The sequence below is a fragment of the Kitasatospora sp. GP82 genome (assembly GCF_029892105.1).
GTDB lineage: Bacteria > Actinomycetota > Actinomycetes > Streptomycetales > Streptomycetaceae > Kitasatospora.
Window position 1 is genome coordinate 55625 of sequence record NZ_JARZAJ010000019.1, and the last position, 57671, is coordinate 113295.

Below are 57671 nucleotides of genomic sequence, written 5' to 3' on the forward strand. Positions count from 1 at the left end.
GCGGCGGCGGCACGCGTGAGGCTGCCGCCCTCGGCGATGGCGCAGATGATCCGCAGGTGGCGTATCTCGAGCTCCATAACCGGATGCTATGGGGAGGTGAGAGCTCCCGGAAGGGCTTGCGACCCCCCAACCTTGTCTCACATGTGAAATGTCACACCGCAAAGGGAGTGTTGCATGAGGGGGCGAAGAGCTCGACTGGCCCTGGGGGCAGCCCTTGGGTTGCTGACGGCGGCTTGCACGGGATCGAACGGCGCCGGCGCCGGCGCCGATGCGAATGCCGCGCCGGTGAAGGGTGGCACGCTCCACGTGCTGTCCAGCATCGACCTGGAACACCTCGACCCGGCCCGCGCCTACGTCACCTCCACCCAGGACGTGGGCCGCCTAGTCTACCGCACGCTGACCACCTTCGCCCCCGCCCCCGGCCAGGCCGGCGGGAAGATCGTGCCGGACCTGGCGACGGACACCGGTCGGCCCAGCGACGGGGCGAAGACGTGGACCTTCACCCTCAAGGAGGGCGTGAAGTACGAGGACGGACGGCCCGTCACCAGCAAGGACGTCAAGTACGGCGTCGAGCGGACCTTCGCCGCCGAATTGCCCGAGGGACCGCCGTACGCCCGGATGTGGCTGGCCGGCGGCGAGGCGTACAAGGGCCCGTACAAGGACCCTGCCGGGCTCGCGTCGATCGAGACTCCGGACGACCGAACGATCGTATTCAAGCTCAACCGCCCGGTGTCCGACTTCGGCTCGGCTGTGTCACTGCCGATGTCCGCCCCGGTGCCGCAGGACAAGGACACCGGCGTCGGCTACGACAACCGCCCGTTCTCCTGTGGCCCGTACAAGATCGAGAAGTTCGAGCCCAAGAAGCAGCTCACCCTGGTCCGCAACACTTCCTGGGACCCGGCCACCGACACCGTCCGCAAGGGTCTGCCCGACAAGGTCGTCATCGACCTGAATCTCGATGCGGCGGTGGTCGACCAGCGGCTGATCGCTGGTCAGGGTCAGGACGCGGACGCGGTCGCGCTGGAACCGATCGGCCCGGCCTCGGTCGGAAGGGTGATGAGCGACCCGCAGGTGCGCAAGCGGCTGGTTACCGGCGAGTCGATCAACACCCGGTTCCTCAGCATCAACACCAGGCACGCGCCGCTGGACGACGTCCGGGTGCGGCAGGCCATCGCGTACGCGCTGGACAAGGACGCCCTGCGCACCACCCGAGGCGGCCCGATCGCGGGCGAGCTGGCCACCACCCTGCTGCCGCCCACCCTGCCGGGGGCCGCCCCCGAGGACCCGTACCCGAGTCAGGACGGCAAGGGCGACCCTACGATGGCCAAGGCCCTGCTCGCCCAGGCGGGCCACGCCTCCGACCTGGTCCTCACCCTCGACACCCCGGCCACCGCGGGCGGCAAGGCCCAGGGCGAGGCGGTGCAGGCATCGCTGGCCCGGGCCGGCATCACCGTGAAGATCAACGAGATCAGCTCCTCGGCCTTCTACAGCACGGTCGGGAACACGGCCCGGCAGCACGACCTGGTGATCGACGGCTGGACCCCCGACTGGCCGGGCGCCTCCACCTATCTGCCCATCCTGTTCGACGGCCGTCTGATCACCACTGAGGGCAACAACAACCGCGCCCAGTACGACTCGCCCGCGGTCGACACGCGCCTGGATGCGATCGCCGCGATGAGCGACCCGGCAGCCGCCCAGGCCGCCTACGGCGAGCTCGCCAGGCGGATCATGCAGGACGCACCCGTCGTGCCCTTCCTGTGGGACAAGGCCGCGGTGCTGGTCGGACCGAACGTCACCGGGGCGTACGGCCACACCGCCTTCGTCGGCCGCCTCGATCTCGTGTCCCTGGGCCTGCGCAAGTGACCGTACTGCGACGGCTGTTGGCCCAGCGCTCGGCGGCGCTCGCGCTGGCCGTGGTGGCCCTGCTGGTGCTGACCGCGCTCGCCGCCCCGCTGATCACCTGGCTCGCCGGCACCTCCCCGACAGCGTTCCACGGCGAGGCGGTGGACCCGGCGCTCGGCGGCCTGCCACGCGGCGTCGCGGGCGGGATCAGCTCCGGGCACTGGCTCGGCGTGGAGCCGGTCAACGGCCGGGACGTGCTTGCCCGAGTGGTGTACGGCGCACGGGTCTCGCTGCTGATCGCCGTGCTCGCCACCGGGCTGTCGGTGGCGCTGGGGACGGCGCTCGGCCTGCTCGCCGGCTTCCTCGGCGGCTGGGCCGACACCGTGATCGGCCGGCTGATGGACCTGCTGATGTCCTTCCCAAGCCTGATCTTCATGATCGCGCTGATCTCGGCCGCGCCCGGCGCGGACCGCCGACTGCTGCTGGTGGTGGTGCTCGGGTTCTTCGGCTGGCCGTACGTCGGGCGGATCGTGCGCGGGCAGGCGATGGTGCTGACCCGGGGCGAGTTCGTGGCGGCGGCCAGGGTGCTCGGCGCGTCCCGGCGGGCGCTGCTGGTGCGTGAGGTGCTGCCGAACCTGACAGGCCCGGTACTGGTGGTGGCAACCATGTCGATCCCTGCGTGCATCGCCACCGAGGCCGGACTCTCCTTCCTCGGGGTGGGGGTGCAGCCGCCGACACCCTCCTGGGGGCAGATGATCGCCACCGCCGTGCCCTGGTACGCCGCCGACCCCGCCTACTTCCTCATCCCCGGCGCCTTCCTGTTCGCCACCGTGCTCGCCTTCAACGTGCTGGGCGATGCCGTCCGCGACGCGCTCGACCCCCGGAGCCAGCGACGATGATCCTCTACCTGCTGCGAAGACTGGCCGTCACCGCGGCCATCCTGGTGGTGATCTGCGCCGCCAGCTTCGCGATCTTCTACCTGATGCCGGCCGATCCCGCCCAGGGCGCCTGCGGCAAGGCGTGCAGCCCGGAACGGATCGCCGAAATCCGCGCCACCCTCGGGCTGAACCGCCCGCTGCCGGTGCAGTTCTGGGACTACCTGGTCGGCATCGTCTCCGGTCGGACGTACGGCACCGGCGCGCAGGCCGTGAACTGCCCCTTCCCCTGCCTGGGATTCAGCTTCCAGACCGACCAGCCGGTGTGGCCGATGCTGACCAGCCGACTGCCCGTCAGTATCTCGATCGCCCTCGGCGCGGCCGTGCTGTGGCTGGCCGTCGGCGTGGCGGCGGGCGTGGTGTCCGCGCTGCGGCGCGGCAGCCTGTGGGACCGCGCCGCGATGACCGCCGCACTCGGCGGTGTCTCGCTGCCGATCTACTTCACGGCGCTGGTGCTCCAGTACCTGCTGGTGGTCAAGCTCAATGTGCTGCCCTACCCCCGGGTGGTCCCCGTCACCCAGGATCCGGCCGGCTGGGCGCAGTCGATGGTCATGCCCTGGATCACCCTGGCCATGCTCTACGCCGGGGTGTACGCCCGGATCACCCGCGGCGAGATGCTCGACAGCCTCGGCCAGAACTACGTGCGCACCGCGCGCGCCAAGGGCCTGCCCGAGGTCACCGTGGTACGCCGGCACGCGCTGCGACCCGCGCTGATGCCGATCGTGACCATCTTCGGCATGGACCTCGGCGCACTGCTCGGCGGTGCGCTGATCACCGAGTCGGTGTTCGGCCTGCCCGGCGTCGGCAAGCTCGCGGCCGACGCGATCGCGGGTGCGGACCAGCCGGTGATCCTCGGCGTGACGCTGTTCGCGGCCGCCTTCGTGGTGCTCGCCAACCTGGCCGTCGACCTTGTCTACGCCGTGCTCGACCCGAGAGTGAGGGCCGTCGGATGACCCTGCTGACCGTACGTGACCTGACGGTCGACTTCGGCTCCGGCATACGCGCCGTGGACGGGCTCGACCTGGACCTGGACACCGGGCAGGTGCTCGGCGTGGTCGGCGAGTCCGGCAGCGGCAAGTCCGTCACCAGCCTCGCCGTGCTCGGGCTGCTCCAGGGAGCCACCGTCAGCGGTGAAATCCGCTTCGACGGCCGCGAGCTGACCACTCTCGACCAGCGCTCACTGCGTCGGCTGCGCGGCGACCGGATCGCCATGGTCTTCCAGGACCCGCTGTCCTGCCTCAACCCGTACTACACGGTGGCCTTCCAGATCGCCGAGGCCTACCGAGCCCACCACCGAGCCGGCCGGCGGGAGGCCCACAAGGTCGCCGTCCGGATGCTGGAGAGGGTCGGCATCCCCGAGCCCGAACGGCGGGCCCGCTGCTACCCGCACGAGTTCTCGGGCGGGATGCGGCAGCGGGTGATGATCGCCATGGCACTCTGCCTGGAACCCGACCTGCTGATCGCCGACGAGCCGACCACCGCGCTCGACGTCACCGTCCAGGCCCAGATCCTGGACCTGCTGCGCGAACTGCGGCGGGAGGTCGGCACCGCGATCATGCTGATCACCCATGACATGGGCGTGGTTGCCGGGCTCGCCGACCACGTCGTGGTGATGCACCAGGGGCACGCAGTCGAGCGGGGCGCCGTACGCGACGTCTTCCGCCGGCCGCAGCAGCCCTACACCCGCGGCCTGCTCGCCTGCGTGCCGCGCATCGACGGACCGCTGCCCCACCGGCTGCCCACCCTGGAGATGACGGGATGACCGCTCTGCTCGAAACCCGGGAGCTGGTCAAGCGCTTCCCGGTACGCCACGGCCTCACCCGGCGCCTTGCCGGGCACGTCACCGCAGTCGACGGCGTCTCACTGCGGGTCGAACCCGGTGAGACCCTCGGCCTGGTCGGCGAGTCCGGCTGCGGCAAGTCCACCGTGGCCCGCCTGCTCACCCGGCTGGAACGACCCACCGAGGGCGCCATCCGCTTCGCCGGGCAGGACCTCGCCGACCTCGACGAGACAGCGCTGCGCCCGGTCCGCCGCGAGCTCCAGATGGTCTTCCAGGACCCGTTCTCCTCGCTCAACCCCCGCCAGACCGTCCGCCGGATCCTCGCCTCGCCCTACCAGTACCAGGGGCTGGCCCCCGACGAGCCGGTGGAGCGGCTGTTGGAGCGGGTCGGCTTGCGCCCTGAGCACGCCGACCGCCACCCGCACGAGTTCTCCGGCGGGCAGGCCCAACGCATCGGCATCGCCCGGGCGTTGGCGCTGCGACCGAAGCTGGTGGTGTGCGACGAGCCGGTCTCGGCCCTCGACGTCTCGGTGCAGGCCCAAATCCTCAACCTGCTCAAGGACCTCCAGGACGAGTACGGCCTCGCCTACCTGTTCATCGCGCACGACCTCGGCGCCGTCCGCCAGATCAGCACCCGGATCGCCGTGATGTACCTGGGCTCCGTCGTCGAGACCGCCGACCGCGACACGCTCTTCGACGCCCCCGCCCACCCGTACACCCGCGCCTTGCTCTCGGCCGTACCGCTGCCCGATCCGGACGCCGAACGCGCCCGCGAGCGCATCGTGCTCCGCGGCGACCTGCCCAGCCCCCTGAACCCGCCAAGCGGCTGCCGCTTCCGCACCCGCTGTCCGAAGGCGGCCGACCGCTGCGCCGCCGAGCGGCCCGCCCTGCGGGCGATCGCCCCCGGGCACGAGGTCGCCTGCCACTTCCCCGAGTGGAACGAGGGGAACGATCAGCACAGCCCCGAGTGGAACGAGGGGAACGATCAGCACAGCCCCGAGTGGAACGAGGGGAACGGCCAGCACAGCCCCGAGCGGAACGACGGGAACGGCCAGCACAGCCCCGAGCGGAACGACGGGAACAGCCAGCACAGCCCCGAGCGGAACGAGGGGAACGATCAGCACAGCCCGGAGGCCACCCCGTGATCCTCAACAGCCACCGCCTGCCCGGACTCGCGATGACCGACCACCTCTTCACCGTGCCACTCGACCACGCCCAACCCGGCGGCCCGACGGTCGACGTCTTCGCCCGCGAGCTCGCCGACCCGGTCCGCGCGGCCGACGAACTGCCCTGGCTGCTCTACCTCCAGGGCGGCCCCGGCGGGAAGTCGCCACGCCCGCTGAACGCCACCGGCGGCTGGCTCGGCCACGCCCTGAAAACCCACCGGGTGCTGCTGCTCGACCAGCGCGGCACCGGCCGCTCCACCCCCATCACCGCCCGCACGGCAGCCGGCTTCCGCTCCCCACACCAACTCGCCGACCACCTCGCCCTCCACCGGGCCGACGCGATCGTCGCCGACGCCGAGCTGATCAGGCGCCAACTGTGCGGCTACAAGCCCTGGGAGACGCTCGGCCAGAGCTACGGCGGCTTCCTCACCCTCAGCTACCTGTCCTTCGCCCCCGAGGGACTGCGCGCCTGCTACATCACCGGCGGCCTGCCCGGCCTCAACGCCACCGCCGACGACGTGTACGCCGCCACCTACCCCCGGGTGCGCGACAAGGTCACCGCGCACTACACCCGCCACCCCGGCGACCGCGAACTGCTCCGCCGGATCGCCGACCTCCTCGACCGCCGCCCGATCCACCTCCCTGACGGTGACCGGCTCACCGTCCACCGGCTGCGCACCCTCGGCCTGATGCTCGGCATGGGCGAGGGCTCCGCCCGCCTGCACTGGCTGCTGGACGAGGCAGTCGACTCCTACGGCGAACTGTCGGCGACCTTCCTGCACCAGGTGACGCAGCTGACCGCGTTCACCGACAGCCCGCTCTTCGCGGTCCTCCAGGAGACCATCTACGGCCGGCCCGGCACCGCCACCGGCTGGGCCGCGGCCCGCGCCCTGGCCGCGCACCCCGAGTTCGCCGAGGACGCCGACCCGTTGCTGCTCACCGGCGAGATGATCTACCCCTGGATGTTCCAGGAGATCACCGGCCTGCGCCCGTTCGCCGAGGCCGTCGAGCTGCTCGCGGAACACACCGACTGGCCAGAGCTGTACGAACCGGCCCGGCTCGCCACCAACCGGGTGCCAGTGGCCGCTGCGATCTACCACGACGACATGTACGTGGACGCCGAACTGTCGCTGCGCACCGCCCGCTCGGTCGGCTCGCTGCGGGCCTGGGTCACCAACGAGTGGGAGCACGACGGCGTGACCACCTCCGGTGGCAACGTCCTGGCCCGCCTCATGGACCTCGCCGCCGACCGCGTCTGATGCACCAACACCGGACTGCAAGGAGAGAGATGAGAACACGTCAGCTCACCGCCGCCCTGGCCGTACTGCTCCCGCTGGTCGCCGCCACCCCGGCCCTCGCCGACGCCGCCCGACCGGCCCCCGCTCCCGCCTCCGCGTGCGCTCTGCCCGGCAGGACCGGCTGGACCGACGAGGGCCACGACACCGACCGTACCCAGTTCCAGCAGCCGCTGGGCACCAAGCACGTGCTGATGCTCTTCGTCGACTTCCCCGATGCCCCGGCCACCGGCGAGCTCTCCGACTACTACCAGCAACTCGCCCCGGCCGCCGACTGGATGAAACAGGACTCCTACGGCAGGACCCGCCTCGACATCACCCCGCTCGACCACTGGCTCCACATGCCGCAGGACTCCACCTCCTACGGCTTCCAGCGCGGCATCACCTTCGAGCAGCACGAGGCATACGTGAAGCAGGCGGTCGAGGCCGCCGAGCCGTACACCGACCTGTCCCGCTACGACATGCTCTACATCGTCCCGACCAAGAGCGCCTCCGCCATCAGCTTCTCGCCCACCTACCTCTACGACCCGACCACCGCGGGCATCACCGCCAACGGCAAGCGGATCAAGTGGGCGGTCACCTTCGGTCAGGACATGTACCACTGGGGCCCCAAGGTCGCCGACCACGAGACCTCCCACACCTTCGGCCTGCCCGACCTCTACGCCTTCACCAACACCGACTACCACCGCTTCGTCGGCGGCTGGGACCTGATGGGCCTCATCTCCGGCCCGGCCCCGCAGCATCTCGGCTGGGAGCGCTGGAAGTTCGGCTGGATCGACGACCGGCAGGTCGCCTGCCTGCCGACCGCGGGCAGTCGCACCGTCCGTCTGCAGGCCGTCGAACGCCCCGGCGGCACGAAGATCGCGGTGATCCGCACCGGCGAGACCACCGCCTACGTCGCCGAGTCCCGCCGAGCCGTCGGCGCGGACGCCGGCGCCTGCTCCACCGGTGTGCTCGTCTACAAGGTCGACACCTCCGTCCAGACCGGCTACGGCCCGATCCAGGTGATCAACGGCAACCCGACCGCCACCCCGCCCAGCGGCTGCACCTCACTCGACATGGCCGCCTACCGCGCGGGCCAGAGTTTCACCGACTGGACCGCCCGCGTGCAGATCTCCGTCCGCACCAGCGGCCAGTACGGCGACTCCATCCAGATCAGCAGCTGGTGACGGTGCCGACCGCGTAGCGGGCCGTGTGGTACTGGATGGCCACCTTGCCCTTCCCGGTCCGGCAGGGCGAGCCCGTCGGGGCGGCGCAGGTGGACATCGGGCAGGCGTGCGATTCCACGCGCTTGAAGTCGTCGCTCACCACCCAGAGCGTTTCATGAGGGCGTTTCAGATCCAGTCGTTTGCAACAACTCATGAAACATGATCGCCGCAGGTGGACCACCGCGCGGCGCCGTGCTTCACAGGCGACCACCTTGAAACAGCGCCCCGGGCAGCGTTGATGTCGGATGCCACTACGCAGGGTCAGGAGGTCCGGGTGTGGTGGTCCAGCAAGCGGGTGAGCAACTGCACGAGCTGGTCGCGTTCGGCCGGACTCAGCGGCGCGAGCAGTTCGTCGTGGAGGTCGTCCAGGACCTTGTCGAGGCAGGGTAGGCGACGGCGGCCTCGGGCGGAGATCGTGATGATGTTGCGGCGCCGGTCGTCGGGATCCGGCACCCGCTCGACGAGGCCACGCTCGGCCAGTTCGTTGAGCACGCCGACCATGTCGCTGCGGTAGATGCCGGTGCGCCGGCTCAGCGTCGCTTGGCTGCCCGGCCCATACTCCTGCAGTGAGGCGAGCACGGCGTAGTGCCACTTGCGGGCGTCGACCTGGGCCAGCCCCTCGTTGATCAGCCGGTCCGACCGCGCGGTCAGCTGCGACAACTGTCGGCTCGCCTGTCGACGCAGCCTGTCGGGCGTCTTGCGCGCGCCGTCGTCGGGCATGTCCGCGGCTTCGGCTCTGATCATGGCGCCCATCCTACCCATTGCGTTAGTCCAACTAACGATGTACGGTCACTCACGCCGAAAACGTTAGTGAAATAAACGTTAATTCGGTGAACTCCAAGGAAGGAAGATCCGCTATTCCCACCAAGATGTTGCAGATTCCCACCGCGGACGGCCTCGCCGACGCTTTCGCCGCCTTCCCCGACCGCGGCGAGCGGCACCCAGGGGTGCTGATGTACGCGGACGCCTTCGGCATCCGGCCCGTGCTGCGGGACATGGCCCGCGAACTGGCCGGGCACGGGTACTACGTGCTCGTCCCCAACTTCTTCTACCGGCACGGCCCGGCACCGCTGATCGAACTTCCCGAGCACATCGGAGAAGCGGTCCGGCCCACGGTCATCGCCCAGCTGATGCCCTTGATCGAGGCGCACACCGCCGAACGTGTCCTGAGCGACGCCGACGCCTACCTCAGGTTCCTCACCACCCAGCCCGAGGTCGGTGCCGGACCGGTCGCGGTGACCGGCTACTGCATAGGCGGCCTCCTGGCGATGCGCACCGCCGCGGCCCACCCCGGCCAGGTGGCCGCCGTCGCCGGATTCCACGGCCCCGTGGGCGCCGACGGGCCCGACCTCCTCTCCAGGCTCACCGCCCAGGTCCACCTCGGCCACGCCGAAACCGACATGACGCCCGACGCCCTCGGCGAGCTCAGCCAGGCCCTGGACGCCGCGGGTGTCGGCTACACCTCCGAGATCTACCCCGGCACCATCCACGGCTTCACCATGTCCGACACCGACGCCTTCAACCCCGCCGCACTGCAGCTTCACTGGGACCGCCTGCTCCCCCTCCTCGGCCGCACCCTGACCAACGGCTGAGGCTCCGGCCCGGAAGTCAAACCCGAAGTGCACGGCTCCGCAGCCCGTAGCTCGCACGCCAGCCGCAACGCGGACGCGGCGGCCGGGATCTGGTGATCGTGGTCATGCGCCGCAATCGCGGCTGAAGGGGTGCCCCCACCCACTCGGCTCCGGGTGTTCATGCGGTCCTGGTCCCGGCCGCTCGTTGCGTCGCCCAGGGCACTCCCAAGCTGAACTGGAGTGCACCGCGACTTCCTCCGGTTGCACCTCGTGGCCCTGCTCGCAGGCCAGTCGCAGGGCAACTGGTGCATCGCATCCGGCGTGGCGCAGGACCAGTGGTGGCCCGTCCGGGCGGGGCAGGTGACGGTCGCCCCACTGCATGAGCGCCAGGAGGGCCGGCTGGAGGTCCACGCCGGCCTGGCTCAGAACGTATTCCTTCCGACTGCGCTGGCCTGGCTCCTGGTACGTGCGCCGCTCAAGCAGGCCGGCTTTGAGCAGCTCGCGAAGCCGTGCCGCGGCGACAGCCTCGGTGATCCCGACGCGCCGTACGAAGTCGTCGAACCGCGTGGTTCCGTAATGCGCTTCCCGCATGATCAGCATGGCCGATCGGGTGCCGAGGATCCGCATCGTTCGGTCGATCGAGCAGTCGTCCGCCACCCATTGCGTGCGATCGGCCAGAGCTCCCACAAGGCGCATCGGCATACTCCTCATCTCCTACCCGCCTCCCCCTCTGGCTATAGCTTCCCATAGCCAGATCAGGTGTAAACTGCTGGCTATAGGAAACAAAAGCCAGGGTTCCCGGCGCCGGTCCCGCGCAGGTCGCAGACCGCCCTGGCACAACATTCCGGCCGTCCGCCCGGCGCGCTCCTGAACACGCGCGCCATTCCCCTGGCGCCACCACTCCGCCGCCGAGGCGGGCGTGATTCGCAAGGAGGTCGATGGGCATGACGAAGAACGATGACCGGCTCTTCCTGATCACCGGCGCAACGGGGAAGACGGGGAAGACCACCGTGCAACTGCTCCTGGAACGGGGGCACCGGGTACGTGCTCTCGTGCACCGGGAGGACGACCGTTCGCGGCAGCTCGCCGCCACGGGCGCCGAAATCGTCGTGGGCGACCTGCTCGACTTCCATGGCGTGAGCTCCGCCCTACGAGGAGTGAGCGGAGCTTACTTCTGCTACCCGATCGCCCCGGGCCTGCTCGACGCCACGGTCACGTTCGCGCAGGCGGCCACCGAGGCCGGCGTCCGATCGGTCGTCAACATGTCGCAGATCTCCGCCCGGCGGGAGGCCGTCAGCAACCAAGCGCGCCAGCACTGGCTCGGCGAGCGCCTGCTCGACCGCACGACGATGCTCACCGCGCACCTGCGGCCGACGTTCTTCGCCGAATGGATCAGCTGGTCGTGGGGTCGCCAGGGAGACGAGGGCGTGCTCCGCCTTCCGTTCGGAAACGGTCGTCACGCTCCCGTCGCCGGGGTTGACCAGGCGTACGTGATCGCCGCCATCCTCGAGAACCCGCAGCCGCACGATCGCCAGACCTATCCCCTGCACGGCCCGGTCGAGATGGACCACTACGGGATCGCCAAGGCGGTCTCGCGAGCACTCGGGATCCCCGTCACGTACGAACCCATCAGCGTCGAGGAGTTCGCGGACGGGCTGGCCTGCCTGGGCAAGCCGTCCCACCTGATCCAGCACCTGAGCAGTGTCGCCATCGACTACCAGAACGGCATCTTCCAGGGCTCGAACAACCTCATCGAGGTCATCGGCAACCGCTCTCCCATGACCGTGGAGGAGTTCGTCATCGACAGGAGGCACGACTTCGATCGCAACGGTTCGAACTTCGTGCCCCCGAAATCGAGCTGACCGCCAAAGGGCCCTGAACAGCCAAGTTGGACCTGACGATCCACTAGTCGCCCGGTACTGTCTAGTCGCCCGGTACTGTCCAGGCATGACAAGAAAGGCCCGGGTGCCGGATCCGCGCGGGTGCTCCATTGACGCCGCCATGCAGGTCCTGGGCGAGAGCTGGGCGCTCCTGGCCCTCCGGGAGATCACCCTCGGCGTGCGATCTTGGACATCCTCGCCGATGGAGTGAAGTCCCCAGCGCTCCTCGCCGCGATGCGGCAGGCACCCGAACGTGCCCTCCGAGAAGCCGTCCGTCGTGCGTAGGTGAAACCGGGACGCACCGAAGGGGACTGACATGAACGAGTTGCTCGCCAAGGTCCTCGAGGCCCACGGTGGGATCGAACGCTGGAGTGAACTGACGGTGGTGCAGGCAACCGTCGTCAGCGGTGGCGACCTGTTCACCATCAAGGGCGCGCCGCAGGACCCCGCACCCCGCGAGATGACCGTCTGGCTGCACGAGGAGCACGCCTCGGTCCTGCCTTTCGGTGCTCCCGATCAAAAGACGGACTTCACGGCCGGACGAGTCAGCATCGAAAAGCTCGAGGGACGAGTCGTGGCCGAACGCGATGAACCGCGGACGTCATTCGCCGGCCATGGCTTGGACACTCCCTGGGACCCGCTGGACCGCGCCTACTTCAACGGCTACGCGTTGTGGACCTATCTCACCACGCCCTTCCTGCTGGCGATGCCGGGTTTCACGGTCACCGACATCGAGCCGTGCCGGGAAGGAGACGAACTCTGGCGTGGACTGCGCGCGACCTTCCCACAAGAAATCGCCAGCCACAGCACTCACCAGGACTTCTACTTCGGACCCGACCACCTCCTGCGCCGGCACGACTACCACGTCGACGTGGCGGGCGGATTCGCCGCGGCGCAGTACGTCTATGACACCGTGGAAGCGGACGGCATCTTCCTGCCCACCAAACGACGGGCTTTCCGCCGCGACTCCGACGGCCGCCCGATCCCGAACCAGGTGATGGTCTCGATCGACATCAGTAACGTTCGCTTCAGCTAAAACCTGCACGGTCGCCCGGCTACGAGGAAGACATGGCCGGGCGGGTGCGCCACTGCGCACACTGCTGCCCGCAGAGACCGGGCAACGGGCCTCACTGGTGGCGGCGAGGGGATCTCCTGGGTTTCCCCAGTCGGACTGCGCGGGAGCCCCGGAGCGTGTCGCTCCGGGGCTCCCGCGCAGTTCAGGACGGCGGCGGGCGCGGCGGTGGGTCAGCCGCTGTAGACGTCCTCGACGTACCGGCTCTGGTCCATCAGGGTCTGGAGCCAGTGCTGGGCCTCGGTGCGGTCGGCGCCTTGGGTCTGCCGCAGGTAGATGGCCTGGAAGGCCTCCCGGACGCCGGGCGCCATACGGGCGCCGTCGCCGCAGACGTGGACCCGGGCTCCCGCGTTCAGCAGCTCCCACACCTCGTCGGCTTCGGCGGTGATGCGGTCCTGCACGAAGCGCCGGCCGTCGACGGGGGTGTTGCTGAAGGCGGGGCGTAGGGAGACCGCCCCGGCCCGCTCGGCGGCATGCAGCTCGTCGGCGTGCAGGTAGTCGGCGTCGGGGGCGTCGCAGCCGAAGTAGCACAGCGCCGGGGCGAGCGGGGTGCCGCCGGCCAGGAGAGCGAGGCGGTCGGCGATGGCGGCGCGGAAGGGGGCGAGCCCGGTGCCGGCGGCGATCATGATGACCGGGGTGTCGGCGTTGCGGCCGACACGGAAGGCCTCGCGGCACGGCTGGATCCGGGCGAGCACGGTGTCGCCGGGTCGTACGGCGTTCAGGTAGCCGGAGCCGGTGCCCCGGAAGGCGCCGCGACCCGAACGGGCGGGTGCCTCCAGCAGGGAGACCATGAGGTCGACATGGTGCGGGTCGGCCGTCGGCGAGGAGGAGAGGGAGTAGTGGCGGGGCCTGATCGGGGGCAGCAGCTCCAGCAGCGTGGGCCAGGTCAGGGTCTCGCGCAGGGCGGGGTGGTCCTCGATGAGGTCCAGCAGGGTGCGCTGGTCGGCGGTGCGCGCGTCGGTGTTCTCGGCGAGGGCTCCGAGCGCGGCCCGCTCGGGCGGGCAGGGGTTGAGGGCGGCCAGGGTGGCCAGCTGCTCTGCGGTCGGGCGGTCCTGCAACTCGACGTGGCGGGTGAGTAGCTGGCGGACGGTCAGCGGCCGGTCGACGGGTATCCCGTCGCGGCGGGGGCGGTTGGGGGCGATGCTCAGGACGGTGTCGAGGTCGGCCTGGAGCAGGTGGGCGGCGCGCTCGACGAGGGCGGGGTCGTTGGCCGGCAGCACCGTGAGGTGGTCGGCCGTGCGGTAGGCCGTTCCCTCGGGCAGGGCGAGGCGGACCAGGCGCTTGACCCGTGAGTAATCCGGGTGGGTGAGGCCGGCGGTCTCGACGACCGTCATCGGCGTCGTGCCGTGCCAGGCGGCCAGGGCGTCGAGCGCGTCGCCGGTGACTTCGGTGACGGTGTAGGCGGGGCCGTCCTGCTCGTGCTGCGGCCCGGCGCCCGCGGTGGCGGGGTCGCCGTACTGCTCCAGCAGCGCGATGCGCAGCGCGGCGGTGAACGCCTTGACGCTGCCGGTCAGGTCGCCGGAGGCGTCGGCTTCCGCGCGGTCGAGGATGCGGGTGGCGCCGAGGGCGCTGAGCCGGTCGTCGACGAGGGTGGGGATGCGCTGGTAGGTGGCGGACCAGTTGCGGTCACCGACGCCGAGGACGGCGTAGCTGACGCCCTCGGCCGCACCGGCCTGGGCTTGCCGCAGCCAGTCCACGAACGCGGCCGCGTCGTCGGTGGGTTGGCCGTTGTACGAGGCGGTGATGATCACGACGGGCCGGTCGGTGGGCAGGGCGCCGCGGTGGGCGTCGAGCGGGGCGACGGCGGTGTCGCACCCCAGCTCCGCGGCGATGTCGGCGAGCCCGGTGGCGAAGTCGCGGCAGGTTCCGTAGTTGGAGCCGTGGAGGAGCAGCAGCCCGGTGCCCTGGCGTACCCGGGTGGGCAGGTCGGCGGTCTCGGCCGGGCCGCTGTCGGGCTGTGCGGCATTCGCGGTCGGCAGCGCGGCGCGGTTGGCGGCCCGGTCGGCGGGGGTGCGCGGGGCGAGGGTGAGGGTGAAGCCGTCCGGCTTGATGGTGAGCGACTGCTTCAGCTTCAGTTGGTAGTCGGCGTGGTCGATCAGCCGGTACCGGTGGATCAGTATGGCGAGCACCATGGTGGCCTCGTGCAGCGCGAACTGCCGCCCGATGCAGGCGCGTTCACCCGTGCCGAACGGCTTGAACGCGTGCGGGGAGCGCGCGGCGACGGCCTCCGGCGTGAAACGGGAGGGGTCGAACTGCTCGGGGTTGTCGCCCCACACCGGGTCGCGGTGGAGCATCGGGGTCATGGCCCTGACGCTCTGCCCGGCCCGCAGCGGAATGCGGCCGCCCAGGACGGTGTCCTGACGCGCCTCTCGCGCGAACCCGGGGGCGGTGGGCCACAGCCGCAGGGCCTCGTTCAGCACCTGCCGGGTGTAGCGCAGGCGGCCGACGTCCTCGAAGGTGGGCTCCGGGGCGGGGGAGTCGCCCCACATCTCGTCGACCTCGTGCTGCGCCAGGCGCAGCACCGTCGGGTTCTTGGCCAGGTAGTACAGGGCGAAGGCCAGGGCTCCCGAGGTGGTCTCGTGCCCGGCGATAAGGAAGGTGATGATCTGCTTGCGGACGTTCTCCGGGTCCAGGGTGGTGCCGTCGGAAGGATGCGTCTCGGTGAGCATCAGGTCCAGCAGGTCCTTCGGCCGGCCGGGTGCGGTGTCCGGCGCGGCGGTGCGGGCGGCGATGACCTCGTCGACCACCGAGGCCAGGTAGGCGGCGTCAACGCGCATCGCCTCGTCCTGCTCGCTGTAGTCGACCCCGGGGGTGCGGCCCATCGAGGTCATCGCCCAGTCCAGGCAGCGCACCATCGAGCTGACGAACGGGTGCGGCTCGTCGCGGTCGAAGGAGCCGAAGTCGAAGTCGAATCCGGCCAGTCCGATGGTGTCCAGCGTCATCCGCGTCATGTCGTCGGCCACCTCCACCGGACTCCCCGTGGCGGCCTGGCGGTCCCAGGACTCGATGAGCCGGCGTGCGACCTTCAGCATCACCGGGTGGTAGGTGCGCATCGACCCCAGACCGAAGGCGGGCATGAGGATGTCGTGGGCCTTCGCCCAGTTGGGCTCGTTGATGTGCGCGGTGAACAGTCCGTCACCCAGGAGCGGCCGCAGGTTCGCCACCCCGAGGCCGATGTTCTTGGTGAACCGCTGATCGTCGGCAAGCTCGGTGACGAGGTCCAGGCCGGAGACGAAGAGGTTGTCCTGGCCGTTCACACGCAGAGCGAAGACCGGGCCGAGGCGCCGGGCTGCTTCCATCAGCCCCAGGGTGGGCGTGCCGGTCGGGTCGACGGCGGAGATGTCGATGGCGGGGATGTCGATGGCGGGGATGGATTCGCCGCTCGACTGCTGCGGCGGGAGCAGGGTATCGGCCATGGGTGAACTGCCCTCCAGGATATGGGGTTTGCCGGGATGGCGCCGCCACGATGTCGGCGGCTGTCTCCACCGTCCCGCCCCGGGGGCACGTTGATCGCTCGTGTGGCTACATGATTTTGTAGTGGCCTCGGGCTCCTCGGACTGGCGAGTCTCGGCACCGTGGTGTAGGAGCAGCACGACGCGACAGACAGGAGCGCGTAATGGATCCCCAAGGACAGCAGGCAGGCTGGCTGCTGGCCGACGCCGCGATGTCCGATCGTGAGCGAGGTATCTTCTGGCGCAACCGACTCCTGATCCTGTTCGACCTCCTACCGCTGCCGACCGCCTTCTGCGAGACGGACGGCACCATTCGGGTGGTGAACCCCGCGATGGCCCTGGAATGGGGCGTCCTGCCCGGGCACCTGACCGGGCGCAACGCGCTGGCGCTCTTCCGGCTGACGACCGGTACCCAACTCCACCCGATCAACGAAGCGGTACGGCTGCGGCGCAGGTCGCGCTACCCGGTCAAGGTCTCCTGGTCCAGCGGAAGCGGCGCCGAACGCCATGGCGAGCTGATCATCGACGTGGTCACCGACCTGCCGGACGCGCCACCGAACCTCCTGCTGATCCTGCGCGTAGTGGACCAACCCGCCGCGCCCGCCCCCGGCCCGGAAGAGCGCACCCAGGTCAGCGCCGTGGAAGCGCGGATACTCGCCCTGGCCGCGGGCGGCTCCACGACCACCCAGATCGCCACGGCGGTGGGCCTGACCGCCGACGGGGTCAACTACCACTTCAGGCACCTGTCCCAGCGCTGGGGAACGACGAGCAGGACAGCACTGGTCGCCCGCGCCTACGCCACAGGCGTCCTCGCATCGGGGACCTGGCCCCCGGCCCCCGCGCACCGCTGGCCGCAGTAGCCGCCGTGCTCGGCCGCAGGCACTTCGGCCCGGCTGGGCGGAGGGCCTGCGAACAGCGCTGGATGCGGCTCTTCTTAAGCGGTCGGCTTCGGATGTCCTGCGGGGGTTGACTCCGGAGCCGATGTCGTGCCCCGGTGTCTGGTCAGGTGCCGTGATCCCGGAGCGCCGCGCTGCCCTGGGCGGGTTTTGTATCCGGTGGGTATCGGGGAGCGCTTGGTTGTCCATCGAATCAATGCGCCGGGCCACAGTGAAGGGAGGCCCGCAAGGTGTTGGAGTGCCATGGACCCGGCAGCTGCCCGGGCCGGTGCCACCTAATCTGACCTGGGGGTTCGCGGCTGGAGGAGGCTGTGGGGAGTGTGACGCGTGTCCGCTGTGTGACGCAGTTGTCGTGCGCGGTGTCTGCCGTATCGTTCCTTTCGGTCGCCGGCTGCGCGTGAGTTGAGTGCAGCCGGGACCGCTGTCTCACCTGGACCGTCCGAACAGGAGTCATCCGCCCGTGTCCTCGTCCGCCCCGGCTCCGGCCTCTCCGCGCCCTGTTCGCGTGTTGCTGGTGGAAGACGACGACCTGATGCGCCGGTCCTTCACCGTCGCTCTCGAGCGCTACGGCTACCGGATGAAGGCCGCGGCCGACGGGCTGGCGGGGCTGGAGCTCTTCCGCGACGAAAGCTTCGACCTGCTGGTTCTGGACGTGATGCTGCCTGGTCTGGACGGGATCGGCCTGTGCCGTAAAGTCCGGGAGACCAGCTTGGTGCCCGTTTTGATGATGTCCGCTCGCGGCGACGGGCTCGATGTCGTCGCCGGTCTGGAGGCCGGAGCGGACGACTACGTGGTCAAACCTGTGGACACCTACGTGCTCGTGGCACGCATCCGCTCGCTCCTGCGGCGGGCGACCTACGCGCCTGCCCCAGGACATGAGCGCGCCACAGGCGAGGGGCTGCCACCGTCCGACCGGGAGATGCTGGTCTTCGGGGACCTGACCATCGACACCGGCGGCCTGGAGGTGTCCGTCTCCGGAAGCCCGGTGGCGCTGACCCCGACCGAGCTGAAGCTGCTGTTGGAGTTCGCCGCCCACCCGGGCGTCGTGCTGGAGCGGCACACCCTGCTGCGCAACGTCTGGGAGTACGGCTGGGACGGCGACAGCCGGGTCGTGGACCTGTGTGTGCAACGGTTGCGCAGGAAGCTGGGCCGGGACCGGATCGAGACGGTCCGCGGCTTCGGCTACAAGCTCAGGCGCTGAGACCGGTGCGCCCCTTCCACCGGCTGCGGCCGGCCCGCGCGTCCCTGCGCTGGAAGATCGCCGCGCTGGCCGCCGCCACGGCTTGCCTGGTCGCGGGGGCGGTGGGCGTGCTGGTGCACGTGTGGACCGCGCAGGATATCCGCGACCGGGCCGAAGCACAGGCATTCAACGGCGTGTACTCGGCCATGGACGTCTACCGGCGCACCGGAACGCTGACAGGCGGTGCCGAGCTCGATCCGGCCGCGCTGCCCGCCGTACTGCGGCACCCGGCCGACGGCGACCGGCATACGGCCTACGACGGGCGCGTCGACGAAAACGTGGGGCCGAGCGTCTGGGCCGCCCAGCGGGTCGGCGGTCCAGGCAGCCGGGTGCTGGCCGTCCAGGTCAACATGAGTTCGGAGCTCTACGGGCTGCAACGGCTCGATGTGAGCATGGCGGTGTCCTCGCTGGTCGCGCTCGCGGCGGCCGTGCCCCTGGCGGCCTACGGGGCCGGGCTGCTCGGCCGTCGGCTTCGGCGGGTCTCCGAGACCGCGGGCCGGATCTCCGCCGGGGATCTGGACGCCCGAACGGGACCCACCAAGGGCCGCGACGAGGTGGCCGACATCGCCGCCACCGTCGACCTCATGGCCGACAGTCTCGGCCGACGGCTGCGCACCGAGCGCCAGTTCACCGCGGACGTGGCCCACGAGCTGCGCACCCCCGTCGGCGGTCTGCTGGCCGCCGCCGACCTGCTTCCGCCCGGTGAGACGGAGGATCTGCTCCGGGCCCGGGTGCGCGATCTGCGCGGCCTGGTCGAGGACTTGCTGGAGATCTCCCGGCTGGACGCGGGCGCCGAACAGCCGGTCCGTGCCCATGTGCCGCTCGGCGCGGTCGTCTCCGAGGCCGTGGCGCGCACCGGCCTCGACACCGAGGTCACCGTCGCCGACGCGCATCGCGCAGAGGCTGCCACGACCGTGGAGACCGACCCGCGCCGCCTCGAACGGATCGTCAGCAACCTCGTCGTCAACGCCCACCGGCACGGAGAGACCCCGGTGCAGGTCAGCGTCGAGGGCCATACGGTCGTCGTGCGCGACCACGGCCCCGGCTTCCCCCCGGACCTGCTGCTCGACGGCCCGCGCCGCTTCCACACGGGCGCGACGGAGCGCGGCACGGGCCACGGCCTGGGCCTGACCATCGCCCTGGGCCAGGCCCGGCTTCTCGGCGCCGAGCTGCGCCTGGACAACGCCCCGGACGGTGGCGCCGTCGCCACCCTGCACCTGCCGGCCTGACGCCCGGCCCCTACAGAACTGCTACGAAGCGGCGCGGACGCCGATACACGGCGGTCCAGACTCCGATACATTCCCCGGACACCCTTCGGACTGCACCCCTTGCGCACCCGAAGAGGAGTCCCCTGTGACCGCCGACCCCCTTGCCATGCACGCGCTGCACCCGACGACCGGGATCGCGGCCGCGACCACCGACCTGTCGAAGGTCTACGGCAGCGGCGACACTCGTGTCGTCGCCCTGGACCGTGTCAGCATCGCCTTCCGGGAGGGCGAGTTCACCGCGATCATGGGCCCCTCCGGCTGCGGCAAGTCCACCCTGATGCACTGCGCCGCCGGGCTCGACTCGGTCAGCTCCGGCTCCGTGCGCATCGGCACCACCGAACTGAGCACGCTCAACGACCGGCAGCTCACCCAGCTGCGCCGCGACCGGATCGGCTTCATCTTCCAGGCGTTCAACCTGCTGCCGACGCTGACCGCGCTGGAGAACATCACGCTTCCGCTGACCATCGCCGGACGCCGACCCGACCAGCAGTGGCTGGAGCACGTGGTCTCCATGGTCGGCCTCTCCCAGCGCCTTGACCACCGGCCCTCACAACTGTCCGGCGGGCAGCAGCAGCGCGTCGCGGTGGCCCGCGCCCTGGTCTCCCGCCCCGCGATCATCTTCGGCGACGAGCCCACCGGCAACCTCGACTCCCGCGCCGGGGCCGAGGTCCTCGGCTTCCTGCGCGACTCCGTACGCGGGCTGGGCCGGACCGTGGTCATGGTCACCCACGACCCTGTCGCCGCCGGCTACGCCGACCGCGTGGTCTTCCTCTCCGACGGCCGCCTGGTCGACGAGATGACACATCCCACCCCGGACCGGGTCCTGGACCGGATGAAGGCTTTCGACACCCGCTCACGCACCAGCTGACCCGCCCACACACCAGCGCCGAACCGGCCACCCGCTCGCATCCGTCGAGCCCGCCTCCCGGGCTCCGCGCAACGCGTGCCGCACATCTCCATCCCCCCGTACCTCTCAGACTCCCGAAAGCCCCCCATGCTGCGAACAGCTCTGCGCAACGTCCTGGCGCACAAGGCCCGTCTGGTCATGACCGTCCTCGCGGTCTGCCTGGGTGTCGCGTTCGTCTGCGGCACCCTCGTCTTCGCGGACTCCTCTGCCGCGGCCTACCGCGCCGCCGCGTCGAAGAACTTCGCGGACATCGCGGTCAGCGTGACCCCGAAGGAGCCCCCGCCAGGGGCAGCCGCGAACCAGCGCACCAGCGTGCTCGACGACGCGCTCGCGCGGAAACTGGCCGGCGTACCCGGTGTCACCGCCATGCGGCCGTCGGTCGACGGCTCGGCCACCTTGAACGCCGCTGACGGCAGCCCGCTGCGGGCCGGCAAGGCGTGGGCGAACCTGGCCGCCGCCTACGTACCCGGTGAGGACGGCAAGGACAGCCGCTATCCGCTGGTCAATGGCCACGCTCCCAGGAACGGCGAGGAACTCGCCGTGGACAGCGGCACCGCCGTCGCCGGCCGCTTGCACATCGGTGACACGGTCACGCTGGCCACCGACGGCCCGGTCATGACCAAGCGGCTCGTCGGCATCGTCACCACCACCGACACGCGGGTGACCGCCGGCGGCACCCTCGCCCTGTTCGACAAGACGACCGCCCAGCGGTTGTTCGCGTCGCCGGGCCACTACACCGGGATCGACCTGTCCGCCGCACCCGGCACCAGCCAGTTCGAGCTCTCCGACCGGGTCACCGCCGTACTCCCGGCCGACCGGGCCGAGGCCACCAGCGGCAGCGCCCAGGCCGCCCAGCAGGGCATCCTCGTCGACACCCTGACCCGGGGCTACGAGAAGCTGCCGCTGGTCTTCGCCGGGGTCTCGCTGTTCATCGGCTCGTTCCTCATCGTCAACACCTTCACCATGCTCGTCACCCAGCGCACCCGTGAGATCGCGCTGCTTCGGGCGATCGGCGCCTCGCGCCGCCAGGTGGTCCGCTCCATCCTCTGGGAGGCCCTCCTGGTCGGCCTCGCCGCATCAGCGGCCGGTTCCCTGCTCGGCCTCGGCATCGCCTCCGTACTGCCCGACGTTCTGAGCACCGGCGCGGACACGTTGCCCCACGGCCCCCTGGTGATCGGCCCACGCCCCATCGTGGCGGCACTCGGCGTGGGTGTGGGAGTCACCGTGCTCGCCGCGTGGCTGCCGTCCCGCAGGGCGGCGAAGGTCGCGCCCGTCGAGGCGATGCGCTCGGCCGAGCAGCCGCCCTCCACCACCCGATCCCGGATCCGCGGCGCGGTGGGGCTGGTCCTCCTCGTCCTCGGCGCCGGCCTGCTGATCTCGCTCACGGGGGCGAAGGACGCCTCGGAGGAGAACCTGCAAAGCGCGATGCTCGGCTGCGCCGTCCTCGTCATCGCCGTGATCGTGCTGGCGCCGCTGCTCGCCGCCCCCGTGATTTGGCTGACCGGACGACTGACCGGCCGCTTTTTCGGGATCACCGGCCACCTCGCACAGCAGAACGCGCTGCGCGACCCGCGGCGCACCGCGGCCACCGCCTCCGCCCTGATGATCAGCACGGCACTGGTCACCGGGCTCGCCGTCATCGGCAACTCCACCGGGCAGGCCCTCGACCACCAAGCCGCGGCCGGCCTCGGCGCCGACTACGTGATCAGCACCCGCACCCCCACAACCGGCATCGACCCGGCCGCCGGACAGCGGGTGGCCGACACACCCGGGGTGCGGACCGCGACTGCCGTCACGGACTCCACCCTGTTCATCGGCGGCCGTACCCAGCAGATCTCCGGCATCGACCCCGACACCGTGAACGCCGTCATCAAGCTCGACGTCGTCAGCGGCTCCCTGGCAGACCTCGGGCCGGGCCGGATCGCCGTCTCCAGCACCCTCGCCCGGGAACACGGCCTGAGCACGGGCGGCAGGATCAACGCCGGCATGGGCCGCAACCAGGGCTTCAAGCAGTACACCGTCGTGGCCGTCTACAAGGACAACCCCACCGCCCACGACGCGTTGGGCGCCCATACCGAGGTGCAGCAGAACGGCTTCATGCCCCGCTCCGTCCAGCGGATCCTCGTCCGCACCGACAGCGGCGCAGTTTCGAAGACCACCGAGGACCGGCTGCGCACCGCCGTGGGCAACAACCCGCTGCTGAAGGTGCAGGACCGACAGGAACTCGTCCGTGAGGCCGCCGGCACCATGAGCAACCTGCTCACCCTGATGTACGGGCTGCTCGCCATCGGCGTCGTGATCGCCTCGCTCGGCATCGTGAACACCCTGGCCATGTCGGTCGCCGAACGCACCCGCGAGATCGGCGTACTGCGCGCCATCGGCATGGACCGCCACGGCATCCGGCGGATGATCCGCCTGGAGTCGGTGACCGTCGCCGCGTTCGGCACACTGCTGGGCTTGGCAGGCGGGCTTTTCAGCGCCTGGGCGGTCGGCGCGCTGGCCAACGGCGCAATGGCTCAGTACTCCCTGGCGCTGCCCTGGGAGACGCTGCTCCTCATGTGCCTGGTGTCCCTCGCGATCGGCGCAGTCGCGGCCGCCGTCCCAGCCCGCCGGGCAGCCGCCCTTCGCCCGCTGGAAGCCGTCGCAGAGGCGTGACGCACGGCCTCCGGCCCGCCGCGCCACCGCCTCCAGCGCCCTCCCTGCCGCCCGAAAGCGTCCTGCCTTCGAGTTGGATGCTGCCCACCCCATGAGAGAGGACGCACCACCGGTGACCACTCCACCAGAGCCCCCGATCACCCCGAGCTGCGGGCGGAGGCCCGGCGCCCCGACTTCGAGGTCGGCGGCAACCGGACCGCGCAGGATCCCGGGGAAGTCCGGGTCGTCCTTCCACTCGTGCAGAACGTCGATCACCACCGCCCAGGACCGTGCGGCCTCGGCGTACTGACCCGCGTGGACGGCAAAGTGCACCAGAACCAGGTGTTTGTCGGCAAGCCAGCCCCACGACCGGAGGGCCCTGGGGACAGCGTTAGGGATACCAGGACCCTCATCCGGCCACTCGGCGGCCATCTTGCGTCGATGATGCGTCAGGAAGGCTTTGGCGGCTTGATGCTGTTCCTCGGTAGGCACCTGGGGAAGCGGGGGCGGCTGAGGCATCGGATAGTCATTGCCGGGGCGTGGTTCCTGCTGGCGCTGGTCTGCCTGACGGCGGGCGGTGTTTTCTTCGCGATCGCGGCGCTCATCTGCGGGTTGCTGCAGGTCCAGAACATCACGGTGGTCACCACGAAGCTCGCATCCCGAGCCGCGCAGCGCTCCGCCGGTCCGACGTCCGTCGTGATGAACGACGAGGAGTTGGTCATCCGTACGGAGTCCGGGGAGCTGCGGACCCCGTGGGCGTCGGTCGCCAAGGCGGTGGAGAATTCCCTGGCCTGGACGGTGCTGGTGAGGAGGCCGGGCGCCGCACCGGTGTCCGCGACCGTACTGAAAGCCGCTTTCACCGACTCTCAGGCGGCCGAGTTCAGGGCTGCGCTCTCACGGCTGACCAAGGCCGGGCTCAAGCGCCGGTAGACGGGGACCGCCGAAGTCCCTTCCGGTGTCCGGTAGCCGGAGCAGCACGCGTTCGGCCTCCGATCGGCTTCCCGTCCTGCCGGTTCCGTCGAAGGCCTGACGCGAGCTCAGAATCCCAGTCGCGGTGCCACCGCAGGCCGGTGTCCGGCCGAACCAGCAGCCGGAGGCGGCGGCTCAGGGAAACGGAGCGGCGGCAACGCTGCCGCCGCGCCCTGAGCCGACCGCACATGCTCAGCCGGGGGATCCCCACGACGTGCTCACGAGCGAGTCGCAGAGCGTCGTTCCCGCGGTCACGAGCACGCCTGCGGGCGGATCCGCGGCGTCGGCATGGTACGCGAGTGAAGGAGCCGGCCCGGGCGGATTCCGCGAAGCGCCGGAGCGCCTTCGCCCGTACGGCACAATAGGGCGCCATGACCAGCGTCGACGACCCGTGCGCGGCCTCACCGGTCGGCGCCGCCGCCCGGGAGAGCGGGCCGTACCAGCCCTTCACCCATCTCACCACGGAGCACTCCGCGCTCTACCGCCAGGTCATGGGAGTGTTCGTCCGGGCCAAGCAGGAGTTCACCGTCCATCTGCGCCCCGAGGACGTCCACCTCGGGCTGCCGCCGGAGGGCCGTCCGGCGCTGGAGCCGGTGGCGACGGCGCTGGAGCGGCTCGCCAGGTGGGGGAACCTGCGGGCCGACCCGGACACCAGCCGGGTCACCGCGCTGGAGGACTTCTACCGCTCCCGGCACATCTACCAGCTCACCCGCGCCGGCGAGGCTGCCGAGGAGGCCCTGGCGGCGTATGACGAGGCGCTCGGCAGGCGCGGCGAGCTGCAGGCGGTCGCGCTGGCGGACATCGCCGTGCAGCTGCGGGCGCTGCTGGCCCTGGCCGACCGGGGCGAACCGGATCCGGCGGTGGTGCATCTGGCGCTGCTCGCCCTGGTGGACCGCTTCTCCGGGCTGGCGGACAACGCACGGGCGTTCATGAACTCGCTGCAGCGGACGGTCGATCTGCACGAGGCAGAGGTGGAGGTGTTCCTCGCCTACAAGCAGCGGCTGATCGAGTACCTGGAGCGGTTCATCGAGGACCTGGTCACCCGGGGTGCCGAAATCGCCGGGCTGCTGGAGGAGTTGGGTGCTTCTCCCGGTGGGCTGGTCGAGCCGTTGCTGCGGCTTGCCGCCGAGCGTGAGGCGTCCGATGCGGCACCGGATGCCGCCGCCGAGGCGCTGGCCGCCGCCGAGCGCCGCTGGCACGGCCGCTGGGACGGGCTGCGGGCCTGGTTCCTGAGCGTCCCGGGCCGCAACTCCCAGGCCAAGCTGCTGCGTTCCGCCGCCCGCCAGGCGGTTCCCCAGCTGCTCGCCGTCGTGCAGGCGTTGAACGAGCGCCGGGCCGGTCGTTCGGACCGTTCGGCCGACTTCCGGGAGCTGGCCCGCTGGTTCGCCGAGGCGCCGGACGAAGATGCCCGGCACCGGCTCTGGCGATCCGCGTTCGGACTGCATTCCTCCCGGCATCTGACGGTCGATCAGGAGGCGCTGGCCGAGCGGGAGGCCGACCCGGTGCCCGCCTCCGCGTCGTGGTACGACGCGCCGGGAGTGCGGATCAGCCCGCAGCTGCGCCGTACCGGCTCGTACGAGCGGCGCGGCCGGGCCCGGGCCGTTCAGGACCGCAGCGAGGCCAGGACGTACCTGGCCGAACTGGCCCGCAAACAGGCCGAGCAGACGGCGGCGGCGCGTGCGCGGCTGGCCACCCGGGGTGAGGTGCGGCTCAGCGAGCTGGGCGAGCTGGACCGGGATGCCTTCCGGCTGTTCCTGCTGCTCCTCGGTGACGCGCTGTCCGCCTGGCGGCCGGGCATGGACTCGGTCGCTGCCACCACCAACGACGGAACGATGGAGATCAGGCTGACGGGGCTGCGTGGCGGCGGAATCTCCGAGATCCACACCGTCGACGGCATCCTGTGGGGTCCCGAGCATCTGGTCGAGATCATCGACCTGGCGGCCGAGCGCGAGTCCGGGGGGAGCGGACGATGAACGACAACCGCTTGGGCGATGCGCTTGCCGCGCAGCGGGCCGACGAGGTCCGCCGGGCGGCCCGGGCACTGCTGCGTCGGCCCCTGCTGCGAGCAGGTACTGACGACTTCCGCCTGGTCCGGCAGCACGCGACCGAACTGCGGACGTGGTTCGAGCGCAACACCGGCTGGGCCCTGCTGGTGGACTCCCAAGTGGCCCGGCTGCGCCGGATCCCCGGCCGGGACACCGATCCGACCCACCCGGCGCGCGACCAGCGCACCGGGCAGCCGTTCTCCCGGCGCCGCTATGTCCTGGTCTGCCTGTGCCTGGCCGTGCTCGAACGCGCCGAGCAGCAGATCGCGCTGGGCCGGCTGGCGGAGCAGGTGGTGCTGGCGGCGGCGGACCCGGCACTCGACGCGGCCGGCGTCGCCCGCGGCGGAGCTGCCAGTCAGCCCTTCACGCTCGCCGACCGCGAGCAGCGCACTGACCTGGTGGCCGTGGTCCGGCTGCTGCTCGGCTGGGGGGTGCTGGCCAAGGTCGCGGGCGACGAGGACGCCTTCCTCAAGTCGGCCGGTGACGCCCTGTACGACGTGGACCGCCGGGTGCTGGCCGGGCTGCTGGTGGCCCGGCGGGGCCCCAGCACCGTCCGTACGGGCGGCTTCGAGCAGCGCCTGGCCGAGCTCAACGCCGAGGTGCTGCCGGACAGCGACGAGTTGCGCAACCGGGCGCTGCGGCACACCCTGACCCGGCGCCTGCTGGACGACCCGGTGCTGTACGTGGACGAGCTGTCCGAGGCCGAGGCCGCCTATCTCACCTCCCAGCGAGGCGCGCTGACCCGCCGGATCGCCGAACTCACCGGTCTGGTGCCGGAGGTGAGGGCCGAGGGCGTGGCGATGGTCGACCCCGACGACGACCTGACGGACCTGCGGATGCCGGAGTCGGGCACCGACGGCCATGTGGCGCTGCTGGCGGCCGAGTACCTGGCCGGCAGAGGCGGCACCGTCCCGCTGACCGAGCTGCACCGCCAGGTGGCGGGCTGGGCGCTGGACCACGCGGGTTTCTGGCGCCGCAGCGCCACCGTCTCCGGCGCCGAGACGGAGTTGGCCGAACAGGCCGTGGAACGGCTGGTGGCCCTCGGGCTGCTGGAGCGCACGGTGGACGCCGATGGCGCCGCGGCGGTCCGTCCCCGTCCGGCACTGGACCGCTACCGGGTGGGCGAGACCGTCCTGCTGGAGCCCGGCCAGAGCGCCCCCAAGAAGAAGACCACCGTGAACCGCAAGAAGGGCAGGACGCGATGAACACCGCTGTCGAGACGCTGCTGCCGGCGCCGGGCCGTACCCGCTGGCAGCCGCTGCGGGTGGGACTCGTCGACCTCTTCTACTACGACGTCGAGGAGTTCCACTTCCGCGACGGCCGTCTGCTGTTCCGGGGCAACAACGGCACCGGCAAGTCCAAGGTGCTCGCCCTGACCCTGCCGTTCCTGCTGGACGGCGACCTCTCCCCGCACCGGGTCGAGCCGGACGCCGACCCGAAGAAGCGGATGGAGTGGAACCTGCTGCTCGGCGGCGAGCACCCGCATCCCGAGCGCCTGGGCTACACCTGGATCGAGTTCGGCCGCCTGGACGAGGACGGCACGGCCCACTACACCACCCTCGGCTGCGGTCTGAAAGCGGTCAGCGGCCGGGGCATCGCCCGGCACTGGTACTTCGTCACCGACCGCCGCATCGGCGCCGACCCGGCCGACGGCGGCCTGAAGCTGCTGGACTCCACCGGAGCCGCGATCACCCGGGACCGCCTCGCGGAGGCGCTGGACGGCCGCGGGTTGGTGTACGACTCCGCGCGGGCGTACCGGCGGGCGGTGGACGAGGCGCTGTTCGGCCTCGGCGAGCAGCGGTACGCCGCCCTGGTGGACCTGCTGGTGCAGCTACGCCAGCCGCAGCTGTCCAAGCGGCCCAGCGAGAAGGCGCTCTCCCAGGCGCTGACCGAGTCACTGCCGCCGATGGACCAGGCGGTGGTCGCCGACGTCGCCGAGGCGTTCCGCTCGCTGGACGAGGAGAAGGAGCAGTTGGCAGTGATGGTGGCCGCCGAGCGCGCCGCCACCGGTTTCCTCCAGCACTACCGCCGCTACGCCCAGGTCGCTGCCCGGCGCAAGGCCCGCGCACCGCGCGCACAGCACTCCCGGTACGAGACGCTGCGCACCGAACTGAACACCGCCGAGGAGGAGTTCGAGGCGGCCGGTACCGCCCTGGCCGAGGCCGGGGCCAGGCTGGAGGAGCTGGACGAGCGGCGCAGCGGCCTGCGGGCCCGGGACGAGGCGCTGCGGGCCGGCCCCGGGATGCGCAGCGCCCGCGAGCTGGAGCAGGCCGCAGACCTGGCCGAGCGCACCGCCCGGGACGCCGAACGCGCCGAGGCCGACCGTACCCGCGCCGAAGGCGAGCTGGCCAGGTACGTCGCCCGGCTCGGCGCCGCGCGCTCCCGCACCGAGGCCGCCGAACGGGCCCAGGACACCGCGCTGACCCGCGCTGCCGAGGCGGCGGCCGCCGCCCGGCTGGAGGGCGAACACGCCGACCGGATCGCCTGCCCGCTCACCGGCGGTGACACTCCGGAGGCCGCACAGCGGTCCGCCACCGAGCTGACGGACCGTCGGCAGCGCTCGGTCGCCCTCGCCGAGCAGCAGCTGGCCGCCGCCCAGGAGGCGGCGCGGGAGCTGGCCCGGGCCCGCCGCCGCGAGGAGGACGCGGACGCGGAGCTGGCCCACCGGGCCGAGCTGCGCGCCGAGGCCGAGGAGAGCGCGACCAGGGCGGGCGAGGGCTATCTCGCAGCCGTCCGCACGCACTTCGCGGCCTGCACCCAGCTGCGTCCGGCCGCCCCGGAGGGGGTGCTCGACGAGCTCGCCGAGTGGGTCGGCACGCTGGCCGGTGCTGATCCGGCCCGCGCGGCCGCGCAGCAGGCCGCCTCAGCCGCCGGCACCGAACTCGCCCGGCGCCGCGCGGCGCTGGAGGCCGAGGAGCGGGGGATCCGGCAGCGGGCGGACGGGCTGCGGGCCGAGCTGGCCGGACTCCGAGCCGGCGGGCAGCGCGGGCCGGGCACCCCGCACACCCGGTCCGCCGAAGCCCGGCACGGCCGACCTGGCGCCCCGCTCTGGCGCTTGGTCGACTTCACCGCCGAGACGTCTCTGACGCAACGTCAACAAGCCGGGATGGAAGCCGCCCTGGAGGCATCTGGGCTGCTTGACGCCTGGGTCGGCCCGAACGGCGCGGTGATGTCCGCCGATACCTGGGACACCCTCGTCACCGTCGGCGCACCGGTGGACGGCCCGTCACTGGCCGGCCTCCTGCGCCCGGCGGTGGACCGCGCCGACCCCGCTGCGGCAGCCGTGCCGGATGAGCTGGTGTCCCGGCTGCTGGCCGGAATCGGCCTGGTCGGCCCGGACGACGAACTCCCGGGCGCCGGCAGCTGGATCGGCCTCGACGGCCGGTTCCGCCTCGGCGTGCTCACCGGCACCTGGTCCAAGCCGGCCGCCGAGTACCTCGGCGAGGGCGCCCGCGAACAGGCCCGACGCATTCGGATCGACGCCATCGAGGCCGAACTCGCCTTGCTCTCACAGCAGATGGACGAGCTGGCGGCCCAGGCCGAGGCCCTGGAGGCCGACGTACGCACGCTGGCGGCGGAACAGGCCGCCCTGCCGGACGACTCCGCCCTGCGCGCCGCCCACGCCGCCGTGTCGGCCGCCCACCGGGAGCACGGCCGAGCCACCGGCCGCCGCGAGACCGCCGACCGCGAGACCACCCGGGCCGCCGCCTTCGCCGACCAGGCTGCCACCGAACTGCACAGTCTCACCGAAGAGTTGGGGCTGCCAGCCACCGCCGCAGGCCTGCGCGAAGTACGCGAGGCCCTGGGCTCCTACCGCGAGGCGCTGGCAGCGCTCTGGCCCGCCGTACGCGAGATGCGCGCCGCCCGGGCGGCGCTGACCACCGAGGAGTCCGACCACGCCCGCGCCGCCGAGCACGCCGCCGAACTGGAGATGCGCGCCCGCACGGCAGCCCGGGAGGCCGTCGCCGCCGGCGAGCGCCATGAGACGCTCGCCGCGACCGTCGGCGCCGCCGTCGCCGAGCTGCAACGCCGGCTCGCCGAGGTGGTCGCCGCCTTGCGCGACTGCGAGGAGACCGAGCGCGCCACCCGCCGAGAGCAGAACGCCGCCACCGGCCGCCAGGCAGCCGCCGACGCCCTGCGCACCCGGGTGAGCACCGAGATCGAGGACACCGCACGGACTCGCGCCGAGGCGATCGACGCGCTGCGCCGCTTCGCCGCCACCGGACTGCTCGCCGTCGCCCTCCCCGACCTCGGACACCCGTCGGAATCCTGGGCACCCGAGCCGGCCGTCCGCCTCGCTCGCGCCATCGAGCGCGAGCTGGAGTCCGTCGACGACTCCGACCCCGCCTGGGAACGCGTCCAGCGAAGGATCACCGAGGAGCTCAAGGACCTCTCCGACGCCCTCGCCCGGCACGGCCACACGGCGGCCGCCCGGATGCTGGAGGACGGCCTGGTCGTCGACATCGTCTTCCAGGGCCGGGAGCGATCCGTCCCCGAGCTGGCCGCCGCCCTCGCCGACGAGGTCGCCGACCGCCAGCAGCTGCTCTCCGCCCGCGAGCAGGAGATCCTGGAGAACCATCTGATCACCGAAGTGGCCGGCACCCTCCAGGAGCTGGTCAGCGCGGCTGAGCACCAGGTGCTGCGGATGAACGAGGAGCTGAAGGACCGCCCGACCAGCACCGGCATGCTGCTGCGGCTGGTCTGGCGGCCGGCCCGCAACGCCCCCGGCGGGCTGGCCGCCGCCCGCGACCGCCTGCTGCGCCAATCCTCCGACGCCTGGACGGCCGCCGACCGCGCCGCCCTCGGCGAGTTCCTCCAGGCGCAGATCGACCGGGCCCGCACCGACAATCCGTCCGGGACCTGGCTGGAACACCTCACCACTGCCCTGGACTACCGCTCTTGGCACGAGTTCGGCATCGAGCGTCACCAGCACGGGAAGTGGCAGTCCGCCACCGGCCCTGCCTCCGGCGGCGAGCGCGTGCTCTCCGTCTCCTTGCCGCTGTTCGCCGCCGCCTCCTCGCACTACGCCTCGGCGGGCAACCCGCACGCACCACGGCTGGTCACCCTGGACGAGGCCTTCGCCGGTGTGGATGACGACTCCCGGGCCAAGTCCCTCGGCCTGCTCGCCGCCTTCGACCTGGACGTGGTGATGACCTCCGAACGCGAATGGGGCTGCTACCCGCAGGTCCCGGGCCTGGCCATCGCTCAGCTCTCCCGGGTCGACGAGATCGCGGCCGTGCTCGTTACCCGCTGGGAGTGGGACGGTCACCACCGCACGCGGATCGAGGAACCTGCCGCGGCGATGCCGTCCCAGCGCCAGGGCGACCTGTTCGAGTGAGCCCGGACATTACCCGCCTGCGCCGCCTGCTCGGCGGACCCGACCTCGCCTGGCTGGTGGAGCGGGTCCGCCGACGCTTGGAGACCGGGCAGTCGCTCGACGACACGGTCACCCGGACGGCAGCCGACGACGCCGAACGCGCGGCCGTCGCCGGACTGCTGGGCCGCGCGCCGCGCCCCGGCCGTTCACTGTCCGTCTCCCTGTCGGCGGTGGACCAGGTACTCCGGGCCAGCGGCGCCAGCCCGGACGGACTCGCCGCCGCCGTCGTCGCGCTCACCGGGCCGGTCACACCCCGCCGGGAGGCGGCCGACCAACTGGCCCTGGCCTGGCAGCGCGCGTTCGCCCCACTCTCCGACGCCGTGGCCGTACGGCCCGGACTCCAGGACTGGTACGCCTCACTGCACGCCGCCGGCCTGGTCCGCCGCCTGGCCCGGACTCCGGAAGAAGCGGCGCCGCTCCTCGCCACCCTCGCCCGGCTGCTCACCCGGCTCCCGGTCTCACCCCCGTGCTCGCTCAGCACCTTCGCCGCCGAGCACACCGGCCACGCCCACGCCCTCGACCAGGGGCCACTGGCGACCCTCACCCTTGACGCCATCAGAGCCCTCACCGGCACGCCGCCCGGCACCGGCGCCCAGGCCCGCCGCGACACCTGGGCCGCCGCCGGCCTGCTCCTCGACGAGATCTCCTCCCAGGTCCTCACCCTCAACCTGCCCGGCGACCATGACACCGCCACCGGCCGCGCCCTGACCGCCCTTGGATCGGTCGGCCAGCCCGCAGTGCTGACGCTTCGTCAGCTCATCCGGGACGCGCCCCGCCCACCCCGTGGTGGCACTGCGTACGTCTGCGAGAACCCCGCGGTCGTCCTCGCCGCCGCCGACCGCCTCGGCCCCTTCAGCGCACCGCTGATCTGCCTCCAGGGCCAGCCCAGCAGCGCAGCCCTGCACCTGCTCCGCCGCTACGCCGACATCGGATGGACCCTGCACTACCACGGCGACTTCGATTGGGGCGGCATCCGCATCGCCACCCGCCTGCTCGCCAACGTGCCATGGACCCCGTGGCACTACACCGCGTCCGACTACCGCGCGGCCCTTGCCAAGTACCCGGACACCGCGGCGCTCACCGGCGTCCCCGCCGCGACACCCTGGGACCTCCCGCTCGCCAGTGCCCTCCACGAAGCCGGCCGCCGTATCGAGGAGGAACTGGTCCTGGACCAGCTCCTCGCCGATCTGGCCCCGCCGCCCAGCCCTTGATGTGCTCCCCTCCGGCTGGGCAACTCGTGGACGATCAGCACCTACGGCACGCAGATCGCCCAAACCCGCGAACTCCGTGGAGAGGCAGGCCGGTCCACTCTCCTTGCTGCCTGGCCGCACGGCGCCTTCCCGGGAAGCCAGAAGCGATGGAGCCGGCATGGCACCGGAGTTCTCCAGCATCGAGGAGTGACTCGGCCGGGCCCGCAACACCTATCGCTACCACGACGTCCTCGCCGAGGTCGGCGGCTCCGCCCGGACCCCGGAGCGGGACACGCTGCGGTGGGTGCGGTTCTGCGCGCGTACGACCAGCTGCCCAGAACACGGAGCGCCGGGTGCAGAGCACCCGCGAGGCCTGGTACGCCCTCGACCAGGCGATCGAACAGCGAGGCTGGCCCGACCGGATGCGCGACCCGTACGCGTAGCTGCGGTGAGCAGGTAATTCGTGCGATCACCCTGCGCTCACCATGGCATTCGATCCTTGGAAGGTCGCTCTCGGCGGGGCGTCCGAGGGGTTGGCTGCGACGCGATGCCGTCTGTGCGTGCAGGCGGGTCGCCGCTCTATCGTGGAAGAGCGTGAACCCCGACGGGAGGAGCGCAGCCGATGGATCCGGACACTGCAAACGCGGACCAGCTCACCGTCTCGATTCGGCTGTGGGCAGGCGGGACCGTGCTCCGGCCCGAGGGCGAACTCGATCACGACAGCGCCGCTCCACTGGCCGAGGCCCTCGAGGCGGCGCTGCCGACGCCTCCGGGCCAGGTGGTGACCGACTGCTCGGGCCTCGGATTCTGCGACTCGACCGCTCTCAACCTCCGGCAGAACCGGAGACCGTGGTGGTCGAGCCACGGGGAGCGGTGCGCCGATGCAGCGAGGTCACCCGAGGCCCGAGGATGAACGAGCGCTCCAAGCCAGTCGCCGTTCGAGGGTCGGGCCGCGGTCCGCAGGCCCTGTCCGAGGCCGGCCTGCGGCAACTCCTGACCGGACTGACCGCTGTGCGCGGCGGAGACTTCGGCATCCGCTTGCCGCAGCGCCCGGGGCTGCTCGGTGAGATCGCCATTGTCTTCAACGACATGGCCGACCAGTTGTCCCGGCTGAACTCCGAGGTGACCCGGGTGGCGCGCGAGGTCGGTACCGAGGGCCGGCTCGGCGGCCAGGCCGAGGTACCGCAAGCCTCCGGAACCTGGCGGGACCTGACCGACTCGGTCAACGCGATGGCGGGCAACCTCACTGCGCAGGTCCGCAACATCGCCCAGGTCACCACGGCGGTCGCCAAGGGCGATCTGACGCAGAAGATCGAGGTCGACGCCCAAGGCGAGATCCTGGAGCTGAAGAACACCGTCAACACGATGGTGGACCAGCTGTCCGCCTTCGCCGGCGAGGTGACCCGGGTGGCGCGCGAGGTGGGCACCGAGGGCCGGCTCGGCGGCCAGGCCGAGGTCGAGGGCGTCTCCGGGACCTGGCGCGATCTCACTGACTCGGTGAACTTCATGGCGGGCAACCTCACTGCGGAGGTCCGCTCGATCGCCCAGGTCGCGACGGCGGTCGCCGAGGGCGATCTGACGCAGAAGATCGAGGTCGACGCACGCGGCGAGATCCTCACCCTGAAGAGCACCATCAACACGATGGTCGACCAGCTGTCAGCCTTCGCCGGCGAGGTGACCCGGGTCGCCCGCGAGGTCGGTACCGAGGGAAATCTGGGCGGTCAGGCCACCGTACGAGGTGTCTCGGGCACCTGGAAGGACCTCACCGACAACGTCAACGTGATGGCGTCCAACCTGACCAGTCAGGTCCGGTCCATCTCCCAGGTGGTCACCGCGGTGGCCAGGGGCGACCTCTCGCAGAAGATCACCGTCGAGACCAAGGGAGAGGTCGCCGCCCTGGCCGGGGCGATCAACACCATGGTGGACACCCTCTCCGCGTTCGCCGACGAGGTCACCCGGGTCGCCCGAGAGGTGGGCACCGAGGGCATGCTGGGCGGCCAGGCCCGCGTCCCGAACGTGGCCGGCACCTGGAAGGACCTGACGGACAACGTCAACTCGATGGCGAACAACCTCACCAACCAGGTCCGCAACATCGCCCAGGTCACCACCGCTGTCGCGCAGGGCGATCTGACCCGCAAGATCGACGTCGACGCACGCGGCGAGATCCTGGCGCTCAAGACGACCATCAACACCATGGTCGACCAGCTGTCCTCGTTCGCAGCCGAGGTCACCCGCGTCGCCCGCGAGGTCGGCAGCCAGGGCCGGCTCGGCGGCCAGGCCGAGGTCGAGGGCGTCTCCGGCACCTGGAAGCGATTGACCGAGAACGTCAACGAGCTGGCCGGGAACCTCACCCGACAGGTGCGCGCCATCGCCGAGGTGACCAGCGCCGTCGCCGAGGGCGACCTCACCCGCTCCATCACCGTCGACGCCTCCGGTGAGGTCGCCGACCTCAAGGACAACATCAACGCCATGGTGGAGTCGCTGCGCGAGACCACCCGGGCCAACCAGGAACAAGACTGGCTGAAGACCAACCTGGCCCGCCTCACCGGCCTGATCCAGGGCCACCGCGAACTCGCCGCCGTGGCCGAACTGATCATGGACGAGCTCACCCCGCTGCTCTGGGCCCAGTACGGAGCCTTCTACCTCGCCGAGGAGAGCGCCGACGGCACCGAGCTCGTCCTGATCACTTCCTACGGCCGCTCGAACGTCACCGGACCCGAACGGATCGGACTCGGGCAGTCGCTGGTCGGCCAGGCCGCTCGTAGCCGCCGCATCATCACGGTCCAGGACCTTCCGTCCGGCTACGCCACGATCTCCTCCAGCCTCGGCCACGCTGCCCCCCGCGAGCTGATCGTGCTGCCGATCGTGGTCGAGGACCAGCTGCTCGGCGTGGTCGAGCTGGCCGCACTGCACTCGTTCTCCCAGCTGCACCGTGACTTCCTGGAGCGCTTCGCCGAGGCGGTCGGCGCCAACCTCAGCACTCTGCTCGCCAATGCCCGCACCGACGAACTGCTGGAGGAGTCCCAGCGGCTCACCGCCGAACTGCGCGCCCGCTCCGAGGAGTTGCAGAGAGGGCAGGAGGAGTTGCGCCGTTCTAACGCCGAACTGGAGGACAAGGCCGACCTGTTGGCCGCGCAGAACCGGGACATCGAGGCGAAGAACCTGGAGATCGAGCACGCCCGCCACGAACTGGAGGCCAGGGCCCAGCAGTTGACCCGAGCTTCGATGTACAAGTCCGAGTTCCTGGCGAACATGAGTCACGAGCTGCGCACCCCGCTCAACAGTCTGCTGATCCTCGCCCAACTGCTCGCCCAGAACCCGGCGGGCAATCTGACGTCCAAACAGGTCGAGTACGCGGAGGTGATCCGCTCGGCCGGCTCGGACCTGCTGCAGCTGATCAATGACATCCTCGACCTGTCGAAGGTCGAAGCGGGCAAGATGGACATCACCGTCGAACACTTCCCGCTGAGCGAACTGCTGGAGTACGTCCGGTCCACCTTCCGCCCGCTGGCAGGGCAGAAGAACCTGGAGTTCGAGGTGATCACCGGACCCGAGGTTCCGGAGGAACTGGTCACCGACCAGGCCAGGCTGCGGCAGGTCCTGCGCAATCTGCTCTCCAACGCGGTCAAGTTCACCGACCGCGGCCGGGTGGAACTGCGGATCGAGCCCACCGCTGCGGACGAACTTCCCGAGGAGCTGCACGGAACGGCCGGAGTCCTGGCCTTCCGGGTTGCCGACACCGGCATCGGCATCGCCGAGCAGCACCTCGAATCCATCTTCGGTGCCTTCCAGCAGGCGGACGGAACCACGGGCCGCACCCACGGGGGGACCGGCCTCGGGCTTTCCATCAGCCGTGAGCTCGCACATCTGCTCGGCGGTGTCATCACCACCCGCAGCACCGTCGGCGAGGGCAGCTGCTTCACCCTGCACCTGCCCGTGGGCGCAGGCCCGCAGGAGACGAAGCCCCCCGCCCCGGAGCGGCCCGAACCACTCGGGTTGCTGGTCGTCGAGGCCGACCCACCCGGGCTGCTCAGCCTGCTCGCCGAGAGCGGCACGGCCGGCCGCGACGCCACCCGCGTCCGCAGCATCGGCGAGGTGGACGAAGCCCTCACCGCTCTTGAGGCGGGCAGGTTCCGCTGCCTGGTCCTGGACCTCGCCCTGCCCGACGACGGCGCGCGTCGGCTGCTGGCCGCCCTGGAGGACCGCGGCCTGGACGTCCCCGTGCTCGGCTACCTCAGCGGGCCCGGTGAGCAGGCCCGCGCGTTCCACACCGAGCGGCTCGACGTCGTACCGGGACTGGACGAGCTGCGCGAACGGATCGTCCAGGCGGTCGGCACCGAACGGCACGCGGACTCCGACCGGCTCGTGCCGCCCGCCACCGCCGACGGCCCGCTGGCCGGCCGGACCGTCCTCGTCGTCGACGACGACTCCCGTACCGTCTACGCCATCACCGGCTTCCTGGAATTGCATGGCATGCGGGTCCTGCACGCCGGAAGCGGTCGGCGCGGCCTGGAACTGCTGCGCGCCAACCCGGACACCAGCCTGATTCTGATGGACCTCATGATGCCCGAACTCGACGGCTACGCCGCGATGGCGGCGATCCGGGACATGGCCGAGTTCTCGGCGATCCCGATCATCGCGGTGACCGCCAAGGCGATGCCCGGCGACCGCGCCAAAAGCATCGCCGCAGGCGCCAACGACCATGTCACCAAACCCGTCGACACCGAGTACCTGATCAGCCGGATCCGGCGATGGCTGGACCGGTGACGGCCGCGAACGGAAACGCCGATGACCCCTGCCGAATCCCCGGGCGCGAGAGAGCTCGCCGCCGCGGTCCAGAGGCTCCAGGACGAACTGACCCGACTCCGTTCCGTCCTGGCCGCCCGACCACTGCTCGACATCGCCACCGGCATGCTGGCGGAACGCCTCGGCTGCCCGCCCGCCGACGCCGCCGCGCAGCTCCTCACCCTCGCCGGGCAGGCCCACGTCGGTGCGGCGGAGTTCGCCACGGAGATCGTCGGCGAGTCGGCCGAGACACGCGTCCCCGCGGGGCCCGGACCGCCCGGCTTCCGCCCCGAGTCCACCGCCGCTCAACTGAGCAACGACGCCCAGCCGATGAACGACGCCCAGACTGCCGCCGACGCAGTGCTCGACCAGGCCGGGAACCTGTTCGGCGCGACCGGCGTGCTGATCTGGGCCGTGGAACCGGGAGGGGGGCTGGCCCTCGCGGGTGCGGCAGGCTTCTCCGCAGCGCAGCGCAGCGCCTGGCGCCACATTCCGCCGGGCGTCCCCACCCCAGCCCAGCACGTCGCCCGGTCGGGCGAGGAATTCGGGCCCCGCGACAGCTCAGACCCCAGCCTCGGACAGGCGGACGCCCCCTGGCGGGCGGCTCTCCCGATCCGTCGCCGTGCCCGCCTGCTCGGCGTGCTGGAACTGGCCTGGCCCGACCGCCCTGCCGAACTGCCCGGCTCCGCACGCCGTCAGCTCCGCGCACTCGCCGAGATCTGCGCGCTCAGCCTGCCCGACCTGCCCGGCCGGGAAACCGAGGGCACCTCGCCATCACCCGTATCGGTCCTCGATGCCGTTCTGGACCCGGCGGTGCTACTCGAACCCCTCCTCGGGTCGGAAGACGTGGTTGCCGACTTCCGGATCCTGCGCGTGAACAGCCGGTTCCTCGACCCCGTCGGCCGGCCCGCGCACAGCCTGGAGGGCCGCACCCTGATCGAGGCCTACCCCCTCGCCTGCGCCGACGGACTGCTGGAGCGACTGCGGCGCGTCCACTCCACCGGTGAGGCGATCCGGGGCGAGAAGCTTCGGCTCACCTTTCTGGTCGGTGACCTGCCACAGCCGACCGCGCTGGAAATCGCCGCCGCCCGCTTCGACAGCAAGCTGATCCTCTGCTGGCGCTCCGAGGAATCCGACGCCTGGCAGGCCATGCTGCTGGAGAACGCCCAACGGCTGGCCCGCCTGGGCGGTTTCGAGGAGGACCTGGTCACCGGCACCATCCGCTGGAACGCGCGGCTCCGCGAGTTGCACGGCCTCCCGGCGGATGCCGCCCCCACACCCTTCGCCGCTCTCCCCGCCCACGTCCACCCGGACGACGAGCAGGCCGTCAGACGGCTGGTCCGCAGCGTCCTGCGGCAGCGGAAGGAGGCCTCCGCGGCCTTCCGGCTGATCCGGCCCAGCGGCCTGACACCCCGGTACATCCGGGTGGTCGCTGAGCCGGTCATCGACACCAACGGGCGGCTGGTCGCCGTTCGCGGCGCGTACCAGGACGTCTCCGCCCACCACTGGACGGAGATCGCGCTCGCCGCGACCCGCGAGCGGCTCGCGGACACCGAACAGCAGGCCGCCGAACGGCACCGGCTCGCACTCCGCCTCCAGCAGGCCATCATGCCGCCCGAACCACCGCCGCTGGACGTCGCCGGACTCAGCGTCGCGGTGCGCTACCGGCCCGCCGCCCAGGAGGAGCGCGTCGGGGGCGACTGGTACGACGCGGTGCTGTTGCCCGACCGCACCGCTCTGCTGGTCGTGGGCGACATGGCGGGGCACGGCGTGGAAGCCGCCACCGGCATGGTCTCGCTGCGCAACGCCCTGCGCGGTCTCGCGGTGACCGGTGCCGGCCCGGCCCGGCTGCTCGCCTGGCTCAACCTTGCAGCAGGCGAGCTCACCGACCCTGCCACCGCCACCGCCATCTGCGCTCGCTACGACCCGGACAGCCGAGAACTGTGCTGGGCCAGGGCCGGCCACCTGCCGCCGCTGCTGGTCCGGGCCGGCCAGGCCAGGCTGCTGCCGATGCCGCACGGCGTGCTGATCGGTGCCGATCCCGACTCCCACTATGAGGAGGACAGTCTCCGTCTGGAGCCCGGTGATGTCCTGCTGCTGTACACCGACGGATTGATCGAACGCCGGGACCGGTCCGTCGAGGACTCACTGCACCAGCTGGTGGACGACCTCGGACAGCCCTCCGAGGACCTCGACCGCTTCCTCGACCACCTGCTCGACCGGTCCACAGCGGACACCGACGACGACACCTGCCTGATCGCGGTCAGAGTGGCCGACAACTGACGGCCAACCGGGGAATGGAACCGATCTGCCGGGTGGCCGCACTGAAAAGGCCACCACAGCCCTGGGAGTCGACCGTGCGGCGTTGCGGGGAGGCGGGTGGGCGTATTCGGCGGTGGCAGGAGGGAGAGCTCCGCCGGCAGCTCGACTCCGCGTAACCTCCGCGGACGTACGGCGTTTGTCCCATAGTCCGACCGACTTATGGTCTGAGGGGAAGCCGCCATGGCCACTGTGCCGTACCAGAGTTCTGCCGACACCGCCGAGAGGCTGATCGCCGAGGCGATGAGGCAGGGCACCAGCCATCTGACGACGGGGCTCGACGCGCCACCGGGCACCTACCTGCGGATCGGGGGCAGGGATCTGGTCAACTTCGGTACCTGCGGTTATCTCTCCCTCGAACAGGACGAGCGGATCGGGCGTGGAGCCGTTGACGCGATCGAGCGCTTCGGCGTTCAGTTCTCGGTCTCACGGTCGTACGTGGCTTCCGGCCTGAACCTCGAACTCGAGGCACTGCTACGGGAGATCTACGCAGATCACCCCGTGCTCGTGTACTCCTCGACGTCGCTGTGCCACATCTCCGTGCTGCCGGCGCTGCTCGAGGCCGGCGACAGCGCCGTGCTGGACCAGCAAGTCCACTTCAGTGTCCAGACGGCCGCCCAACTCGTGCGGCAGCAGGGGGTTCAGCTCGCGATGGTGCGGCACGGCGACCTGGACGCGCTCGAGCGGAGGCTCCGGCGCTCGCAGGCCACCGGCGAGAGGGTCTGGTACCTGATCGACGGCGTGTACTCGATGTTCGGTGACGTCGCGCCGATCGAGGACCTCGCCCGGCTGATGGAGGCGTACCCCTCGCTGCACCTCTACGTCGACGATGCGCATGGCATGAGCTGGTACGGGCGGCACGGTGCGGGCTACGTCTTCGAGAAGCTCGGCCGACGCCTGAGCGAGCGCGTGGTGCTCATCACGACACTCGCCAAGGGTTTCGGGACCATCGGCGGCGTCGCCGTGTTTCCCACCGAGCAGCTGTCCGGCAGGGTCCAGATCAACGGGGGACCGCTGATGTACTCGCACCCGCTGCCACCCCCGATGCTGGGTGCGGCGATCGCCTCGGCGCGGATCCATCTCTCCGACCGCATCGAAGCCCTGCAGGCGGAACTGGCGGAGCGCCGGGAGTACTGCAACGAGCTCCTCGTCGCCTCCGGCCTGCCCGTCGTCTCCGACCCCCGGACACCGATCTACTTCATCGCACTCGGCGAGCCCGAGGTGAGTTACAGCATGGTGCGGCGCATTCTCGACGAGGGGTTCTATGTGAACCAGTCGTCCTTCCCCGTCGTTCCCCTCAAGAAGTCGGGCCTGCGCTTCACCCTCACCCGGCATGTCGACCGCCATCACATCCGGGGACTGGTCGAGGCCGTGGCACGCCACTTCCCACAGGCTCTCCAGGAAGCCGGCCGCACGACGGCCGACGTCCGGGCCGCCTTCGGGCGTATGCTGCCCGAGGCCGGTGCGGAACCGGCCCGGACGGGTTGATCGGCTGTCAGGGAAGCAGGACGGATCGACGTCCGCAGGTCAGGCGGCGTGTGCGTATTCATGGAGGAGGCCGCCGGGTCGGTCGGTTCGGCGTACGTCGAGGCGAGGGATTCACTCCGGGTTGTCGATTGGCTTGGGAAGGGCGCAGAGGGGTCGGGCGTTCGCGATGCCCTGGTGCGGCCTGTGCTCGTTGTAGAACCTCTCGAACTTGCGCAGCGCGTGCAGGAGCAGCGATCTCCGCGCCGGCCGGCGGCCTCGGCTCCTTCGGAGCCTGTCACATCCGGGTGAGAGCGCTTCAGGTCCTGCGGCGGCCCCGAGCCGGAGCCCAGGCCGCCGCCCCGCCGGATGTCAGCAGTCGGAGCTCAGCAGCCGGGTCTCACACCTTGTCGGCTGCGATCATCAGATAGTGGAAGCTGCCCTCCTTGTAGGCGGTGAGGAACGCGGACTCGATGCCGCTTGCCACGGCTGCCTTCGCGCGTAGTTCCCAGTACGGGATGGTGGCGGCGGTCAGGTCGACCACACTGATCGGGACCAGGTCGTTCGCCGACATCGCCGCGAAGTAGTCGCTGCGGGGGTGGATGTCGCAGATGTAGTGCGCGTCGATCTGGCTGACGGCCCTGGACGGCTGGCGGCCGTGGACGTCGTTGTAGCACCCGGTGATCGTGACGTACCGGCCACCGGGTTGCAGGACGCGGGAGTGCTCCGCGAATAGTTTGTGCAGGTCCACGTACATGGTGCTCTCGTTGTTCCAGATGGCCCGGAACGCCGCGTCGGGGAAGTCGTTGTGGAGCATGTTGCGGAAGTGGAAGGCCACCTTGCCGGCCACCCCTCGCTCTTCGGCCTGGTCGTTGGCGAACTTCACCTGCTCCTCGGATATGGAGATGCCGTCCACCTGGCAGCCGAACCGGAGGTTGGCCATGAAGCTGGTGCCGCCCCGGCCGGAGCCGGCGTCCAGGATCCGGTCCTCCGGTCCGAGGTCACCGAGCTGGCTCAGGAGGTAGTCGGCCTGGTTGCCCTCCAGCCGGTGCAGCTCCTTGACGATCCGCTCCTCGCGGGTGCCTTCGTCGCCTTCGAGCACGGACCAGTCGACGTCGCCGATGCCGTAGTGGTGGTGGTACGTGCCGTCCACCTCCCCGAGACGCATGTTGACCGGGTCCTTCTCCTTGTTCCAGTAATCGGCCACGGACCGCTGGTACTTGGTGGTCAGGACCTGAGTGGCGGTATCGAGCACAGTCATTGCTGTCATCCTTGTGTCTGGTTGTAACGGGGACTGCTGGCGTGCCACTCCTTGTTGCCGCCGAGCCATGCCCACAGGGCTCCCAGGTAGCGGGTCAGCACCGGATCGCCGGTGAGGCCGAGGGCGGCCGCGGAGGCTTCGAAGGAGTGCATGAGTTCGTTGTGGATGTCGGCGGCCCGCTGGATCGCCTCGGCGAGGGAACAGCCGTCCTCCGCCGCGATCACGGTCGGCAGGTTGTATTCGATGCCTTGGGCGCTGCTTTCCTTGTGCATCGAGTAGATGTCGTTGAGCAGGACGGACGCGAGTGCGGCCTGCAGGGTCGCCCGCCGTACGTCGGGGCGACCGTAGACGCCGGCGGGGAGTTCGTACCCGCCGATGGCGTCGACCAGGGCCATGCACGGCAGGAAGCTGTTCATCTGACGGTTCGCCAGGTACTCCCACACGGACGGCGGTCTGCCCCCGATACGCCACCCCGCTTCGGCGTCCATCCCGAGGAACAGACCCGCGATCTCCTGCCGGAGCCGGTTGAGCTGGGCCCCGCTGGCGTACGCGGAGAGGTCCTCCACCGAGCGGCGGAGCGCGTTCCACACGGGCTGCCGGCGCATGGCGCGTTCGTAGGCCTCGTGGTGGCGGCGAGGCAGTTTGGCCGGGTCGATCGCCGACTGGGCGAGCATCAACTGCGGCCCGAGTCGCTCCGGATGGTCGCCGGTGGCGGCCTCGTCGCAGAAGTAGTCGTCGACGGCGAACTCCGCCGCCATGCAGCGGGCCGCGGCCAGCAGCCGGTCGGGATCGTCGGTGTCGGGGTGGGTCAGCATCAGCAGCCGCCCGTAGTCGGCCCGTCGGAACTTCTCCAACTGGTCGGCGTATATGCCTACTTGATCGGCCCAGCGGACGAGGCGGTCGTTGACCTCGTTGGCCAGGGCGGGGTCGTCGCGGACGTGGGGCGGGCAGTGCAGCTCGGGGATGGTGCGGCCGCGCGTCGCAGGGTCGGACGCCGGGGTGCGCGGCCGCAGTATCTCGGCGACACGTGCGGCCGAGGTGCCCAGTCCGGTCGGGCCGGTGGGGATCGGCCGAGCCGCCGCAGCGGCGGTTTCGAAGGCTGCCATCGGTTCTCCTGGGGTGTCGGGTCAGGACCGCGGGGCAGCGATGTCGACGTTCTCCAGGATGCCGACGGCGTCCTGGACCAGGATCGCCACCGAGTAGTAGGCGGTGACCAGATACCGCATGATCGCCTTGTCGTCGATGCCCATGAAGCGGACGTTCAGGCTGGGCTCGTACTCGTCCGGGATGCCGCTCTGGTGCAGCCCGATGACGCCCTGGTCCTGCTCACCGGTGCGCACCGCGACGATCGAGGAGACGTGCCCGTCCGTGACGGGGATCTTGCCGCACGGGAAGATCGGCACACCTCGCCAGGCTGGGACCCGGTGGCCCCCGACGTCGGTGCTGTCCGGGTGGATGCCACGTTTGGTGCACTCGCGGAAGAACGCCGAGATCGCCTTGGGATGGGCAAGGAACAGGTCGGTACCCCGACGCATCGACAGGAGGTCGTCCATGTCGTCCGGAGTCGGCGGCCCGGACCAGGTGTTGATCCGCTGGTCGTAGTCGGCGTTGTGGAGCAGCCCGAACTCCCGGTTGTTCAGCAGCTCCCACTCCTGGCGTTCGCGGATCTCCTCGACCGTCAGCCGGAGCTGCTGCTCCAGCTGGTTCATCGGGTCGTTGTAGAGGTCGGCGACTCGTGAATGCATCCGGAGCACCGTCTGCGTCAGCGACAGCTCGTATTCGCGGGGCGCCAGGTCGTAGTCAACGAAGGATCCGGGAATCTCGGCTTCGCCCTCGTGGCCCGCGGCGACCGCGACTTCCACCTCGCCCTTGGAATTGACCTTCCGGGAACTGTTGGCGAGGAACTTGTCGATGTGCTCGCGCAGGTCTTCGGAGCGGTTGAACAGCTCGAGGAAGGAACCCCAGGGGAGCACCATCATGGTTCCGGCGGTGGCAGCCTTGACGGTGGCGGTCCATCGTGGCTCGCTCTGGAGCAGGGCTTCGTCCCCCAGGTGGTCGCCGTCGGCCAGGACACCCAGGGCTTTCCCCTCATCGCCGTACTTGCCGGTGCTGATCCGCTCGATCCGGCCGTGCGCGACGATGAAGACCTCCTCGACGGGACGGCCTTTCTCGGCGATGATCTCGCCGCTGCGGAAATCGCGCGTAGTGAACCGACCTGCCAATTCGGCAAGGAGAGCGTCGTCGCCGAAACCCCGTAATGCCGGAATTTCACGCAGCGTCTCGGGAATGATCCGCACATCGTCCGCCCCGGCCTGGACGAAGCCGACCCGTCCCCGGCCGACGGCCAGCGAGAGCCGGCGGTTGACCCGGTACGTACCGCCGGACACCTGCACCCACGGGAGCTGGCGCAGCAGCCAACGTGAGGTGATGCCGCGCATCTGCGGAGCAGACTTGGTGGTCGTTGCCAGGTTCCGTGCGCCGGCGGTACTCAAGCTGAGCTGGATACGTTCCCGGGCGGAGTCGGTGTCCGCTTCTGTCGTCATCAAGGCTCTCCCATGGAAAGTAGGAAGGAATGGCCATGCCACATTCCTCCTCGTGCCTTTTCGGAACGCCGCGAGGCGCAGGAATCGGTAATGAAGAGGGCTGCAGGGGAAAGGATCGCGGCAGTTTCCGCAAATCCGGATAAGCGCTCTCGATCAGCAGTGCCAGACGTTAGCAAGATCGGACGACACTGAACATCAGTACGAATTTAATCGGCCGACTTCTCCCTGCTGGATCAAGTGGGTGCCGAATGATCATCCGGCCTGGTCAGGTCGCACGGCGGTACTCGTAGTGGGTGCCGCCGAGTCGATCCGGACCTGCGGCCGGTCGGGTTGTACGCCCTGCGGTGCGGTACATCCGACGGGCCTGGTGGGAGCCGCTGCTCGTTGTGCATGGGGGCCGGTGCTCGTCGTACACGGCCTCGGACTCGCGTCGCGCCGGGAGAGGATGGTGCTGGCCGGATCAGGACGCGCTCGGGTGGCTCTCGGCAGTTGGTCCCGTATCCTGCCCCGCTTCCGGGGAGACCCTCACCGGCTCGGGTCCGTCGCGTCCGGCCCGAAGCCGGTGTCGACCAGCAGCTGGTCGCCGTCGGCCTCCGGGTGCACGCGGGCTTGGCCGTATCTGATCAAGCGCATGCGGCCCGCGATGTCGGCAACAGCCGGGCTGCCCGGCCCGTTTCGGGTTTCGGCTCGTTGCTGACCGGCGCGCTCGCGATGGCGCCGAAGTGGCCGGTGCGTCAGCCGTCGTGACGGATCCGAAGGCTGTTCAGGGTTTCCTGGAAGCCGCGGATCAAGGTGGACAGGCCGGTTTCGAAGGCCAGCTCGCTGAAGTCGGGCGGGGCGTTCAGGAGGGGCTCCAGGCCCGGCGGAAGGTTCTCGGTCGGCAGCGACGCCTTGCGCGGTATGCCGAAGTCGAGGGCTGCGCCGGCGAGGAAGTACTCGATGCACTGGACGATTGGGACCAGGTGCTCCTCCGGCCAGCCGGCCTCGCGCAGCACGGCGAAGGCGTTGGCGTAGCCCTGGAGTGCCGTGACGGACCGCGTCGGCCGCGTCACCAGTAGCGGCACCATGTTCGGGTGGGCGGCGAACGCGGCGCGGTAGGAGTGCGCCCAGCTGTCCAGCGCGGCCGTCCACGGGCGGATGCTCGGGTCGAGCTCCATCTCGGCGACGATGAGATCGCAGATCCCGTCGATGATCTCGTCGCGGCCCGAGACGTAGTTGTAGAGCGACGGGCCCTTGACGCCCAGTCGAGCCGCGATCCGGGTGGTCGAGAGCGCGGTGGCGCCCTCCTCGTCGACCAGTGCGAGAGCGGCTTGCACGATCCCATCCCGGGTCAGCAGTGGCCGTGACGGCCTGCCCATCTGTTCGTCCTCTCGCCTGCTGCTTGTGTCACCCCCCGGTGTTGGGCCGTGAATGCGGATTAGTGTACGTTCTCGCCCAGGCAAAACTACTGGCTCTAGTTTTAGGGGGCGCCTGGTGGATTGCGCCTCGTGTCGCCCCTGTGGCACCAGACGCGGCTTCGAAGGGCAACTTGCCTTCGCAGTCCCGGCCGACGGCGGACTTCGGCCACCTCCCGTGTGATCCCCCTCGACTTGCCGGAAGCCGCCCGGGTCCTTCCTGTGGTGGACCTTGCCGACGCCGATAGCCGCGGTGCAGGGTTCGGTCAGCGTCGACGGCAGCGGCGGCAGACCGAGCATCGACGGCAGCGGCGGGCTCGACGTGGACGGGGCCGTGATGGCGAGGATCGCCATCCTCGGCACCCCGCTGTTCGAGAAGGACCTGCCGTTGAAGATCTACCACAACGAATGGCCCATCGTGGCCGGTTCGTACCGCAACGCGACCCCGAGTGCCGCACCGACGAACTGACTGACGATCCATCAGACGAAAGGCCGAGTCCCAGATATGAGCATCAAGGCAAAGCTCGTTGCCGCTGCGGCCCTGACGGCCGCGATCACCGCCGGTCTCGCCACCCCCGCGGTCGCGGCCCCGGCACACCCGGCGGCCGCCGCCGTCGCGGCGAGCAGCAGCACGGTCACCGAGGCGCAGTGGCTGGCCGACGTGAGCACCGCGATCGCGCCGGCCCGCGGGTACATCGAGCAGCGCACGGCCGAGCCCACGGACCGGAAGCTCGCGATCGTGTTCGACATCGACAACACCACCCTCGCGACGCACTTCCACCCGTTCGCGATGCCGGGCATCGCACCGGTCGTGCAACTGGCGCAGTACGCCCACTCGCGCGGGGTCGCGCTCATCTTCGTCACCGCGCGACCGGACTTCATCGAGCTGGCCACTCGGATCAGCCTGGCCAAGGCGGGCTACACCGTGGACGGGCTGTACGGGCGTGACCTGCACGATCTCTTCGAGCCGGTGCAGCAGTTCAAGACGGATGAGCGGATCGAGGTGGAGCGCCAGGGCTACACGATCATCGCCAGCATCGGCAACAACTGGACCGACCTGGGCGGCGGTCACGCCGAGCGGACCTTCAAGCTGCCGGACTACAACGGCCTGCTCTCCTGAGACAGCCCTACTGGGGTGAATTCACGCCCGCCCGGGGCCGGCACAACGGCCGGGCCCCGGGCGGGCTCCAGGCGGACGTGGCAGGTTGCCAGGCGTTCGCGGTCGCGTGCTGCTCGGAGAAGTCGAGCGAGGCCGGCTGCACACCGTGCACCAGCCCTGCGGGGTCCTTGAGCGGGGTGAGGTGGACGATCCAGGCGTGAGGGTAGGCCTCTCCCGGCACCCGCAGGTAGTTCTCGAGGTGCTCGATTCGTCCTGGTCGGGTGCAGGCGCGTCTACGCCTCCTCGGGTCTGCCACCGTAGACGCACAGTGCATAGATCGCCACGATGTCGAGCGCGATGATCACCAGTGACCAGAAGGGGTACGCGGGCACGACCCACATGTGGGCGAACGCGTTGACGGACAGCACGGTCACGCCGAACCAGCGCCCGATCTGGCCGCCCACCAGGACGCCGAGAGCCGCCGCGGCCTGCAGGATCGCGAGTGACAGCAAGGTCCAGCCCCAGGCTCGCAGGTCGCCCAGGACGATGTGAGCCCCGGCGACGAAGACATGCGACCGGTGGATGGCGGCGATGGCGTCGAGGCCGTTGAAGAACGCCAGGATGATCAGCAAGACGGCGGCGAAGGCCACCATGCCGCTGCCATGAGCGTGATGAGAACCCCCGGCGGGCGCCCCGCGCGCATCCGCCGCTGATGAAGCATGAGACACCATGAGAACCACCTCCAAGGAGGTCTCTTCCGTCCACCGTCTCACGCGCGGGGTTTCCCCTCCACCGCAGTGCGGCGCCTCTACCCGGGGGCAGCTCCCGCTCCGACGGCCGCCGGTCGCAGCACGAGGTCGGATCAGAACGGTGATCCCGACGCCGGCCAGCTTCGACCCGAGGACGACAAACAGCACCGCCATCACGGCCGTGCTGTGCAGCCCAGTCTTCCAGTCGGCGAGCGTGCTCCTCGCCCGCTCGCCCATACACGGGAGGACTCCCAGCGGCACCCGAAGGCCAAGGGACGCGATGATGCCCGGACGCCCGCAGCCTGACAGGCCGTCGGCCCGACCGCGTCTTCGCATTCCGAGGTGAGTCTTCTTCGGCTCCGTCCCTGCAGAAGCCACCCGCCCCGCCGAGGCATCTGCCTTGCCCGCGCACACGGTGACAAGCACCGTGTAGCTGGCAATCATTCAGGCACGGCAGGCCCACCCTGGTAGACGTTCACCCCTGGGCACGGCAACTGTCCACCCTGGGCGCCGTCTCTTTGACCAGGAGATCCGCGCCCTCGGGCATTAGACTGAAGTCGCAAGCAGCTCATGAAGGGCGAGGCTTATGCGCTGCAGAGTCGCTCTCCCCGTACCCGGCCTGCCGCTCTCCGCCTTCCTGGTCGTGCTGCCCGCTGCCGCGGCGGAGGTGCCCAGAACTCGCGCCTCGACGACCACGTCGGCGTCCGTGTCATCGGCGGCGCCGAATGTCTGCCTCCCAGCGGCCTGAACCTCACCACTGCTCAGAACAGCGGCAGCCAGTATCTTGTGGCCTGCCGCCGAGGGCTGGTCACCGGACGGGGCAGAGTCTTCGCGACGGCAAGTCCCGCGTGGAGTCGCCGCCTCGCCCGTGGCCTCCTCAACACAGCGCGGAAGCGCAGGATCGCGGCGAGCGATACCTTCTGGCCCACGGGCCCGCGTTTCGCACGTCACATGCGCTGAACTACTCCGCGTCCAAGTCCACCCACGCTGGATGAACGAAGGAAATGTCATGCGCGCCACAACTCATCACCGGATACGCGGCGTGTGCGCTGCCGCGTGCGCGCTCCCTCTGCTGGTACTCGCCGGTGCAGCCGGCGCGAGCGCCGCCCCTGCCGGACCCACCTTCGTGCAGCAGGGCTCCGCCGGGGAGATCCTGTCCCTGGAGAACGCTGCACGAGCCCAGGCCGGCTGCCCGGCGCTGAGCGAGAACGGGCAACTCGCCCAGGCTGCTCAGGCTCACAGCACGGACATGGCCACCAAGGGCTACTTCGGGCACCAGGGCTCTGACGGATCCGATGTGAGAGCTCGGATCGCACGCACGGGCTTCAGCCCCAACAGCCCGTCCGAGGAGAACATCTCCAGCGGCTACCCCACCGCGCAGGCCACCTTCGACGGTTGGATGAACAGTGCTCCCCACAAGGCCGCCATCCTGAAGTGCAGCTGGACGCAGACCGGTATCGCCAGTGCCCAGCCCGGCAACCTCTGGACCCAGGTCTTCGCAGCCTGACCGGTCGGGCCGGTTCGCGATCGGTGCCTGTCCAGCAGGTCGCTCGGAGGTTCTGACGGATCCTTCGCCAGGGCCTCTGTCAGACACGGCCCGCCCGTCGGCGGCCGGGCCCGAAACCGGGGCCCGGCTCGCCGCCGAAGTCCCTTCGAAGCCGCTCACTCGCGTTCCCGCCGGGTCTGTACAGCCAGCCAGCGGTGTAACTCGTGTGGTGTGAGTTACCGGCGGCCGATGGAGAGTCGGCCGTCGAAGGCGATGTCGAAGGCCTGTAGTGCGGGCTTCCAGCGCATGGTCCAGCGTTTGCGGTCGGCACCAGTGGGGTCCAGGCTCATGACGGCCATGTAGATGCACTTCAGCGCCGCCGCCTCGTTCGGGAAGTGCCCGCGGGCGCGGACGGCCTTGCGTATGCGCGCGTTGACCGACTCGATGGCGTTGGTCGTGCAGACGACCCGGCGAATCTCCGTGTCGAACTGCAGGAACGGCAGGAACTCGGCCCAGGCGTTCTCCCAAAGCCGAACGATCGCCGGGTACTTGACGCCCCACTCCTCCTGGAACTCCAGGAACCGGTCCTCCGCGGCCTTCGCGGTCGGCGCGGTGTAGATCGGCTTGAGGGTCCGGGAGAGGAGGGCGTCATCGGGCCTGCCCCCGCTGCGGCCACCGGTGGCTGGACGACTACACCGTCCACCACCACCACCACCGCAGCGGCGCTCTGGAGCGCGTCTGCTACCACTGCCACGGTCTGCGGGTGCTCTCCCCGTACGACACCTCCGGTGCACCGCACTGCCCCGGATGCTCACGTCCGGACGTCGTCGGACGTCTGGTCGCCACCTCCGGTGCCGAGATCGGTGGGGCGTGTCAGGAAGTTCAGCTCACGGACGGCGAAGATCGCCGACTGGCTGCCGCGGGGCACAATGACGACACCCCGAGGAGATCACGACAACGTGGGACGAGGACCGAGATGACACCCTTCACCAGCACGGCGCGCCTGCTGGCAGACCTCGCCGAACGCGTCGCCGAGGCCGGTCCGGAGGAACGTGGCGCACTGTGGCGGCTCACCGAGCCCGCGCGGCAACTCGACGCCAACCTGATCCGCGTACCGGCCGGTGCCGTTGTGGACGAGCACCAGGAGAACGACCTGGACGTGCTCCTGCTCGTCGTCGCGGGCGGCGGGACGTTGCTCGGCGGAGCGCAGCCGCTGCCGCTCGAGGTCGGCGCCCTGATCTGGCTGCCGCGCGCCGCCCGGCGCGGACTGCGTGCCGGACCTGAGGGGCTGGTCTGTCTCACCGTCCATCGACGCCGTCCCGGCCTGGCCGTCCAGGGCACCCGAGACATCGGGCCTGTGGCGGAGGGTGGTGAGGCCGCCTGCCAGCTCCACCGGATCTGCCCCGCCTGCGGCGCCGTGCCCGACGGAGTCGCCCCCGCCTACTGCAGCCGCTGCGGTGAGCGGTTGGCGACGGACTGACCGGCGGGCCCGGCAGCCGCCGCGGACACTGGTGCCGCCGGCCAGGCCGGGACGACGCCCGGGGCCGGGCGCTGGCTATGACCGGCCGAGGACTGCGTTGGCGCAGCCACGCAGCGTGATCGGCGGCCACCTGCTCTCGGCCGCCGTCGGCTACCTCGTCCTGGCGGGCTGCGGCAGCTCCACCTGGGCCGCCGTGCTGGCCGGCGGCATCGCGGCGGGCGCAATGATGGTCACCAGGACCCCGTACTCGCCGGCCGCGGCCACCGCGTTCATCGTCGTCCCGCAGTCTCGCGCCCCGCTGCGTCTCCTCGCGCTGTTGACCTCCGCGACTGTGGTTCTGGTCGCGGCCGGCGTCGTAGCGGGCCGTCCCGCCCGCGCGACCCGCTACCCCGCCTACTGGTGGTAGCGCGGCCACTGAGCGGGGTCGGCTCACACCCCGGCCGGCCGACGAGGCGACGCCCGCAGGTAGACGACCCAGGTCAGCAGCAGGCAGAACCCGTAGTAGCCGAGGAAGGCGAGGTAGGCGCCGTCGCCGTTGTGCGAGCTGAGGAAGGACTGGCGGAAGGCGATGTTGACCAGCACGCCACCGAAGGCGCCGATCGCGCCGGCCAGGCCGATCAGGGCCGAGGCGCGGCGGCGCGAGCGCTGCTCGGCAAGGGCCTGGTCCGCGCCGGCGGCCACCTCGGCCTGTGCCTTGGCCCGGAAGATCGCCGGGATCATCTTGTAGGTCGAGCCGTTGCCCAGGCCGCTGAGCACGAAGAGCGTGGTGAAGCCGGCCAGGAACAGGCCCAGCGAGTGCAGCCGGGAGGCCTCCAACACCGTGCCGGCGCCGGCTGCCATCGCGGCGAAGGTCCAGCAGGTCACCCGGGCGCCGCCGAACCGGTCGGCCAGCAGCCCGCCGAGAGGGCGGATCAGCGAGCCGAGCAGCGGGCCGAGGAAGGTCAGGTAGGCGGCCTTCACCGCAGTGTCGAACTGCTGGTGGAACTGCACCTGGAGGACCTGCCCGAAGGCGAAGCCGAAGCCGATGAACGAACCGAAGGTGCCGATGTAGAGCGCCGAGATCACCCAGGTGTGCGGCTCCCGGGCCACCTCGCGCATCGCCCCCCGGTCGTTGCGGAGCGCACCGAGGTTGTCCATCCGCAGCGCGGCGCCGAGCGCCGCCAGGATGACGAGCGGCAGGTAGACCAGCGGCAGCAGCCGCGGGTGGGCCGCGCCTGCGGTGGCCAGCACCAGCAGTCCGAGCAGCTGCACGACCGGGACGCCCAGGTTGCCGCCGCCGGCGTTGATGCCGAGGGCCCAGCCCTTGAGGCGTTGCGGGTAGAAGGCGTTGATGTTGGCCATCGAGGAGGCGAAGTTGCCGCCGCCCACCCCGGCCACCGAGGCCACCAGCAGCAGCGTGCCGTACGAGACCCCGGGCCTGAGCACGATCCCGGCCAGCACGGTCGGCACGAGCAGCAGCAGCGCGCTGAAGACCGTCCAGTTGCGTCCGCCGAACCGGGCCACCGCGAAGGTGTACGGGATCCGCAGCACCGCGCCGAGCGCGGTGGGCAGCGCGGTGAGTGTGAACTTCCCTGCGGCGTCGATGTGGTACGCGGGCCCGAGGAAGAGCACCAGCACCGACCACAGGCTCCAGACCGAGAAGCCGATGTGTTCGGAGAGCACCGAGAAGACCAGGTTGCGCCGGGCGATTCGGGCGCCGGCCCGCTCCCAGAAGTCGGTGTCCTCGGGCTGCCACTCGTCGATCCGGCGCGCGACGTGTCCGGCGGTGGCGACAGCGGTCATCAGCACACCGCCATGTCGTCCGAAGCGACCCGGACCGGCCGGACCCGCAGGTCAGCCGAGGACCCGTCCGGCGCGCTCTCCTCGTCCAGGCAGCGCCCGGTGCGCAGGTCGAAGGTCTGCTTGAGCATCGGTGAGACCACCACCGGGATGTCGCCGCGACTGCCGGTCAGCCCGCGCGACATGACGTAGGCGCCGCTGAACGGGTCACGGTTGTCCAGCGCGTACACCTCGTCGGTACGGGTGCGGAAGACGGCCGCCTGGGTGCCGTCCGGGAGCAGGACGGCCACGCCTCGGCCGGGGATCAGGTCGTCGAACTCGCAGACCCGGGTCCAGTTCCGGCCGTCGTCGATCTGTACTGCGTTCATCGGCTGCGCACCTCCAGGTTGGGGCTGATCAGGACGCGGCCGTCCTCGTCGGGACGGGCGGGGCGGATCTGGTCGCGCTCCGGAACGAAGCGCACGGTGGGGTCGGGGGTCCCCGGGGCGTTGGCGAAGGAGACGAAGCGGCGCAGCCGCTCGGGGTCGGCCAGGGTGGCCGCCCACTCGTCCTGGTAGGTCTCGACGTGGCGGGCCATCAGCTCGTCCAGTTCGGCGCAGATGCCGAGCGAGTCGTCCATGACGACCGCGCGCAGGTGGTCCAGGCCGCCCTCCAGGCGGTCCAGCCACGGCGCGGTGCGCTCCAGGCGGTCGGCGGTGCGGATGTAGAACATCAGGAACCGGTCGATCGTGCGGATCAGCGTTTCGTGGTCCAGGTCGGTTGCCAGCAGGTCGGCGTGACGCGGCGTCATGCCGCCGTTGCCGCCCACGTAGAGGTTCCAGCCCTCGGCGGTGGCGATCACGCCGAAGTCCTTGCTCTGCGCCTCGGCGCACTCGCGCGCGCAGCCGGAGACCGCGGACTTGAGTTTGTGCGGCGCCCGCAGGCCCCGGTAGCGCAGCTCCAGTTCGATCGCCAGCGCCACCGAGTCCTGCACGCCGTAGCGGCACCAGGCCTGCCCGACACAGGACTTGACGGTGCGCAGTGCCTTGCCGTACGCATGGCCGGACTCGAAGCCGGCATCCACCAGGCGACGCCAGATCCCCGGCAGCTGGTCCACGGTGGCGCCGAACAGGTCGACCCGCTGACCGCCGGTGATCTTGGTGTAGAGGCCGTAGTCGCGGGCGATCTCGCCGATGGTGATCAGGCCCCCGGCGGTGATCTCGCCGCCGGGGATCCGCGGTACCACCGAGTAGGAGCCGTTGCGCTGCAGGTTGGCCAGGAAGTGGTCGTTGGTGTCCTGCAGTGCGGCCTGCTCGCCGTCCAGCACATGCCCGTTGCCCAGGCTGGCCAGGATCGAGGCGACGGTCGGCTTGCAGATGTCGCAGCCCTCGCCGGTGCCGTGCTCGTCGATCAGCCGGGAGAAGCCCGTGATGCCCTTGACGCGGACGATCTCGTAGAGCTCCGCGCGGGTGTGGGTGAAGTGCTCGCACAGTCCGCGGGACACCTCGATCCCGCCGGCCGCCAGCTCCTCGTCCACGATCGAGCTCAGCAGCTTGACGCAACTGCCGCAGCCGGTACCGGCCTTGGTGCACTTCTTGACCTCGGGGACGGTCCGCATGCCCTGCTCCGAGACCGCCGCCGTGATGGTGCCCTTGGTGACGTTGTGGCAGGAGCAGACCACCGCCTCGTCCGGCAGCACCAGCGGGCCGTGCGTGTCGGCGTCGGCCGGGACCAGCAGGTGCTCGGCCGGCCCGGGAAGCTGTGCCTTGCTGATGGCCAGCGGGCGGAGCGTGGCGTAGGAGTCGGCATCACCGACCAGGACGCCGCCGAGCAGCCGGCCGTCCGAGCTGACCACCAGCTTCTTGTACACCCCCGCCCGGCTGTTGGCGTAGAGCACCTCCAGGGCACCCTCGGTGGTGCCCATCGCGTCGCCGAAGCTGGCCACGTCCACGCCCAGCAGCTTGAGCTTGGTGGAAGTGTCGGCTCCGGTGAACTCGGCGCTGGAGCCGGTCAGTTCGCGGGCCACCGTGTCGGCCATCGCATAGCCGGGGGCTACCAGTCCGTAGACCCGGCCGTCCACCGCGAGCGCGCACTCGCCGATCGCCCAGATGTGCTCGTCCTCCGTGCGGCAGTGCTCGTCCACCACGATGCCGCCGCGCTCGCCCACAGGCAGGCCGCAGTCGCGGGCCAGCTGGTCGCGGGGGCGCACGCCCGCCGAGAAGACCACCAGGTCGACGGCGAGCTCCGAGCCGTCGGACAGCGCCATGGCGCGGACGCTGCCGTCCTCGCCCGCCTCGATCCGCTGGGTGCCGGCGCCGGTGTGCACCTGGACTCCGAGGTCCTCGATCTTGCGGCGCAGCACCGCGCCGCCGCCGTCGTCCACCTGAAGTGCCATCAACCGCGGTGCGAACTCGACCACGTGGGTCTCCAGGCCCATCGCGCGCAGCGCGCCGGCCGCCTCCAGGCCGAGCAGGCCGCCGCCGACGACCGCGCCCGTACGCGCCGACCCGGCACTGGATTTGATCGCCTCCAGGTCCTCGATGGTCCGGTAGACGTGGCAGCCCGCGCTGTCGTGGCCCGGCACCGGCGGCACGAACGGGTAGGAGCCGGTGGCCAGCACCAGGGCGTCGTAGCGCAGTTCGGTGCCGGAGCGGGTGGTGACCGTGCGGGCCGCCCGGTCGATCGCGGTGGCCGGATCGCCCAGACGCAGGTCGATGCCGTGCTCGGAGAGGAAGCCGGGCGGGCAGAGGGAGAGCTCCTCGGCGGTGGTGCCGGAGAACCAGGAGGTCAGGTGCACCCGGTCGTAGGCGGGGCGTGGCTCTTCAGTGAGCACGGTCACGCGCCACTTGTCCGGCTGTTCGAACAGGGCTTCCAGGAAACGCTGTCCGACCATGCCATGGCCGATCAGCAGCAGTTCCTTGACGGTCACTTGCGGCTCCTCGCAGGTCATCAGGTGGTCAGGATCGGGTGGTAAGGAGGGAGAGCGGGTCTGCGGGCAGCGGGTCGTCCCGCTCGTACGCCCGGGTCAGGGCGCCGACCGTGGCCAGGTCGCCCAGCAGGATGCCGCCGACCAGCCGGTCACCGCGCAGCACCAGCTTCTTGTAGGAGCCCCGGGTCGGATCGGCCAGCCGTAGCACGTCGGTCCCCGGGAGGCCTTCGCCGACCTCGCCGAAGGCCGCGTACTCCAGTGGTCCGGCCGACAGCCGGGCCAGCGGGCGGGAGCCGGTGTAGTGGGCCTCGGGGTCCGCGCCGGCCAGCCGGGCAGCCAGCAGATCCGCCTGCTCCCAGGCAGGGCCGGACAACCCGTGGACGGTGCCGCGGTGTTCGGCGCAGTCGCCGATCGCGTGGACGTCCGGTGCGGAGGTCGCGAGCCGATCGTCGATCACAATGCCGTCGCGGACGGTGAGACCGGCGGCGTGGGCCAGGGCGGTGCGCGGGCGGACCCCGCAGGCGAGCACCACCAGGTCGGTGTCCAGCAGGTAGCCGCTGGCGAGTTCGACGCCGGTGACGCGATCACCGCCGTGCAGGGCGCGGGCCCGGTTGCCCGGGTAGCTGACCACGCCCAGTTCGGCCAAGCCGCCCCGCAGTGCCCGGCCGGCCTCCTCGTCGAGATGACGGTCAATCAGATACGGTGCCTGGTGGACGATTTCGACCAGCAGGCCGAGCGCAGCCAGGGCCCGGGCGGCGCTCACTCCGAGCACCCCGCCGCCGATCACCACAGCACGCTCGGCGCCGCCGGCGTCCTCGGCGAGCCGGGCGCAGTCGGCCAGGGTGCGGAAGGCGTGCACGCCGGCCTTGAGGCCGTCCGGGCCGTGCAGCCCGCGCAGCGCGGGCAGTACCGGGTTGGCGCCGGTGGCCAGCACCAGCTGGTCGTAGCCGGCCGACTCGCCTGTGGCCAGGTGCAGTTCGCCGCGCACGACGTCCAGGCCGAGGACCTCGCCACCCGTGCGCAGCGTGACCTGCGGTCCGTACGGCAGCGCGATGGCCTCCGGGTCGTACCGTCCGGCCAGCACGTCTGCCAGCAGCACCCGGTTGTAGGGGCCGCGCGGCTCGGCGCCGTAGAGCGTCAGCTCCGCCTCGCCACCGAGCGCCCGGTACTGCTGGGCGAACCGGGCGCCCGCCATTCCGGCGCCCACCACCGCGATCCTCATCGCACTCGCTCCACTCGCACGGCGCAGACCTTGAACTCGGGCATCCGGGACGTCGGGTCCAGGGCCGGGTTGGTCAACGAGTTGGCCCGGCCCGCGCCGCCCCAGTGGAAGGGCATGAAGACGGTGTCGGGCCGGACGGTGTCGGTCACCCGGGCGGGCGCGACGGCCCGGCCGCGCCGGCTGGTCACCGCCAGCGACTGGCCCTCGGCCACCCCGAGCCGCTCGGCCAGCTGCGGGTGCAGCTCGACGAACGGGCCGGGCGCGGCCCGGTTCAGCTCCGGCACCCGCCGGGTCTGCGCACCGCTCTGGTACTGCGCCAGCACCCGACCCGTCGTCAGGTAGAGCGGGTACTCGGCGTCCGGCTCCTCGGCGGCCGGGCGGTAGGAGACCGGGACGAAGCGGGCCCGGCCGTCCGGGGTGGCGAAGCGGTCCAGGAAGAGCCGAGGGGTGCCCGG

43 protein-coding genes and 2 pseudogenes (2 of these 45 running past the window's edge) are annotated in these 57671 nt (G+C 70.8%); 29 read left to right on the forward strand and 16 right to left on the reverse strand.

Going from position 1 to position 57671, the window contains the following annotated elements; all coding sequences use genetic code 11:
- On the reverse strand, positions 1–77 hold the 5' end (the start) of the coding sequence (locus tag P3T39_RS21320) for a LysR family transcriptional regulator (RefSeq protein ID WP_280700064.1). The gene continues 892 nt to the left of window position 1, outside the view; 77 of the gene's 969 nt are visible here — the first part of the coding sequence; it begins with the start codon at positions 75–77; the stop codon falls past the left edge of the window.
- Between the two features lie 229 nt (positions 78–306).
- Between P3T39_RS21320 and P3T39_RS21325 the strand changes: the two genes are divergently transcribed.
- The 7 genes and pseudogenes from P3T39_RS21325 (at position 307) to P3T39_RS21355 (ending at position 8187) form a co-directional block, all read left to right on the forward strand.
- Positions 307–1863 carry an ABC transporter substrate-binding protein gene (locus P3T39_RS21325; RefSeq protein WP_280700065.1) on the forward strand — a complete coding sequence of 519 codons (1557 nt, stop codon included), beginning with the start codon at positions 307–309 and terminating at the stop codon, positions 1861–1863.
- Entirely contained in the window at positions 1860–2741 is an 882-nt protein-coding gene (locus P3T39_RS21330; protein ID WP_280700066.1) for an ABC transporter permease, read from the forward strand. The genes P3T39_RS21325 and P3T39_RS21330 overlap by 4 nt, the downstream gene beginning before the upstream one ends.
- Complete coding sequence (locus P3T39_RS21335; protein ID WP_280700067.1) at positions 2738–3730, forward strand: ABC transporter permease; 993 nt, start codon at positions 2738–2740, stop codon at positions 3728–3730. The genes P3T39_RS21330 and P3T39_RS21335 overlap by 4 nt, the downstream gene beginning before the upstream one ends.
- Positions 3727–4494, forward strand: a pseudogene (locus P3T39_RS21340) (ABC transporter ATP-binding protein); the annotation flags it as partial. The gene P3T39_RS21335 and the pseudogene P3T39_RS21340, both read left to right, overlap by 4 nt.
- Before the next feature lie 41 nt (positions 4495–4535).
- Positions 4536–5702 (forward strand): dipeptide ABC transporter ATP-binding protein, encoded by a 1167-nt coding sequence (locus P3T39_RS21345; protein ID WP_280700068.1) that lies wholly within the window; start codon positions 4536–4538, stop codon positions 5700–5702.
- Between the two features lie 32 nt (positions 5703–5734).
- Positions 5735–6982, forward strand: a complete 1248-nt coding sequence (locus P3T39_RS21350) for an alpha/beta fold hydrolase (RefSeq protein WP_280700153.1) — start codon at positions 5735–5737, stop codon at positions 6980–6982.
- 29 nt (positions 6983–7011) lie between these two features.
- The gene (locus P3T39_RS21355) at positions 7012–8187 is read left to right on the forward strand and encodes a M6 family metalloprotease domain-containing protein (RefSeq protein ID WP_280700069.1); all 1176 of its coding nucleotides are present in this window, start codon (positions 7012–7014) and stop codon (positions 8185–8187) included.
- Here P3T39_RS21355 and P3T39_RS21360 read toward each other — a convergent pair.
- Entirely contained in the window at positions 8174–8326 is a 153-nt protein-coding gene (locus tag P3T39_RS21360) for a hypothetical protein (RefSeq protein ID WP_280700070.1), read from the reverse strand. The two genes, P3T39_RS21355 and P3T39_RS21360, sit on opposite strands and share 14 nt — an antisense overlap.
- A gap of 161 nt (positions 8327–8487) precedes the next feature.
- A complete protein-coding gene (locus P3T39_RS21365; RefSeq protein WP_280700154.1) occupies positions 8488–8970 on the reverse strand; it encodes a MarR family transcriptional regulator in 483 nt (160 codons plus the stop codon).
- 113 nt (positions 8971–9083) lie between these two features.
- Between P3T39_RS21365 and P3T39_RS21370 the strand changes: the two genes are divergently transcribed.
- Positions 9084–9818: a dienelactone hydrolase family protein gene (locus P3T39_RS21370; protein ID WP_280700155.1), complete on the forward strand. Its 735-nt coding sequence runs from the start codon at positions 9084–9086 to the stop codon at positions 9816–9818.
- Between the two features lie 102 nt (positions 9819–9920).
- On the opposite strand, the gene P3T39_RS21375 is transcribed toward P3T39_RS21370, so the two are convergent.
- Complete coding sequence (locus tag P3T39_RS21375; protein WP_280700071.1) at positions 9921–10499, reverse strand: helix-turn-helix domain-containing protein; 579 nt, start codon at positions 10497–10499, stop codon at positions 9921–9923.
- A 242-nt stretch (positions 10500–10741) separates the two neighbouring features.
- On the opposite strand from P3T39_RS21375, the gene P3T39_RS21380 reads away from it, so the two are divergent.
- Together P3T39_RS21380 and P3T39_RS21385 are read left to right on the forward strand one after the other, a co-directional pair.
- Complete coding sequence (locus tag P3T39_RS21380) at positions 10742–11659, forward strand: NAD(P)H-binding protein (protein WP_280700072.1); 918 nt, start codon at positions 10742–10744, stop codon at positions 11657–11659.
- A gap of 334 nt (positions 11660–11993) precedes the next feature.
- Entirely contained in the window at positions 11994–12713 is a 720-nt protein-coding gene (locus tag P3T39_RS21385) for a hypothetical protein (protein ID WP_280700073.1), read from the forward strand.
- Between the two features lie 209 nt (positions 12714–12922).
- Here P3T39_RS21385 and P3T39_RS21390 read toward each other — a convergent pair whose 3' ends face one another.
- Positions 12923–16165, reverse strand: a complete 3243-nt coding sequence (locus tag P3T39_RS21390) for a cytochrome P450 (RefSeq protein WP_280700074.1) — start codon at positions 16163–16165, stop codon at positions 12923–12925.
- A gap of 200 nt (positions 16166–16365) precedes the next feature.
- On the opposite strand from P3T39_RS21390, the gene P3T39_RS21395 reads away from it, so the two are divergent.
- The 14 genes from P3T39_RS21395 (at position 16366) to P3T39_RS21460 (ending at position 41319) form a co-directional block, all read left to right on the forward strand.
- A complete protein-coding gene (locus P3T39_RS21395) occupies positions 16366–17061 on the forward strand; it encodes a LuxR C-terminal-related transcriptional regulator (protein WP_280700075.1) in 696 nt (231 codons plus the stop codon).
- A gap of 541 nt (positions 17062–17602) precedes the next feature.
- Positions 17603–18298, forward strand: coding sequence for a two-component system response regulator CseB (gene cseB / locus P3T39_RS21400; protein WP_280700076.1), 696 nt, complete (start codon positions 17603–17605; stop codon positions 18296–18298).
- Between the two features lie 5 nt (positions 18299–18303).
- On the forward strand, positions 18304–19566 hold the full coding sequence (locus P3T39_RS21405) for a HAMP domain-containing sensor histidine kinase (protein ID WP_280700077.1): 1263 nt from the start codon (positions 18304–18306) through the stop codon (positions 19564–19566).
- A gap of 145 nt (positions 19567–19711) precedes the next feature.
- Entirely contained in the window at positions 19712–20473 is a 762-nt protein-coding gene (locus P3T39_RS21410) for an ABC transporter ATP-binding protein (protein ID WP_280700156.1), read from the forward strand.
- A 126-nt stretch (positions 20474–20599) separates the two neighbouring features.
- Complete coding sequence (locus P3T39_RS21415; RefSeq protein ID WP_280700078.1) at positions 20600–23167, forward strand: ABC transporter permease; 2568 nt, start codon at positions 20600–20602, stop codon at positions 23165–23167.
- A gap of 237 nt (positions 23168–23404) precedes the next feature.
- Entirely contained in the window at positions 23405–24076 is a 672-nt protein-coding gene (locus tag P3T39_RS21420; RefSeq protein WP_280700079.1) for a YcxB family protein, read from the forward strand.
- A gap of 410 nt (positions 24077–24486) precedes the next feature.
- On the forward strand, positions 24487–26088 hold the full coding sequence (locus P3T39_RS21425; protein WP_280700080.1) for a TIGR02677 family protein: 1602 nt from the start codon (positions 24487–24489) through the stop codon (positions 26086–26088).
- The gene (locus tag P3T39_RS21430) at positions 26085–27365 is read left to right on the forward strand and encodes a TIGR02678 family protein (protein WP_280700081.1); all 1281 of its coding nucleotides are present in this window, start codon (positions 26085–26087) and stop codon (positions 27363–27365) included. Before P3T39_RS21425 ends, P3T39_RS21430 begins: the two co-directional genes overlap by 4 nt.
- Positions 27362–31498 carry a TIGR02680 family protein gene (locus P3T39_RS21435; RefSeq protein ID WP_280700082.1) on the forward strand — a complete coding sequence of 1379 codons (4137 nt, stop codon included), beginning with the start codon at positions 27362–27364 and terminating at the stop codon, positions 31496–31498. The genes P3T39_RS21430 and P3T39_RS21435 overlap by 4 nt, the downstream gene beginning before the upstream one ends.
- Complete coding sequence (locus P3T39_RS21440; protein WP_280700083.1) at positions 31495–32748, forward strand: TIGR02679 family protein; 1254 nt, start codon at positions 31495–31497, stop codon at positions 32746–32748. Before P3T39_RS21435 ends, P3T39_RS21440 begins: the two co-directional genes overlap by 4 nt.
- A 601-nt stretch (positions 32749–33349) precedes the next feature.
- On the forward strand, positions 33350–33640 hold the full coding sequence (locus P3T39_RS21445; protein WP_280700084.1) for an STAS domain-containing protein: 291 nt from the start codon (positions 33350–33352) through the stop codon (positions 33638–33640).
- On the forward strand, positions 33637–37494 hold the full coding sequence (locus P3T39_RS21450; protein WP_280700085.1) for a HAMP domain-containing protein: 3858 nt from the start codon (positions 33637–33639) through the stop codon (positions 37492–37494). The genes P3T39_RS21445 and P3T39_RS21450 overlap by 4 nt, the downstream gene beginning before the upstream one ends.
- 21 nt (positions 37495–37515) lie before the next feature.
- Positions 37516–39795 carry a SpoIIE family protein phosphatase gene (locus tag P3T39_RS21455; protein WP_280700086.1) on the forward strand — a complete coding sequence of 760 codons (2280 nt, stop codon included), beginning with the start codon at positions 37516–37518 and terminating at the stop codon, positions 39793–39795.
- 219 nt (positions 39796–40014) lie between these two features.
- On the forward strand, positions 40015–41319 hold the full coding sequence (locus P3T39_RS21460; protein WP_280700087.1) for an aminotransferase class I/II-fold pyridoxal phosphate-dependent enzyme: 1305 nt from the start codon (positions 40015–40017) through the stop codon (positions 41317–41319).
- Positions 41320–41695: 376 nt separating this feature from the next.
- On the opposite strand, the gene P3T39_RS21470 is transcribed toward P3T39_RS21460, so the two are convergent.
- The 4 genes from P3T39_RS21470 to P3T39_RS21485 form a co-directional block, all read right to left on the reverse strand.
- Positions 41696–42556 carry a geranyl diphosphate 2-C-methyltransferase gene (locus P3T39_RS21470; protein ID WP_280700088.1) on the reverse strand — a complete coding sequence of 287 codons (861 nt, stop codon included), beginning with the start codon at positions 42554–42556 and terminating at the stop codon, positions 41696–41698.
- Positions 42557–42561: 5 nt separating this feature from the next.
- Positions 42562–43662, reverse strand: a complete 1101-nt coding sequence (locus tag P3T39_RS21475; RefSeq protein WP_280700089.1) for a family 2 encapsulin nanocompartment cargo protein terpene cyclase — start codon at positions 43660–43662, stop codon at positions 42562–42564.
- 21 nt (positions 43663–43683) lie between these two features.
- Positions 43684–45099 carry a family 2B encapsulin nanocompartment shell protein gene (locus P3T39_RS21480; RefSeq protein WP_280700090.1) on the reverse strand — a complete coding sequence of 472 codons (1416 nt, stop codon included), beginning with the start codon at positions 45097–45099 and terminating at the stop codon, positions 43684–43686.
- Between the two features lie 734 nt (positions 45100–45833).
- Positions 45834–46415, reverse strand: a complete 582-nt coding sequence (locus tag P3T39_RS21485) for a TetR/AcrR family transcriptional regulator C-terminal domain-containing protein (RefSeq protein WP_280700091.1) — start codon at positions 46413–46415, stop codon at positions 45834–45836.
- Positions 46416–46725: 310 nt separating this feature from the next.
- On the opposite strand from P3T39_RS21485, the gene P3T39_RS21490 reads away from it, so the two are divergent.
- Positions 46726–46962: a hypothetical protein gene (locus P3T39_RS21490; RefSeq protein ID WP_280700092.1), complete on the forward strand. Its 237-nt coding sequence runs from the start codon at positions 46726–46728 to the stop codon at positions 46960–46962.
- A 36-nt stretch (positions 46963–46998) separates the two neighbouring features.
- Positions 46999–47613, forward strand: coding sequence for an HAD family acid phosphatase (locus P3T39_RS21495; RefSeq protein ID WP_280700093.1), 615 nt, complete (start codon positions 46999–47001; stop codon positions 47611–47613).
- Positions 47614–47885: 272 nt separating this feature from the next.
- On the opposite strand, the gene P3T39_RS21500 is transcribed toward P3T39_RS21495, so the two are convergent.
- Positions 47886–48245, reverse strand: a complete 360-nt coding sequence (locus tag P3T39_RS21500; protein ID WP_280700094.1) for a hypothetical protein — start codon at positions 48243–48245, stop codon at positions 47886–47888.
- A gap of 1105 nt (positions 48246–49350) precedes the next feature.
- Between P3T39_RS21500 and P3T39_RS21505 the strand changes: the two genes are divergently transcribed.
- Positions 49351–49848, forward strand: a complete 498-nt coding sequence (locus tag P3T39_RS21505; protein WP_280700095.1) for a CAP domain-containing protein — start codon at positions 49351–49353, stop codon at positions 49846–49848.
- 215 nt (positions 49849–50063) lie between these two features.
- On the opposite strand, the pseudogene P3T39_RS21510 reads toward P3T39_RS21505, so the two are convergent.
- Positions 50064–50468, reverse strand: a pseudogene (locus P3T39_RS21510) (transposase); the annotation flags it as partial.
- A 335-nt stretch (positions 50469–50803) separates the two neighbouring features.
- Between P3T39_RS21510 and P3T39_RS21515 the strand changes: the two are divergent.
- Together P3T39_RS21515 and P3T39_RS21520 are read left to right on the forward strand one after the other, a co-directional pair.
- Positions 50804–51307, forward strand: coding sequence for a hypothetical protein (locus P3T39_RS21515; RefSeq protein WP_280700096.1), 504 nt, complete (start codon positions 50804–50806; stop codon positions 51305–51307).
- 31 nt (positions 51308–51338) lie between these two features.
- Positions 51339–51713, forward strand: coding sequence for an HPP family protein (locus tag P3T39_RS21520; protein ID WP_348534367.1), 375 nt, complete (start codon positions 51339–51341; stop codon positions 51711–51713).
- A gap of 23 nt (positions 51714–51736) precedes the next feature.
- Here P3T39_RS21520 and P3T39_RS21525 read toward each other — a convergent pair whose 3' ends face one another.
- The 5 genes in view from P3T39_RS21525 to P3T39_RS21545 are tightly spaced (at most 28 nt apart) and all read right to left on the reverse strand, a layout consistent with a single transcriptional unit that may run on beyond the window.
- Positions 51737–53089, reverse strand: coding sequence for a nitrate/nitrite transporter (locus tag P3T39_RS21525; RefSeq protein WP_280700098.1), 1353 nt, complete (start codon positions 53087–53089; stop codon positions 51737–51739).
- Positions 53089–53454 carry a nitrite reductase small subunit NirD gene (nirD, locus tag P3T39_RS21530; RefSeq protein WP_280700099.1) on the reverse strand — a complete coding sequence of 122 codons (366 nt, stop codon included), beginning with the start codon at positions 53452–53454 and terminating at the stop codon, positions 53089–53091. Before nirD ends, P3T39_RS21525 begins: the two co-directional genes overlap by 1 nt.
- Positions 53451–55994 (reverse strand): nitrite reductase large subunit NirB, encoded by a 2544-nt coding sequence (nirB, locus tag P3T39_RS21535; RefSeq protein WP_280700100.1) that lies wholly within the window; start codon positions 55992–55994, stop codon positions 53451–53453. The genes nirD and nirB overlap by 4 nt, the downstream gene beginning before the upstream one ends.
- 28 nt (positions 55995–56022) lie before the next feature.
- Complete coding sequence (locus P3T39_RS21540) at positions 56023–57216, reverse strand: FAD-dependent oxidoreductase (RefSeq protein ID WP_280700101.1); 1194 nt, start codon at positions 57214–57216, stop codon at positions 56023–56025.
- A protein-coding gene (locus P3T39_RS21545) for a molybdopterin oxidoreductase family protein (RefSeq protein ID WP_280700102.1) crosses the window boundary here: on the reverse strand, positions 57213–57671 show its 3' portion. 1620 nt of this gene lie beyond the right edge of the window; only the last 459 of its 2079 coding nucleotides appear in the window; the start codon falls outside the window, past its right edge — the gene reads right to left on this strand; its stop codon occupies positions 57213–57215. The genes P3T39_RS21540 and P3T39_RS21545 overlap by 4 nt, the downstream gene beginning before the upstream one ends.

What these genes read in the sequence shown, in the direction of transcription:
- P3T39_RS21335 (WP_280700067.1), top strand. Translation starts at nt 2,738, where the DNA reads ATGATCCTCTACCTGCTGCGAAGACTGGCCGTCACCGCGGCCATCCTG.
- P3T39_RS21460 (WP_280700087.1), top strand. Translation starts at nt 40,015, where the DNA reads ATGGCCACTGTGCCGTACCAGAGTTCTGCCGACACCGCCGAGAGGCTG.
- P3T39_RS21475 (WP_280700089.1), bottom strand. Translation starts at nt 43,662, where the DNA reads ATGGCAGCCTTCGAAACCGCCGCTGCGGCGGCTCGGCCGATCCCCACC.
- P3T39_RS21450 (WP_280700085.1), top strand. Translation starts at nt 33,637, where the DNA reads ATGAACGAGCGCTCCAAGCCAGTCGCCGTTCGAGGGTCGGGCCGCGGT.
- P3T39_RS21385 (WP_280700073.1), top strand. Translation starts at nt 11,994, where the DNA reads ATGAACGAGTTGCTCGCCAAGGTCCTCGAGGCCCACGGTGGGATCGAA.
- P3T39_RS21355 (WP_280700069.1), top strand. Translation starts at nt 7,012, where the DNA reads ATGAGAACACGTCAGCTCACCGCCGCCCTGGCCGTACTGCTCCCGCTG.
- P3T39_RS21365 (WP_280700154.1), bottom strand. Translation starts at nt 8,970, where the DNA reads ATGATCAGAGCCGAAGCCGCGGACATGCCCGACGACGGCGCGCGCAAG.
- P3T39_RS21415 (WP_280700078.1), top strand. Translation starts at nt 20,600, where the DNA reads ATGCTGCGAACAGCTCTGCGCAACGTCCTGGCGCACAAGGCCCGTCTG.
- P3T39_RS21345 (WP_280700068.1), top strand. Translation starts at nt 4,536, where the DNA reads ATGACCGCTCTGCTCGAAACCCGGGAGCTGGTCAAGCGCTTCCCGGTA.
- P3T39_RS21445 (WP_280700084.1), top strand. Translation starts at nt 33,350, where the DNA reads ATGGATCCGGACACTGCAAACGCGGACCAGCTCACCGTCTCGATTCGG.
- P3T39_RS21390 (WP_280700074.1), bottom strand. Translation starts at nt 16,165, where the DNA reads ATGGCCGATACCCTGCTCCCGCCGCAGCAGTCGAGCGGCGAATCCATC.
- P3T39_RS21375 (WP_280700071.1), bottom strand. Translation starts at nt 10,499, where the DNA reads ATGCCGATGCGCCTTGTGGGAGCTCTGGCCGATCGCACGCAATGGGTG.
- P3T39_RS21395 (WP_280700075.1), top strand. Translation starts at nt 16,366, where the DNA reads ATGGATCCCCAAGGACAGCAGGCAGGCTGGCTGCTGGCCGACGCCGCG.
- P3T39_RS21430 (WP_280700081.1), top strand. Translation starts at nt 26,085, where the DNA reads ATGAACGACAACCGCTTGGGCGATGCGCTTGCCGCGCAGCGGGCCGAC.
- P3T39_RS21525 (WP_280700098.1), bottom strand. Translation starts at nt 53,089, where the DNA reads ATGACCGCTGTCGCCACCGCCGGACACGTCGCGCGCCGGATCGACGAG.
- P3T39_RS21505 (WP_280700095.1), top strand. Translation starts at nt 49,351, where the DNA reads ATGCGCGCCACAACTCATCACCGGATACGCGGCGTGTGCGCTGCCGCG.
- P3T39_RS21500 (WP_280700094.1), bottom strand. Translation starts at nt 48,245, where the DNA reads ATGGTGGCCTTCGCCGCCGTCTTGCTGATCATCCTGGCGTTCTTCAAC.
- P3T39_RS21540 (WP_280700101.1), bottom strand. Translation starts at nt 57,216, where the DNA reads ATGAGGATCGCGGTGGTGGGCGCCGGAATGGCGGGCGCCCGGTTCGCC.
- P3T39_RS21480 (WP_280700090.1), bottom strand. Translation starts at nt 45,099, where the DNA reads ATGACGACAGAAGCGGACACCGACTCCGCCCGGGAACGTATCCAGCTC.
- P3T39_RS21425 (WP_280700080.1), top strand. Translation starts at nt 24,487, where the DNA reads ATGACCAGCGTCGACGACCCGTGCGCGGCCTCACCGGTCGGCGCCGCC.
- P3T39_RS21495 (WP_280700093.1), top strand. Translation starts at nt 46,999, where the DNA reads ATGAGCATCAAGGCAAAGCTCGTTGCCGCTGCGGCCCTGACGGCCGCG.
- P3T39_RS21410 (WP_280700156.1), top strand. Translation starts at nt 19,712, where the DNA reads ATGCACGCGCTGCACCCGACGACCGGGATCGCGGCCGCGACCACCGAC.
- nirD (WP_280700099.1), bottom strand. Translation starts at nt 53,454, where the DNA reads ATGAACGCAGTACAGATCGACGACGGCCGGAACTGGACCCGGGTCTGC.
- P3T39_RS21380 (WP_280700072.1), top strand. Translation starts at nt 10,742, where the DNA reads ATGACGAAGAACGATGACCGGCTCTTCCTGATCACCGGCGCAACGGGG.
- P3T39_RS21435 (WP_280700082.1), top strand. Translation starts at nt 27,362, where the DNA reads ATGAACACCGCTGTCGAGACGCTGCTGCCGGCGCCGGGCCGTACCCGC.
- P3T39_RS21455 (WP_280700086.1), top strand. Translation starts at nt 37,516, where the DNA reads ATGACCCCTGCCGAATCCCCGGGCGCGAGAGAGCTCGCCGCCGCGGTC.
- P3T39_RS21470 (WP_280700088.1), bottom strand. Translation starts at nt 42,556, where the DNA reads ATGACTGTGCTCGATACCGCCACTCAGGTCCTGACCACCAAGTACCAG.
- P3T39_RS21515 (WP_280700096.1), top strand. Translation starts at nt 50,804, where the DNA reads ATGACACCCTTCACCAGCACGGCGCGCCTGCTGGCAGACCTCGCCGAA.
- P3T39_RS21350 (WP_280700153.1), top strand. Translation starts at nt 5,735, where the DNA reads ATGACCGACCACCTCTTCACCGTGCCACTCGACCACGCCCAACCCGGC.